This is a genomic window from Pseudocitrobacter sp. CD920760, from assembly GCF_057782505.1.
Genome location: NZ_CM173490.1, coordinates 1,669,906 through 1,727,576 on the forward strand (window position 1 = coordinate 1,669,906; position 57,671 = coordinate 1,727,576).

The 57,671-nt window shown below is 53.0% G+C and carries 47 protein-coding genes (2 of these 47 only partly in view); 25 read left to right on the forward strand and 22 right to left on the reverse strand.

The window, feature by feature from the left end:
- Both dps and rhtA read right to left on the reverse strand, forming a co-directional pair.
- Window positions 1-315, reverse strand: partial view of a DNA starvation/stationary phase protection protein Dps gene (dps, locus tag AC1MKH_RS07620; RefSeq protein WP_015965204.1) — the 5' portion only. 189 nt of this gene lie to the left of the window's left edge; 315 of the gene's 504 nt are visible here — the first part of the coding sequence; it begins with the start codon at window positions 313-315; its stop codon lies off the left edge, out of view.
- Between the two features lie 115 nt (window positions 316-430).
- Window positions 431-1,318 carry a threonine/homoserine exporter RhtA gene (rhtA, locus tag AC1MKH_RS07625; protein ID WP_276218213.1) on the reverse strand — a complete coding sequence of 296 codons (888 nt, stop codon included), beginning with the start codon at window positions 1,316-1,318 and terminating at the stop codon, window positions 431-433.
- 354 nt (window positions 1,319-1,672) lie between these two features.
- Here rhtA and ompX point away from each other — a divergent pair, with 354 nt between their 5' ends.
- Window positions 1,673-2,185: an outer membrane protein OmpX gene (ompX, locus tag AC1MKH_RS07630; RefSeq protein ID WP_015965202.1), complete on the forward strand. Its 513-nt coding sequence runs from the start codon at window positions 1,673-1,675 to the stop codon at window positions 2,183-2,185.
- A gap of 139 nt (window positions 2,186-2,324) precedes the next feature.
- Here the strand turns inward: ompX and AC1MKH_RS07635 are convergent, their stop codons facing one another.
- Window positions 2,325-3,908: a phosphoethanolamine transferase gene (locus AC1MKH_RS07635; protein ID WP_276218610.1), complete on the reverse strand. Its 1,584-nt coding sequence runs from the start codon at window positions 3,906-3,908 to the stop codon at window positions 2,325-2,327.
- Between the two features lie 282 nt (window positions 3,909-4,190).
- A complete protein-coding gene (gene mntS / locus AC1MKH_RS07640) occupies window positions 4,191-4,316 on the reverse strand; it encodes a manganase accumulation protein MntS (protein ID WP_015965200.1) in 126 nt (41 codons plus the stop codon).
- Window positions 4,317-4,497: 181 nt separating this feature from the next.
- Here mntS and mntR point away from each other — a divergent pair, with 181 nt between their 5' ends.
- From mntR to AC1MKH_RS07660, 4 genes are all read left to right on the forward strand, one after another.
- Window positions 4,498-4,971, forward strand: coding sequence for a manganese-binding transcriptional regulator MntR (mntR, locus tag AC1MKH_RS07645; RefSeq protein ID WP_276218209.1), 474 nt, complete (start codon window positions 4,498-4,500; stop codon window positions 4,969-4,971).
- Window positions 4,968-6,086, forward strand: coding sequence for an anion transporter (locus tag AC1MKH_RS07650; protein ID WP_276218207.1), 1,119 nt, complete (start codon window positions 4,968-4,970; stop codon window positions 6,084-6,086). The genes mntR and AC1MKH_RS07650 overlap by 4 nt, the downstream gene beginning before the upstream one ends.
- A gap of 107 nt (window positions 6,087-6,193) precedes the next feature.
- The gene (locus tag AC1MKH_RS07655; protein WP_276218205.1) at window positions 6,194-7,570 is read left to right on the forward strand and encodes a glycoside hydrolase family 1 protein; all 1,377 of its coding nucleotides are present in this window, start codon (window positions 6,194-6,196) and stop codon (window positions 7,568-7,570) included.
- Between the two features lie 20 nt (window positions 7,571-7,590).
- Complete coding sequence (locus AC1MKH_RS07660; protein WP_276218203.1) at window positions 7,591-8,307, forward strand: GntR family transcriptional regulator; 717 nt, start codon at window positions 7,591-7,593, stop codon at window positions 8,305-8,307.
- A gap of 61 nt (window positions 8,308-8,368) precedes the next feature.
- Here AC1MKH_RS07660 and ldtB read toward each other — a convergent pair whose 3' ends face one another.
- The gene (ldtB, locus tag AC1MKH_RS07665; protein ID WP_276218201.1) at window positions 8,369-9,289 is read right to left on the reverse strand and encodes a L,D-transpeptidase; all 921 of its coding nucleotides are present in this window, start codon (window positions 9,287-9,289) and stop codon (window positions 8,369-8,371) included.
- Window positions 9,290-9,506: 217 nt separating this feature from the next.
- On the opposite strand from ldtB, the gene AC1MKH_RS07670 reads away from it, so the two are divergent.
- The 4 genes from AC1MKH_RS07670 (at window position 9,507) to AC1MKH_RS07685 (ending at window position 18,338) form a co-directional block, all read left to right on the forward strand.
- Window positions 9,507-11,099 carry an ABC-F family ATPase gene (locus AC1MKH_RS07670; protein WP_276218199.1) on the forward strand — a complete coding sequence of 531 codons (1,593 nt, stop codon included), beginning with the start codon at window positions 9,507-9,509 and terminating at the stop codon, window positions 11,097-11,099.
- Window positions 11,100-12,405: 1,306 nt separating this feature from the next.
- Window positions 12,406-14,346 (forward strand): M48 family metallopeptidase, encoded by a 1,941-nt coding sequence (locus AC1MKH_RS07675; RefSeq protein ID WP_276218198.1) that lies wholly within the window; start codon window positions 12,406-12,408, stop codon window positions 14,344-14,346.
- 309 nt (window positions 14,347-14,655) lie between these two features.
- Window positions 14,656-16,299: a M48 family metalloprotease gene (locus tag AC1MKH_RS07680; protein ID WP_488451916.1), complete on the forward strand. Its 1,644-nt coding sequence runs from the start codon at window positions 14,656-14,658 to the stop codon at window positions 16,297-16,299.
- 104 nt (window positions 16,300-16,403) lie between these two features.
- The gene (locus AC1MKH_RS07685) at window positions 16,404-18,338 is read left to right on the forward strand and encodes a M48 family metallopeptidase (protein ID WP_488451918.1); all 1,935 of its coding nucleotides are present in this window, start codon (window positions 16,404-16,406) and stop codon (window positions 18,336-18,338) included.
- Between the two features lie 99 nt (window positions 18,339-18,437).
- Here the strand turns inward: AC1MKH_RS07685 and AC1MKH_RS07690 are convergent, their stop codons facing one another.
- Both AC1MKH_RS07690 and AC1MKH_RS07695 read right to left on the reverse strand, forming a co-directional pair.
- Window positions 18,438-20,807: a glycoside hydrolase family 31 protein gene (locus AC1MKH_RS07690; RefSeq protein WP_276218192.1), complete on the reverse strand. Its 2,370-nt coding sequence runs from the start codon at window positions 20,805-20,807 to the stop codon at window positions 18,438-18,440.
- Window positions 20,808-20,821: 14 nt separating this feature from the next.
- Window positions 20,822-22,123, reverse strand: coding sequence for an MFS transporter (locus tag AC1MKH_RS07695; protein ID WP_276218190.1), 1,302 nt, complete (start codon window positions 22,121-22,123; stop codon window positions 20,822-20,824).
- A gap of 299 nt (window positions 22,124-22,422) precedes the next feature.
- Here AC1MKH_RS07695 and AC1MKH_RS07700 point away from each other — a divergent pair, with 299 nt between their 5' ends.
- The gene (locus AC1MKH_RS07700; protein ID WP_276218188.1) at window positions 22,423-23,526 is read left to right on the forward strand and encodes a LacI family DNA-binding transcriptional regulator; all 1,104 of its coding nucleotides are present in this window, start codon (window positions 22,423-22,425) and stop codon (window positions 23,524-23,526) included.
- Here AC1MKH_RS07700 and AC1MKH_RS07705 read toward each other — a convergent pair.
- The 5 genes from AC1MKH_RS07705 to AC1MKH_RS07725 form a co-directional block, all read right to left on the reverse strand.
- Window positions 23,493-24,758: a DUF1479 domain-containing protein gene (locus tag AC1MKH_RS07705; RefSeq protein ID WP_276218187.1), complete on the reverse strand. Its 1,266-nt coding sequence runs from the start codon at window positions 24,756-24,758 to the stop codon at window positions 23,493-23,495. The two genes, AC1MKH_RS07700 and AC1MKH_RS07705, sit on opposite strands and share 34 nt — an antisense overlap.
- Window positions 24,759-24,919: 161 nt before the next feature.
- Window positions 24,920-25,735 carry a Cof-type HAD-IIB family hydrolase gene (locus AC1MKH_RS07710; protein WP_276218184.1) on the reverse strand — a complete coding sequence of 272 codons (816 nt, stop codon included), beginning with the start codon at window positions 25,733-25,735 and terminating at the stop codon, window positions 24,920-24,922.
- 96 nt (window positions 25,736-25,831) lie between these two features.
- Entirely contained in the window at window positions 25,832-26,722 is an 891-nt protein-coding gene (locus AC1MKH_RS07715; protein WP_276218183.1) for an Rpn family recombination-promoting nuclease/putative transposase, read from the reverse strand.
- A gap of 248 nt (window positions 26,723-26,970) precedes the next feature.
- A complete protein-coding gene (locus tag AC1MKH_RS07720; protein ID WP_276218181.1) occupies window positions 26,971-29,403 on the reverse strand; it encodes a formate C-acetyltransferase/glycerol dehydratase family glycyl radical enzyme in 2,433 nt (810 codons plus the stop codon).
- Window positions 29,404-29,407: 4 nt separating this feature from the next.
- Window positions 29,408-30,307, reverse strand: a complete 900-nt coding sequence (locus tag AC1MKH_RS07725) for a glycyl-radical enzyme activating protein (protein ID WP_276218179.1) — start codon at window positions 30,305-30,307, stop codon at window positions 29,408-29,410.
- A gap of 133 nt (window positions 30,308-30,440) precedes the next feature.
- Between AC1MKH_RS07725 and fsa the strand changes: the two genes are divergently transcribed.
- Together fsa and AC1MKH_RS07735 are read left to right on the forward strand one after the other, a co-directional pair.
- The gene (fsa, locus tag AC1MKH_RS07730) at window positions 30,441-31,103 is read left to right on the forward strand and encodes a fructose-6-phosphate aldolase (protein ID WP_276218177.1); all 663 of its coding nucleotides are present in this window, start codon (window positions 30,441-30,443) and stop codon (window positions 31,101-31,103) included.
- 165 nt (window positions 31,104-31,268) lie between these two features.
- Window positions 31,269-31,754, forward strand: coding sequence for a hypothetical protein (locus tag AC1MKH_RS07735; protein ID WP_276218176.1), 486 nt, complete (start codon window positions 31,269-31,271; stop codon window positions 31,752-31,754).
- A 55-nt stretch (window positions 31,755-31,809) separates the two neighbouring features.
- Here AC1MKH_RS07735 and AC1MKH_RS07740 read toward each other — a convergent pair whose 3' ends face one another.
- On the reverse strand, window positions 31,810-33,801 hold the full coding sequence (locus AC1MKH_RS07740) for a heparinase II/III domain-containing protein (RefSeq protein ID WP_276218174.1): 1,992 nt from the start codon (window positions 33,799-33,801) through the stop codon (window positions 31,810-31,812).
- A gap of 19 nt (window positions 33,802-33,820) precedes the next feature.
- On the reverse strand, window positions 33,821-35,050 hold the full coding sequence (locus AC1MKH_RS07745; protein ID WP_442961861.1) for an alginate lyase family protein: 1,230 nt from the start codon (window positions 35,048-35,050) through the stop codon (window positions 33,821-33,823).
- A 502-nt stretch (window positions 35,051-35,552) separates the two neighbouring features.
- On the opposite strand from AC1MKH_RS07745, the gene AC1MKH_RS07750 reads away from it, so the two are divergent.
- The 6 genes from AC1MKH_RS07750 (at window position 35,553) to AC1MKH_RS07775 (ending at window position 41,962) form a co-directional block, all read left to right on the forward strand.
- A complete protein-coding gene (locus AC1MKH_RS07750) occupies window positions 35,553-36,842 on the forward strand; it encodes an ABC transporter substrate-binding protein (protein WP_276218172.1) in 1,290 nt (429 codons plus the stop codon).
- An 11-nt stretch (window positions 36,843-36,853) separates the two neighbouring features.
- Window positions 36,854-37,792, forward strand: a complete 939-nt coding sequence (locus tag AC1MKH_RS07755) for a carbohydrate ABC transporter permease (RefSeq protein ID WP_276218170.1) — start codon at window positions 36,854-36,856, stop codon at window positions 37,790-37,792.
- 9 nt (window positions 37,793-37,801) lie between these two features.
- Entirely contained in the window at window positions 37,802-38,641 is an 840-nt protein-coding gene (locus AC1MKH_RS07760; RefSeq protein WP_189623464.1) for a carbohydrate ABC transporter permease, read from the forward strand.
- Between the two features lie 10 nt (window positions 38,642-38,651).
- Window positions 38,652-39,743 carry an ABC transporter ATP-binding protein gene (locus AC1MKH_RS07765; protein ID WP_276218167.1) on the forward strand — a complete coding sequence of 364 codons (1,092 nt, stop codon included), beginning with the start codon at window positions 38,652-38,654 and terminating at the stop codon, window positions 39,741-39,743.
- Between the two features lie 10 nt (window positions 39,744-39,753).
- Entirely contained in the window at window positions 39,754-40,905 is a 1,152-nt protein-coding gene (locus AC1MKH_RS07770; RefSeq protein WP_276218606.1) for an alginate lyase family protein, read from the forward strand.
- Window positions 40,906-41,191: 286 nt separating this feature from the next.
- Complete coding sequence (locus tag AC1MKH_RS07775) at window positions 41,192-41,962, forward strand: oligogalacturonate-specific porin KdgM family protein (RefSeq protein WP_276218165.1); 771 nt, start codon at window positions 41,192-41,194, stop codon at window positions 41,960-41,962.
- Window positions 41,963-42,073: 111 nt separating this feature from the next.
- On the opposite strand, the gene moeB is transcribed toward AC1MKH_RS07775, so the two are convergent.
- Entirely contained in the window at window positions 42,074-42,823 is a 750-nt protein-coding gene (gene moeB, locus AC1MKH_RS07780; RefSeq protein ID WP_276218164.1) for a molybdopterin-synthase adenylyltransferase MoeB, read from the reverse strand.
- A complete protein-coding gene (gene moeA / locus AC1MKH_RS07785; protein WP_276218161.1) occupies window positions 42,823-44,058 on the reverse strand; it encodes a molybdopterin molybdotransferase MoeA in 1,236 nt (411 codons plus the stop codon). Before moeA ends, moeB begins: the two co-directional genes overlap by 1 nt.
- Before the next feature lie 163 nt (window positions 44,059-44,221).
- On the opposite strand from moeA, the gene iaaA reads away from it, so the two are divergent.
- The 6 genes from iaaA to AC1MKH_RS07815 all read left to right on the forward strand — a co-directional run bounded on the left by iaaA (window position 44,222) and on the right by AC1MKH_RS07815 (window position 52,116).
- A complete protein-coding gene (gene iaaA / locus AC1MKH_RS07790; RefSeq protein ID WP_276218159.1) occupies window positions 44,222-45,160 on the forward strand; it encodes a beta-aspartyl-peptidase in 939 nt (312 codons plus the stop codon).
- Window positions 45,161-45,171: 11 nt separating this feature from the next.
- A complete protein-coding gene (gene gsiA, locus AC1MKH_RS07795; RefSeq protein ID WP_276218157.1) occupies window positions 45,172-47,019 on the forward strand; it encodes a glutathione ABC transporter ATP-binding protein GsiA in 1,848 nt (615 codons plus the stop codon).
- Between the two features lie 32 nt (window positions 47,020-47,051).
- Window positions 47,052-48,590, forward strand: a complete 1,539-nt coding sequence (gsiB, locus tag AC1MKH_RS07800; protein ID WP_276218155.1) for a glutathione ABC transporter substrate-binding protein GsiB — start codon at window positions 47,052-47,054, stop codon at window positions 48,588-48,590.
- Window positions 48,591-48,630: 40 nt separating this feature from the next.
- On the forward strand, window positions 48,631-49,551 hold the full coding sequence (gsiC, locus tag AC1MKH_RS07805) for a glutathione ABC transporter permease GsiC (RefSeq protein WP_276218153.1): 921 nt from the start codon (window positions 48,631-48,633) through the stop codon (window positions 49,549-49,551).
- Window positions 49,552-50,463 (forward strand): glutathione ABC transporter permease GsiD, encoded by a 912-nt coding sequence (gsiD, locus tag AC1MKH_RS07810; RefSeq protein WP_276218151.1) that lies wholly within the window; start codon window positions 49,552-49,554, stop codon window positions 50,461-50,463.
- A 417-nt stretch (window positions 50,464-50,880) separates the two neighbouring features.
- On the forward strand, window positions 50,881-52,116 hold the full coding sequence (locus AC1MKH_RS07815; RefSeq protein WP_276218150.1) for a hypothetical protein: 1,236 nt from the start codon (window positions 50,881-50,883) through the stop codon (window positions 52,114-52,116).
- 131 nt (window positions 52,117-52,247) lie between these two features.
- On the opposite strand, the gene AC1MKH_RS07820 is transcribed toward AC1MKH_RS07815, so the two are convergent.
- The 3 genes from AC1MKH_RS07820 to AC1MKH_RS07830 all read right to left on the reverse strand — a co-directional run bounded on the left by AC1MKH_RS07820 (window position 52,248) and on the right by AC1MKH_RS07830 (window position 54,458).
- Window positions 52,248-52,787, reverse strand: coding sequence for a DUF2058 domain-containing protein (locus AC1MKH_RS07820; RefSeq protein ID WP_276218147.1), 540 nt, complete (start codon window positions 52,785-52,787; stop codon window positions 52,248-52,250).
- A 45-nt stretch (window positions 52,788-52,832) separates the two neighbouring features.
- Window positions 52,833-53,315 carry a cold-shock protein gene (locus AC1MKH_RS07825; RefSeq protein WP_276218146.1) on the reverse strand — a complete coding sequence of 161 codons (483 nt, stop codon included), beginning with the start codon at window positions 53,313-53,315 and terminating at the stop codon, window positions 52,833-52,835.
- 159 nt (window positions 53,316-53,474) lie between these two features.
- Window positions 53,475-54,458 (reverse strand): GlxA family transcriptional regulator, encoded by a 984-nt coding sequence (locus tag AC1MKH_RS07830; RefSeq protein WP_276218144.1) that lies wholly within the window; start codon window positions 54,456-54,458, stop codon window positions 53,475-53,477.
- 111 nt (window positions 54,459-54,569) lie between these two features.
- On the opposite strand from AC1MKH_RS07830, the gene AC1MKH_RS07835 reads away from it, so the two are divergent.
- Complete coding sequence (locus tag AC1MKH_RS07835) at window positions 54,570-55,211, forward strand: HD domain-containing protein (RefSeq protein ID WP_149461444.1); 642 nt, start codon at window positions 54,570-54,572, stop codon at window positions 55,209-55,211.
- A 93-nt stretch (window positions 55,212-55,304) separates the two neighbouring features.
- On the opposite strand, the gene AC1MKH_RS07840 is transcribed toward AC1MKH_RS07835, so the two are convergent.
- The 3 genes in view from AC1MKH_RS07840 to rimO are tightly spaced (at most 46 nt apart) and all read right to left on the reverse strand, a layout consistent with a single transcriptional unit that may run on beyond the window.
- Window positions 55,305-56,237 carry a zeta toxin family protein gene (locus AC1MKH_RS07840; RefSeq protein WP_276218140.1) on the reverse strand — a complete coding sequence of 311 codons (933 nt, stop codon included), beginning with the start codon at window positions 56,235-56,237 and terminating at the stop codon, window positions 55,305-55,307.
- Window positions 56,238-56,275: 38 nt separating this feature from the next.
- Entirely contained in the window at window positions 56,276-56,950 is a 675-nt protein-coding gene (locus AC1MKH_RS07845) for a HEAT repeat domain-containing protein (RefSeq protein ID WP_276218137.1), read from the reverse strand.
- A 46-nt stretch (window positions 56,951-56,996) separates the two neighbouring features.
- Window positions 56,997-57,671 carry the 3' portion of a 30S ribosomal protein S12 methylthiotransferase RimO gene (gene rimO / locus AC1MKH_RS07850; protein ID WP_276218136.1) on the reverse strand. The gene runs 660 nt beyond the window's last position, so 675 of the gene's 1,335 nt are visible here — the last part of the coding sequence; its start codon lies beyond the right edge, outside the window; its stop codon occupies window positions 56,997-56,999.

The following is a 57,671-nucleotide window of genomic DNA, read 5'->3' on the forward strand; positions in this document are numbered from 1 at the left end:
TTTCAGCGGGGTTTTGCTGTTGATGACCTGGGTTGTGCCCAGCGCCACGCCGCCCAGCTGTACGGCACGTTCAGCCATGGTATCCAGATGATCGGTAAGCGCAGTCCTGAAGCCATCCAACATTTCATGAACGGCAATAAAGTTAGCTCCGCGCATATTCCAGTGGGCCTGTTTGGTAATCAGAGACAGGTCAATGAACTGGATCACCTGGCGATTCAGCAACTCGACAGTGGCTTTTTTCTCGCTGTCAGCGACATCGTTGCGGGTATAAAGCAGATTGGATGCTTTTGATTTGACCAGTTTAGCGGTACTCATAATCTCATATCCTCTTGATGTTGTGCGTTCCAGTATTAACTGGCAATAAGTATAGCACCGAGTTCCGGATAGAAAATTCTGACTCTGCCTATCGGTCTAATAGCGACATTAAGCTTTAACTTATATCTACTTTCTGGATTTTTGTTTCGCGACGCATGGTGAGCGTTGACCCCATCGATGCGGCAATAATGGCCGCCAGCGCCAGAGTTTGCGTGCCCGTCAACGTTTCGCCGAGGAAGATCATCCCTGAAATGGCAGCCAGGCCAGGTTCGAGACTCATCAGTGTGCCGAAGGTGCGTGTCGGTAAGCGGGTCAGGGCCAGCATTTCGAGTGAATAGGGCAGGGCTGTTGATAGCACGGCAATGGCCAGGCCGACCGGCAGAATAGACCAGTGCCAGCTCACATCAACAGACTGTAATACGCCAAGCGGCACAAAAATGACGGCTGCAATTAAAGAACCCATCGCCACCGTCGCCGGGCCATGTTCCGCGCCGGCGCGTTGGCCGCTTAATATATAGATGGCCCAGCCTGCGCCCGCGCCAAGCGCCAGCAGCGCACCGGTGAGATCGACGTGCGCCACGTCCTGACCCAACGGCAGCAAGAACCAGAGGCCAAGCACGGCGAGGATAACCCAGATAAAGTCCACCGCGCGGCGAGAGGCAAACAGCGCGACGGCCAACGGCCCGGTGAACTCCAGGGCAACGGCAATCCCCAGCGGAATGCGCTGAATAGAGAGATAGAACATATAGTTCATCGCGCCCAGCGACAGCCCGTAGAAAAGCAGCGGCAGACGCTGCTCTTTTGCAAAACGCAGTCGCCACGGCTTAAAGACGATAACCAGAATCAGCGTGCCAAGCGCCAGACGCAGGGCGGTGACACCCGGTGCGCCAATTAACGGAAACAGCGACTTAGCGAGTGATGCGCCGCTCTGGATAGAGAGCATCGACACGATGAGAACAAACACGGGCATCCATGCGGGAGATTTACGGAGCAAGCCAGACATCTTTTTCCTGTCAATTTGTGTCAAACGGAGTAAAAAAAGCAGTGTAAATGAAATACCAGGCTACGGTTGAGGAATTGTTGAAAAAAATCCGCCCGTGAACCGTTAGAATGTCCTTAGTCGATGGATTATTAATCTGTCAAACTAGGAATTATCTGGAATAATGTGATGAAATCACTGTGTGATACTAGTCTGGTATTCCGGGAAAACCTGTGATGTTTGAAAGAGATAACCGTGCCCGGAAATTTTTGGTTACATCAAAGGCAGGTTTAGACATCACAAGTTCGAAAGAGTTTCCTAACAATTTTTGATATATTTAAAACTTACGGATTTACTTGAAGCACATTTGAGGTGGTTATGAAAAAAATTGCATGTCTTTCAGCACTGGCCGCTGTTCTGGCTGTATCCGCAGGTACCGCAGTAGCTGCAACTTCTACCGTTACTGGCGGTTACGCTCAGAGCGATATGCAGGGCGTTGCTAACAAAGCTAACGGTTTCAACCTGAAATACCGCTATGAAATGGACGACCAACCGCTGGGCGTTATCGGTTCCTTTACTTACACCGAAAAAGACCGTAGCTCCAGCGACAACAACTACCATAAATCACAGTACTACGGCATCACCGCAGGTCCTGCTTACCGTCTGAACGACTGGGCAAGCATCTACGGCGTAGTAGGTGTTGGTTACGGTAAATTCCAGACCGCTGATCTGCCGAACAAACACGACACCAGCGATTACGGTTTCTCTTACGGTGCGGGCCTGCAGTTCAACCCGATCGAAAACGTTGCTCTGGACTTCTCTTACGAGCAGTCTCGCATTCGTAGCGTTGACGTCGGCACCTGGATTGCCGGTGTTGGTTACCGCTTCTAATCACTTCGGTGATATGAAAAATCCGCCCTTGTGGCGGATTTTTTTTGCCTGTGAAATGCCTGATGGCGCTTCGCTTATCAGGCCTACAACTGTGTTTATTCGTAGGCCGGATAAGGCGTTAGCCGCCATCCGGCATGTGTTAACGGCTCTTTGTCGTAAACAGGTCCGTCCCCAGATGGTTGTAATCCACCTTCTGTAACTGGAAGTTGGTGATGTACACCGGCCCGGCCTTCTGTTCTGAGATAAAACGATAGCGCTGGCTAATTTCTTTCGCTTTGATGCCCGTCCACTGAGCGAAGAACCCAAGAAAATCATTCGCTGAACGGCGCGCCTTAATGACCTTATGCGCCTTGTCGTCACTCGACAGCACCATAAATGGCACCTGAAAATTCTGCTGGAATTTATCGTCGTGCGCCAGGTACTGCACCTCTTTTCCGCGCTCTTTAAATGCCAGCCCGTGATCGGAGAAGTACACCAGCGAGAAGCTGTCACCGCTGTTGCGTAGCTGATCGTACAGCTGGCGCAGCAAATCGTCGGTTTGCGTCATGGTGTAAAGATAGCAGGACGTCTCTTTCGATTGTACAAACACATCATACTTGCCGTGCGTGCGGTCGCAGGCCTGCGGGTGAGAACCCATCAAATGCAGCACGATAAGCTGCGGTTGAGTACGCTGAGACGCGAAGACCTGTGCGGTCATCTTCAACAGCGCCGTGTCCTGGGTGTTTTTATCCGCTTCAAAATCGCCGCTTTTGAGGAACTGCACTTCATCAGCGCGTTTCGCGATGCTGGCGATGGCGGTGTCATATTCGCCGATTTGCCCCTGGTTGGAGAACCACCAGGTCTGGAAACCTGCGCGGTTAGCCAGGGTAACAAAGTTATCCTGATACTGCGGTTTGCCATCGACGACGCGGTTAAGGGTTAGCCCCAGCGATTTCTGCGTTGAACCGCTGGCGGCAATATAATCGTTAAACAGATAGCCATTCACCGAACTGGCAAACGGTGTGTTGTCCCAGTGGCCGCCAAACGCGCCCAGCGCATCACGACGCGCGCTTTCGCCAATCACCACCACATAGGTGTGATATTTCGGCTTCACGGCGGTGACCGTCCAGGTATCCTTCATTTGCGCGAACTGCGCCATGCGCTGCTGTTCGTCAATCACTTCGTTATTGTTAACGATGACGTCCTTCACGAAGCGAAATGCCGGGTAACCGGTATCTTTGAATTTAAAAACGCCGCCCCACGCCAGGTTTTGAATCGGCTGCACGAAGAAGGTGCCGACGCTGAATATCAGACACAGGGTTTCCATTTTACCCCAGCGTTTTACCGGGCTGGCCTTGCGGCGCACGGCAATTACGCCAAGGGCAAAAATAAACAGCGCCACCAGATAGCTGTACCACGGGAAGATGGTAAACATCTCGGTGGATTCTTCGACGTTTGTCGAATGCAGCGCCAGCAGGGTATTAAAGTTCGGCGCACCGTAGGCCTGGCTGAACGGGAAATAGAGCGCCGCCACCAGTGAATAAAGACCCAGCACCACTTTCTGGACTTTTGGCGCGGCTCGCCACACTAAATGGAGCACGCAGGTAAATGCCACCGCATACAACAGGCTGAAGGGGTAACCCAGCGCCAGGTTGATCAGCAGTGATTGCAGGAAATAGAGGCCCGTCCACGGACTCAGGGTAATTCCACGGGCGGCGAGAGTTTCTTTCAGCGTGACATTCATAAATCGCAACTATAAAAACGCCATGTGCGTCCCCTGGCGTCAAGGGGCTTTTTTGCCGGACATTATTGCGTAAAGAGAAGGGGGAAGCTCCGCATCTGCGAGCCGCAAAAGTGCAGGGCCGCACGAAGATAAAGCGCGCGCTGTTTTTGGTCAACTACCCATAACAAAATGTTTTGCGAAGGCGATTACAAAAGCGGAAGAAATGTGGGGTTTTTGAGCATGACAGGAAAGTCTGCCAGAGAAAAATGACAGAAAAATGAAGCGGCGTACCGCGACGCCGCGTTAGTTAGGTTTGTTGTCCTGCTGGGGTTTGCTGTTGATCATGTCGCACAGCATGTTAACCAGCATTAAGCGGACTTTGAAAGGAGAGTGACTAAACACGCGTAAACACCTCTTGAATTCGTTCATGGTAACCTCCTGCTTTTGCGCTCGTCGTTCCGTGATGAGTGATTGCATTACATACAGATATAGCACAGGCTATATTTTATAGCTATGGCTAAACGTTAAATTTTTGTACTCAGAGCACGATCCATTACAATGGGGGCAATTTATAAGATGCTTTGACGCGTCACACCGATGAGGAAGTGCTATGAACCGCCGCGCAGGTAAGCCAACAACAAAAAAAGTGACGCAGCTGGTGAATGTGGAAGAACACGTTGAAGGGTTCCGTCAGGTGCGGGAAGCGCATCGCCGCGAGCTGATTGATGACTATGTTGAGCTGATTTCCGATTTGATCCGCGAAGTGGGCGAGGCGCGTCAGGTGGATATGGCCGCGCGGCTCGGCGTGTCGCAGCCAACTGTGGCGAAAATGTTAAAACGTCTGGCGGGCGTGGGGCTGATCGAGCAGATCCCATGGCGCGGCGTTTTCTTAACGCCTGAAGGCGAGAAGCTGGCTCAGGAGAGCCGCGAGCGTCACCAGGTCGTCGAGAGCTTTTTACTGGCGCTGGGCGTCAGCCAGGACACCGCCCGTCGTGATGCCGAAGGCATTGAACATCATGTCAGCGAAGAGACGCTGGACATGTTCCGGCAGTTTACCCAAAAACATGGGCAGCACATTGAATGACACCTCCTTTTATTCGGTCGCTGACGCGCGATCGTTTTCTGCATCTGTTGCTGCTCATCGGCGTCATCCTCACGTTTCTGGTTCCGTTTGCCCCGGCGCGTTGGCCCGCAGCGATTGACTGGCACACCATCATCACCCTGAGCGGTTTAATGCTGCTCACCAAAGGCGTTGAGCAGAGCGGTTATTTTGATGTGCTCGGGCGTAAGATGGCGCGACGTTTCGTTACCGAGCGACAGCTGGCTATCTTTATGGTGCTGGCGGCGGCGCTGCTGTCGACCTTTCTGACCAACGATGTGGCGCTGTTTATCATTGTGCCGCTCACCCTGACGCTAAAAAAATGGTGCGCCATTCCGGTTAACCGGTTGATTATTTTCGAGGCGCTGGCAGTGAACGCCGGTTCACTGCTGACGCCCATCGGCAACCCGCAGAATATTTTGCTGTGGGGCCGATCCGGCCTGAGCTTCCCGGTCTTTACGTTGCAAATGTTGCCGCTGGCGCTGGCGATGATGGCGACACTGCTCGTTCTCTGCTGGTGTTGTTTCCCGGCGAAAAAACTGCAATTTCAAAGCAGCGATGCCACACCGTCATGGCGGCCAAAGCTGGTGTGGTGCTGCCTGGCCTTCTATCTGGTTTTCCTCGCCGCACTGGAGATAAAGCTCGAACTGTGGGGGCTGGTGTGCGTGGCCGTGGGCTTCCTGCTGCTGGATCGGCGCGTGGTTTACAGCGTCGACTGGACCCTGCTGCTGGTCTTTATGGCGATGTTTATTGATGTGCATCTCCTGACGCAACTGCCTGCATTGCAGCATTCACTGCATGGTGTCGGGCAATTGTCGGAGGGTTCTTTATGGCTCACGGCGATCGGTCTTTCGCAGGTGATCAGCAACGTGCCGTCAACGATTTTGCTGCTTAATTATGTGCCCCCCTCCATTCTGCTTGCCTGGGCGGTGAACGTCGGCGGTTTTGGCCTGTTGCCCGGATCGCTTGCCAACCTGATTGCGCTACGCATGGCCAACGATCGCCGTATCTGGTGGCGCTTCCATCTCTATTCTCTGCCCATGCTGCTGTGGGCGGCGTTGACAGGTTACGGCCTGCTGCATCTCCTCGGTCACCTTTAATCTTTCGGACAGGCTCACAAAACGTGAGCCTTTTCGTTGCGCCGTACGCTGCTTTCTAATATGACTAGTCATATATGTTATTTGACTAGTCATATCTTGAGGGCGTCATGATGAACACACTGCCAGCTGATTTTCTTTGGGGAAACTCTGTTTCCAGCATGCAAACCGAAGGCGCATGGAACGAGGGCGGGAAGGGGATGTCGGTGTATGACATTCGCGAGCCGAAAGAGAACGCCTCTGACTGGAAGGTTGCCACCGATAGCTATCATCGCTTCGAAGAAGATTTTGATTTAATGCAGGATCTGGGCATGAACTGCTACCGTTTCCAGATTGCCTGGAGCCGCGTTTGCCCGGACGGCGACGGTGAGTTTAATGAAGAAGGTATCGCTTTTTATCAACGCTTTATCGATGGGCTTGTTGCGCGCGGCATCGCGCCGATGATTTGCCTCTATCATTTCGACATGCCGCTGGCGCTGGCGGAAAAATACAACGGTTTCACCGATCGTCGGGTGATGGACGCGTTCATCCGTTATGGCAAAAAAATGATTGATTGCTTTGGCGACCAGGTAACCTGGTGGCTCACCTTCAATGAACAGAACCTTTACCATATGCCGGAAGCATTTTTGATTTCCGGTTATATGCAGGGTGAGAAAACGTTACGCGAGCTTTATCAGATTCAGCACCACGTGATGATGGCGCACGCGCATCTCACACACTATCTGCACGAAACCAAACCCGGCAAGCTAATGGGTGGCATGCTGGCGCACGCCCAGGTGTACCCGGCAACCTGTAAACCGCGCGATGTGTTCTGCGCCCGTCAACTCGACGAATTCTTCAATCAGAATCTGTTACGCGCGTTTGCGGGGCAGGGCTACAGCCCGGAAGTGATGGCGTTTGTCGAGAGAGAAGGTCTGCGTGATATTTATCGCGATGAAGACCTCGCCGTACTGGCGACGCTAAAAAATGATTATATGGCCTTCAGCTACTATGCCAGCCGCACGTTGAGCAGCGATCCCATTCCGGAAGGCACTGCCGTCAATAACTATATGCTCTTTGGCGATACGCCCAACCCGCATCTGAAAGCCACCGAATGGAACTGGCAAATCGATCCGCTTGGGTTCCGCAGCATCATTACGCGATACTATAACGACTGGCGTCTGCCGGTCTTCCCGATAGAGAACGGCATCGGGGTGATTGAATCCTGGGACGGCGAAACGCCCGTCGCCGATGATTACCGCATCGCCTATCATCGCGACCACATCAATGCCATGAAAGAGGCCATTTTTGAGGATGGCGCACAGGTGATAGGCTATCTGGGCTGGGGGTTAATTGATATTCTCAGCTCCCAGGGCGACATGCGTAAGCGTTATGGCGTGGTGTATGTGAACCGGGAAAACCATGATTTGAAAGATTTGCGCCGCGTGCCGAAGAAAAGCTACGCATGGTTGAAGCGGGCGATTCACAGCAACGGCGAAGAGATGTAACACCCATTAAGGAGCGGAAGATGGCGGCGAAGTACCTCTCCATCGCACAGGAAATTAAGCAGCGTATTCTGAGCCAGCGTTATCCGGCGACGGAGCCGCTGCCCGATCAGCTGGCGCTGGCGGCTGAATTCAACACCAGCCGCATGACCATTCAGCAGGCGATGCGCCAGCTGATTGTTGAAGGCATTATCTATGCGCGTCAGGGGCAGGGGACGTTTGTGCGAAAAAACTTCCGCCAGCTTTCGCAGTGGGATGTCGCGGGCAGCGACTATTTCGGCGCAACGGAAACCTGGCGGCACCTCGGCGAGGTGACAAGCCAGGTGATTGCCTTTGAGGTGCGCTTCCCGAATGAAAAAGAGCAAGCCTCGCTGCTGATGAGTGCCGATGCGCCAGTCTATGATTTTATTCGCTTGCGTTTAGTGAACGGTGAACCGATTTCGCTGGATATGACGGTAATGCCGGTCGCGCTGGTGCCTGGGCTCAATAAATCACATCTGGAAAGTTCGGTTTTCCGCTACGTGCGCGAAACGCTGGGCTTAAAGATGATGGGCTCTTATCGCGTGGTGCGCGCCTGTAAGCCGGATGCTCGCGACAAAGAGTATCTCAACTGCGACGAGACCGATCCGGTGCTGGAGCTGGAGCAAGTTATTTATCTGGAAGACGGTACGCCGCTGGAGTATGCGCACTGCCATTATCGCTATGATCATGGCGGGTTTGTGATGGTGAATAATGGGTGAGGGGATTACCCCAAAAAAAATGGCGAAGCATCAGCTTCGCCATTTTTGTATCTGAACCGAATCAGTTCAGACGAATCGGTACACCGGCGCGGTTCTGAATCGCCTGATTCAGCACGTCCTGGTCTACATCAGACTGGGAAGTCACTTTCTGCACCGTAGAGTTCAGCGTAACCGGAACGGTTTCACCGCCTTCAAACTGCGCTTCGGTCACTGACAGCGGGTTGTGAACTTCGATGAAGCGGCTGCCATCCGGTTCTGTGGTTGCTTTCACGGGTTCATCAATAAACTGTACGCGGGTACCGACCGGCACGCTTTCGAACAGGAACTTGATGTCTTCGTTACGCAGACGCACACAACCGTGGCTCACGCGCAGGCCGATACCAAAGTTGGCGTTAGTGCCGTGAATCGCATACAGGCGACCGATGTACAGCGCGTACAGACCCATCGGGTTATCCGGGCCAGCCGGAACCACTGCTGGCAGTGGGTTACCCGCCGCGCGATATTCCGCGTGCATTTTCGCCGTTGGGGTCCATGTCGGGCCCGCTTTCTTGCGTTCTACTTTGGTGGTCCAGTTAATCGGAGTGTCTTTACCCAACTGGCCGATACCGATTGGCAGCACGATGACCGTGTTAGTGCCTTTCGGGTAGTAGTACAGACGCATTTCCGCGCTGTTGATGACGATACCTTCATGCACGGTATCCGGCAGAATCAGCTGCTGCGGAATGGTCAGCACGGTGCCGCCTTTCGGCAGATACGTATCCACGCCCGGGTTAGCTTCCAGCATGTTGGAAAGACCCATCTGATACTGCGCCGCAAAGTATTCCAGCGGCTGCTTGTTGTTTTCAGGGATGGTGATCACCTGATTCTGACCAATGACACGACTACCATCCGTCGGTAACGGATATGTCACTGCGGATGCGGTTTTACAGAAGCCAACGACTGCAAGCGCCGCAGCGAAAAGTGTTGTTAATTTCATGTTCATGTTGTTCGAGATATCAGTGCCACTCAGGCTGTGGTTGGAAAATCGGATGTATGATGGAAGCGCATTATATGTGCATTCCCGGCAACAGGGAATTCAGATGTGTACGAAATCACATTTTTTTCACTTAGGTGACAGTTTAGCGCGTTACGAAGGCGGGCGATTTTAATTCGGAATTGTGGCATAATAGGCGGTTTGTCACATTCCTCAGGATACTTCCGTGTTAGTTACCAGCAACGTTACCATGCAGTTTGGCAGTAAGCCGCTGTTCGAAAACATCTCCGTCAAATTTGGCGGCGGCAACCGTTACGGCCTGATTGGCGCTAACGGGAGCGGCAAATCCACCTTTATGAAAATCCTCGGCGGCGACCTTGAGCCGACGCTGGGCAACGTCTCTCTCGACCCGAATGAGCGCATCGGTAAGCTGCGTCAGGATCAGTTCGCCTTCGAAGAGTTCAGCGTTCTGGATACGGTCATCATGGGACACGGTGAGCTGTGGGAAGTTAAACAAGAGCGCGACCGCATCTATGCGCTGCCGGAAATGAGCGAAGAAGATGGCTATAAAGTGGCCGACCTCGAAGTGCTCTACGGTGAAATGGACGGTTATTCCGCCGAAGCGCGCGCCGGTGAATTGCTGCTGGGCGTGGGGATTCCGCTGGAACAGCATTACGGCCCAATGAGCGAGGTCGCACCTGGCTGGAAACTGCGTGTGCTTCTGGCGCAGGCGCTGTTCTCTAACCCGGACATCCTGCTGCTCGATGAACCGACCAACAACCTGGACATCGACACCATTCGCTGGCTGGAGCAGGTGCTGAACGAACGCGACAGCACCATGATCATCATTTCGCACGACCGTCACTTCCTGAACATGGTCTGCACCCACATGGCAGATCTCGACTACGGTGAGCTGCGCGTCTACGCCGGTAACTACGACGAATACATGACCGCTGCCACCCAGGCACGTGAACGTCTGCTGGCCGATAACGCCAAGAAAAAAGCGCAGATTGCTGACCTGCAATCCTTCGTTAGCCGCTTTAGCGCCAACGCCTCTAAATCTCGCCAGGCAACGTCCCGCGCGCGTCAGATTGATAAAATCAAACTCGACGAAGTCAAAGCGTCGAGCCGTCAGAACCCGTTCATTCGTTTTGAGCAGGACAAGAAGTTGTTCCGTAACGCGCTGGAAGTGGAAGCCCTCAGCAAAGGCTTTGATAACGGCCCGCTGTTTAAAGGCGTTAACCTGCTGCTGGAAGTGGGCGAGAAACTCGCGATCCTGGGGACCAACGGCGTCGGTAAATCCACGCTGATGAAAACCCTGGTCGGTGATTTAACGCCGGATCACGGTACGGTGAAATGGTCCGAAAACGCGCAAATCGGCTACTACGCGCAGGATCATGAATTCGAATTTGAAAATGACCTGACCGTCTTCGAATGGATGAGCCAGTGGAAACAGGAAGGCGACGACGAACAAGCGGTGCGCAGCATCCTCGGTCGCCTGCTGTTCAGCCAGGACGATATCAAGAAACCGGCAAAAGTACTTTCCGGTGGTGAGAAAGGTCGCATGCTGTTCGGTAAACTGATGATGGAAAAACCGAACGTGCTGGTCATGGATGAACCGACCAACCACCTGGATATGGAATCCATTGAATCGTTGAACATGGCGCTGGAAATGTATCCGGGCACGCTGATCTTTGTTTCTCACGACCGTGAATTTGTGAGCTCGCTGGCGACGCGTGTGATTGAAATTACGCCGGAGCGCGTGATTGACTTCACCGGTAATTACGAAGATTACCTGCGTAGTAAGGGTATCGAGTAAGGTTTTCTGACCATTTGAGAAGCTGGCTGGGAAAATTTTCCTGCCAGCTTTTTTTATCATTTTCCAGGCGTTTGATTGTTTACAGTATCTCAATCCGATATGGCTTACGGTGTGAATCTATTTTTTAATTCGGTTTTTATATATTGCAAATGCGTAATATAACAATAAAGAAAATAAAGGCAGAAATACTGCCCAGATGATAATAATATCGCCCAGTGCAGGATTGAAATCATAAATTTTATTATACAGGTTGTAATGAATATGTAGATGGTCGTATATTACCAATGCCATCTTTTCTATATCCAAAAACGTGCTGGCAATAAATAAAGTAAGGCAGGCTATGCAAAAAAAGACTAAATAAAGCCCTATCGACTTTAAAATGAAATTTAACATGGTTACCTCATTTGCAGATATTGAGATTAGGTTTGTCGCTGAGGCGCTCACGGCTGAGCATATCACCATAATTTTAACGTGGCAAAAGCGGTCGTTAGTAGTCCTGACAAAAATCAATAGACTCAGTTTATGTTGGTTCCCTGGGAAATAAATATAATTACTATATGTTGTTGTATTCAGCTTGATATCAAGAAATCGGTGAGGGTACTTTTTCGGTTGTTGGGAATACCGCACGTTGTTTGATAGACGGATGACGGAAAAACCGGACGTGTTGTTGGTAGATGAATCGACCAACCACCTGGATATGGAATCGATGGCATCTCTGAAAGTGGCGCTAGAAACGTATCCTGCCACATAGATTTTGTTTCGTACGACCATAGGATGTCTACCCACTGGAGACGCGTATGACGGATTTCACCGGCAACAATGACGATTTCCTACGTAGTCAGGGCACCTGGTAATTGATGCCCTGACTACGTGGAGAGCGTTCTGCGTAATCGGCATGGTCACAAGAAAACTTGTCTGGTCATGTCATGAATGCCAGGTGATATTAACATAGATAGAACATATATAACTGGCTTCTCATATCCCTTATCTGTGTTTAGTACACACCTGATCTCCTGGCGATGATTTTGATAACAACAGAACAAATCACCGCATAAACGACGAGACATAAAATTACCGATATTTTGTCGCAGTTGAAAAGTTTTGACAAACTTTCGCAGAAGAAAAATGGTGGTATGGCAATTATCAAAAAAAGTAAGTTGGCTGTTAAAGTTGTTAATTTCATATTGTATCCAATAAAATTATGATCTGTTGATGATGAGATTGAAGAAATAGAGCGCTTTTCCATTGACGATGCGATCTACCATAAAGTAATATTTATTCAATATCATCGCAGAGATAAAGGGAAATGAAAAGTCTTTTACGGATATTTGGGTTTTCATTGCTGATGGGAATATATTGTTTTTTTCAATGTGTTCGCGCGATCAATTCACAAGATTTATATTCCATCTCGGGTGAGAATTTTGTCAGGCTTTTACTTTCTGAATTCGGTGTATTTCTTGCACTGCTGTCTATTGTCAGTGGTGCGGTTGCCCTCTTGTTATGTTCCGTATGTGCGCGTTTGTCGCATCGCTCGCAAAATACCTTAATTCGCCTGTTCTCCTTCTGCCGTCACATTTTACCCTTTATGATGGTGGGGCTGATATTATTTTGCGGGCTGGCTTTTGTTTTTCTGATTTTGTCCGAATTGGTTTGGCTGGTAACAAACGTAAAAATGTATGGCGAAAGTGGTAAAGTGGTTATTTTTGCACTGGCTACAATAGGCGGAACGCTTTGGATGCTATTAAAAAGCATGGTGTCATTGAGAAAGTGTTTTGCATTATTTAGTGCCGAAGCATCTGAAATCGAAGGGCGCAGCGTATCGAAATACCAGGCACCTAAACTATGGCGATGGATATCGAATCTTGCCACCCACGGAAATGTGGTAATGCCTGATAATATTGTCGTTGGATTCTTTGATTGCTTTTATGTCACCGCAAATAAAATTCATCTGAGTAATGGCGAAAAGTTAGTCGGTAATACGCTCTACTTACCGCTGACTTACGCATCAATGATGAGTCAGATTGAAATTGCCGCCGTAATTGGCCACGAATTGGGCCACTTCAGCGGCCAGGATACACAGTATAGCCTGCGATTTTTACCGCTTTATGCCGGGCTAGAGAACAGTTTGGATGCCATCGCCAATAATGCGCAAGGCGTTTCGTATATTGATAGAGTGGTGCTTTACCCCGCGCTGGAAATAGGTCTATGGTTTCTTCGCGTTTTTCATGAAACAGTGCGCTACTGGAGTCGACTGCGCGAGTTGGCAGCGGATAAAGCGGGTGCGACGGTGGCGTCGCCGCAGTCGTTGGCGTCCGCGCTATTGCGTATTTCCGCGCTCGATTCCGTGATCCAACCACATCTGAATAAGCTTATTACAGGTAAGTTTATTGATAAAGATTTCCTCATCACCTTGCTGGAAAACGCTAAGAAACAGCCAGCATTGGATGTTTGTTCTTTTCTGGAACAGGAAATTCAGCACCCAACCGATAGCCATCCCACTACGCGTGTGCGCATTGATGCACTTGGCGTGGCGTTGGATGAAAATTTGTTGAATCGGGCTGCAAGGCCTGCAAGCGAACACGATTATCAGGAGATGATGTCTATGCTAGACAAAGAGGATGTCCAGACAATACCACAAATGCTTACCGAGAGCATCGTTGCTGGACGAGAAGAAATGCGGGCGCAGTGGGAAGAACAGGCTGCACGGGTGCATGGGACCGTCGCGTTATGTGCCCGGACCATTGATACGTGGTTGCTTGTCACGCTGGCAATTGTTCTGTGGGTTGTAGGCCTAATTGTGGCGATAACGAATGCCGGGACATCAGCAATCCAGTATGTTGGCTGGTTTCTGTGTGCATTGGGGGTCATGTTTGCGCTGTTGGCCAGAAAACATTATCAGGATACGAAACAACCCTTTTATCGCTTTACCCCAGAAGGGATCATCTGTCCGAGCGTTGAGGGCGTATTTCAATGGGAATGGATAGAGGCGTCTTTTACGGTAGGGGAAAAATTAGGGTCAACCTGTATTATCATTCACTGTCATCCGAAACTCACCCTACCTGTATTTAAACGGCGAATGGCGGGTTTAGTGCCTGAAAGAAATGGTACGTTCACAATGATTATTCCTGAGCCGCTTTTTATTGATAGGGGTAATAGTAAAGAGAAAATTACGGTTGATGCCGCTATTGATCTCTTTCAACAGTATTGGTTGTCAGCGGATGCCAGACGGAAATTAAAGGCTCTATGAACGTTATCCTGCCAAAATAATTCATATGAAAAATAGAAAATTTTTTCAGTTGTTATATGCACCAGGGTTTATTCTGCTGTATGGCATATGGCATATGGCATATGGCAATGCATACGTGCTGCCGATATGAACACAGAGGCCGAAACGCTACAGATGGGCTTTGCTATTTTGGCCCTGTTTTTTGCCGTCATTGCTTTTGGGAGCGTCGTGAGTGCAGTAACGGTGTGTAGGGCCTGTGCACGCACTTCGCGACGTTCCCAGGATGTGCTCATCCAAAAGTTTACTCTCTGCCGACGACTACTGCCCTTCATGATGGTTGGCGAAATCCTTTTTTGTGGCCTTGCGACCGTCGCTTTAGTGCTCTCCGAAATTATCTGGGCCATGGGGCACGTAGAGATGAATGGTGGCGGTATGAAATTGCTGTTCGCCATGGTGATAGCGGTATTTGCCATACTCTGGATGATCATTAAAAGTTTCTTTTCTGTTCGGAAATGCTTTGCCCTGTTTAAGCCTGAAGATTCGCGGGTGATTGGCGTCAATTTGCCGGAAGTACAGGCACCCGAACTCTGGCAGTGGGTCCGGAGCCTCACCTCTCAGGCGCAGCTCACGCCACCTGATAATATTGTCGTCGGGTTTTTTGACTGCTTTTATGTGACGGCCAATCCCGTACAAATTGAAAAGGGCGAGCGGTTAACGGGGAATACGCTCTATTTACCGCTGACGTATCTGTCGCTCCTTAATGAAGCGGAGATTGCCGCCGTGGTGGGGCATGAGTTAGGTCACTTTACCGGCGAGGATACGCAGTACAGCCTGCGCTTCGCGCCCCTCTATGCGGGCATGCAAAATAGCCTGCAACAGATGGCGAAAAACATGCAGGATGCCTGGATAGACCGCCTGGTATTGTCTCCTGCGCTGAATATGGCGATGTGGTTTTTACAGACATTCCACGAGACGGTGAACCACTGGAGTCGCATCCGGGAACTTGCCGCAGATAAAACCGGGGCTAGCGTATCGTCCTCTGCGGCCTTCGCCTGCGCATTGCTGAGAATATCGGCGCTGAGTGAACCGGTTGAGCGCTACCTGGAAGACGTTCTTCGCGGGCGGAAGAACAGTGACAATTGGACTGACGGACTTGTGCTGGCGTTGCAAAAGCAGGGGCCGCTTGATGTCCTCGCCAGCATCGACAGTGAAATTGCGCATCCCATGGATAGTCATCCCACGACCCGCGCGCGTATCACCGCCCTGAATCTTTCACTCGATGAAGAGTTGCTGTCACGCGCCTCTCGTGCCGTCGCGCCAGAAGAGAACCTCTTCTTCCCTGCGTTATTCGGGCCTGTTGCCAGCGCATTATCTTGCGAGATATCTCAGGAGATTGAACCACTGCGCGCCGAGATACGTGAGGAAATCGAGGCTGAAGCGACACTGGCGACAGAGGCGAAGGCTATATGGTCTTCCTCATCGATGGCATGGATCATGATGATCGTGGGTATTGTACTGATATTTGGCGGGGGCTATCTGGTGCTCTTTCAACACTTTAGCGCAATATGCTGGCTGTTTACGCTGGTGGGCCTCCCGCTGGGTATGATGGGGAATGTGGCATTACAGCGGTCGCGTCAGCCATTGTTCACATTGACGCCGCAAAGCATTACCAGCCTCTATCTTCCACAGCCGCTACCGCTGGAATACATTGAACGTTATGAGGTTGTTGTCATCTCCGGCGCCGCGATGCTCCATCTGTATGTGCGTAATGGCGATAGGCTGAATATCACCACCAAACGCTGTATGCAGGTATTCCGTTATGAACCCCAGGAAAGCCGGGTCGTCGCAGTTGTAAGCAACCCCTGGTGCGAAGAAGAGGGGCAAAAAGTTAAGCTCGATGCTGTAACGATGTCGCAGATCGTGGGGCAATATATTTCATCTGCGCATGCGCGCGCGGAATTGAGTAAGTTTTAAATCTTTATGCTGGATGCCGTCATAATTTGACGTCTCTTTGTTATGTATTTAATGGGTGAATAAATAATTCTATGGCTCGCACACGGATGTTACATATATTTATTATGCCACTGCTTATTCTCTTCTATGCAGTCTGGCAATACTGGCGGATAAGCGACACGATACATACAGCAAACTTATATGGCTTTGCGACTGACGGGATATTGCATGTACGCCAGGTACTGGCGATATCAGGTTTATTGTTATCTTCTGGGGCGTTGAGTATTGTAATCTATGCTGTACTGCTATGCGCTCTGTCGGCACGGTGTAGTCGGGCATCCGTGGATCAATTAATTACCCACTTTACGCTTTGTAAGCGTCGTCTGCCCTATCTGATGGTGGGCGAGATGATGCTGTGTGGTTTAGCGGTAGTGAGTCTCCTTGCTTCTGAAATCCTGTGGGTGATGGCCCGGCATCAGATTCATGCTGTGGAAATCAAAGCGCTTGCCGGCAGTGTAATCATGATTGTGATGATTATTGCTCTTCTGGGAAATAGCATTTCTACTCTCAAAAAATCACTGCAAATTTTTAAGCCTGCCGATTCTGTTCTCCGGGGGGAAAACATCTCGGAACAGCAAGCGCCCGCGTTCTGGCAATGGATACGACAGATAGCGCACAACGCGCAATTAACCGTTCCCGATAATATTGTTGTCGGCCTGTGTGACAGCTTTTTCGTAATAGCCAATACCGTGCAACTCAAAGGTGGTGAACGATTAACGGGTAACACGTTACACTTCCCGCTAACCTACGCTTCCTTGATGTCAAAGGCGGAAATTGCGGCGATAATCGGCCATGAACTGGGGCATTTTACCGGAGAAGATACGCAGTACAGCCTCCGTTTTGTTCCGATTTACGACAGCATGCAGCGTAGTCTGGCGGCACTTGCAGACAATTCAATGGCTGGCTCATTTCTGGATAACCTTGTTTTGAACCCTGCGTTGGATATGGGACGATGGTTTCTGGAATGTTTTCACGAGTCGGTCAACTACTGGAATCGTCTGCGCGAACTGGCCGCCGATCGGGCTGGAGCTAACAGTGCGTCCGCTCAGGATTTTTCTTCAGCGCTGCTGCGTATTATTGCGTTAACCGAACCGGTTAACGAACATCTTGACGCGTTGGTTAATCGACGTGTATTGGCGGAGAACTGGGTTGCCAGCCTGCATGATTTTATTGCGCCGACGGGGTCTTTGGATGTGCGGTCGGCAATCGACCGCGAGATAGCGCATCCGATGGATAGCCATCCAATCACGCGCGAGCGAATCGCGGCCCTCGGCGTAGCCTTTGATGAATCGCTTATCGCACGGGCTTCTCGTCCGGTAAGCGAGGAGGATTATGGGGCCGTTGCGCAGTTGTTTGATGCGAGCGAACCGGCGCTGTATCGCACTCTTTCCGGGGCTATCGTTGAGAGTCAGCGCCAGGCACTTCAGACTGATGCCGGGCGGGGGCTGGAACGTCTTGACTTGTGGATGATACAGAAATCTTCGCCCATTCTTTATTGGGGGGGCTGGCTGCTGATTGCGATGTCTCTGCTTTTGTGGGTGCCCGCCGTGGTGTTGCGGCTCTGGAGCTGGCTACCTTATGGTCTCGCCATGCTATTTCTCGGCGTTGTCTTTATCTGGCAGGCAAAACGGCAGAAACGCCGTGTCCGTCAGCCCATTTTTTCTCTCACTGCGGAGAGTATTGAAAGTACTTATCTCCCCCAGCCTCTTATGTTGCGCGATATCACCGCCTTTGATTTACAGGCGGATTCCAGTTCGATGACTCTGGTGTTGTATGTCCGTGAGGGGTATCACCCCGACATTTCGCTGACAAAGAAACAATCGATGCCGGCTATTCGTTTTAACGACGCAATACGCGCAATGCAGATTTATGATGTCGGCGATCTGTGGCTTAAAAGCGGTCGTGAGAGCGTGAAGGTGACGCCTGAGAAGCTGACTGAGTGGGTAGGGCAATACCTGACTTCTGACCGAGCGCGCCAGCATTTACAGGATTATTCATGATTAACCATCGGTGATGGCTATAGCCGGGGTTAATGGATGGGAAAGATGAAGGGTAATGAAAACAGAACGGCCCCCTCGGGCCGCTCTCTTTTTACAGCGTTATTCCGCGAGTTTCCACGCGTCAATTAACTGACCGTTGACGCGTAGCTGGCGTTTCTCATCCTTCGGCAGAGAAATCGTTAACGTTTTCCACGCCGGGCGATAATCCCCTCGGGCGGTGATGTTCAGATTAATAGTTGTGCCATCGCAAACCATTTCCCATTCTACCCACAGCGCATTCCCGTTCTGATAACCCCACGATTCACCGTCATCTTCAAACAGCAGGCCGGATGTGGTGCCGACGCCTTTTACCGGGAAGAGTTTCAGCTCACGCGTATCATCGTCTTTAGCGCTGACAAAGCTAATGCGCTCGCTCACCGGCAGGGCGGCCCCGGCGCGAACCAGCAGCGGCAGTTTTTCCAGCGGGGCATCACGCGTAATCCACTGACCGCCACTAAACCATTCGCTGGTGTAAAAATCGTACCAGCCGGTTTCGTTGTCAGGCAGCCAGACGCGGCGCTCGCGCTGGCCAGGTTCAACCACGCTTGCGACCAGTAAATCACGCCCAAGCAGGAAGTCATCGCACTCCTCAAAAGTTTGCGCGTCGTGCTCGTGGTCGAGGAAGGTAGGGCGCAACATCGGTTCGTCGTCTGCGTGAGACTGCCACAGCAGGGTGTAGAAGTACGGCAGCAGGCGATAGCGCAGTTCAATGGCGCTGCGGATTGCCGGGGTAATCGCCGGGTACATCCACGGCTCGTTGACCGTGTGATCGTCATTCCATGAGTGAATGGTAAAGCGCGGATGCATCACACCGTTCTGTACCCAGCGGACAAACAGTTCCGGGTCCGGTTTATCGCCGGAGAAGCCGCCGACGTCATGGCCCAGGTTATAGAGGCCAGAGAGGCTCATCCCCAGGCCCATCCGCGTGTTATAGCGTAAGGTGTCCCAGTTGGTGCGGTTATCGCCGCTCCAGGTTTGCACGTAACGCTGCATACCCGCGCAGCCGGAGCGAGAGATAAGGTAAGGGCGCTTGTTCGGCGCAAACTGCTGCTGCGCTTCCAGCGAGGCGCGTATCATCAGCAGCGGCATCACCGGGCGGATGTGCTTGATGGCGATTTCCTGACCAAAACCGTGACAGCGTGCTTCGCCGTCCCACACTTCAAATTCGTTGTTGTCATTCCAGGTGGAGTCTATGCCCATCTCCAGCAACTGCGTGGTAACGCCGTCTTTCCACCAGTTAACGGTTTGCGGGTTGGTGAAATCGAGGTGGGAACCTTCGTCATCCCAGAAACTGGAGCGCTCCGGCGCATCGCTTTCTGAATCACCAATAAACAACCCTTTTGCGGCCACCTCTTCATAACGCGGATGATCCTGCAACAGACACGGTTTGATGTTGGCCGCCAGATGCAGCCCGGCATCGTGAAACGCCTGGCTCATCACTTTCGGCTGCGGCACCTTGTCATAGTTCCAGTTGAAGACGTAGCGCTTACCGTTGATCGAGGTATAGCCGGATGAAAGCTGGAACGAGTCGCACGGAATAGCGTGCTCGTCGCACAGGCGGATAAATTTCATCAGCTGATTTTGCGCATCCGGCGCATCGGTGTAGTGCATGGTGGAACCGCTGTAACCCAGGCTCCATTTCGGCCCGAACAGCGTTTTCCCGGTCAGGCGCACAAACGCTTTGGTGACGTCGAGCACGCGCTCGCCGGTAAAGATGTAGTAATCGATATCGCCCGCTTCCGCCTGCCAGCGACGGTACGCGGTGTGGTAGTTGTCGATCTCATTGCCGAGGTCCAGCCAGCAGCTGCTCAGATTGTCGTAAAACAGGCCGAAACTGATATCGTCGCGGCGCGTGATGGTGAACGGAATGTGCTTATAGAGCGGGTCGGTACTGACAGCGTTGTAGCCCATCGCATCGAGGTTACGCATCTCATAGCGTTTACCGTTGCGTTGCAGGTCGCCCGCTTTATCGCCGAGCCCATAAAAACGCTCATCTTTGCGACGGCTTTGATAGTGCGCCACGCCGTCGCCGTGGGCGTTCAGCAGATAGGCGCTGGTGGGGCGATCGTTGACTAACGGCTGCCATTCGCCTTCGGCATTGCGATAGTGCCACTCCAGCCACAGCGGCTGGTGGATGGTCGCGCGCAGGGAGTCGGTGGCGACGATGACGGTGCCATCCTGCTCGGTCAGCGTCCAGCCGGGCAGGGTAAAGCCGCTGAGGTCTTCGCGTTGTCGGCCTTCCCATGGCACGTCCTGCTGCGGAGCGATGCTCCAGGTTCTGTCCAGCGCCAGCTCGCCTTTGCGTTTAATCAGCACGCGGAACAGCGTGTCTTCCAGCACGTACAAACACAGGGTGTGCTGGCCATCGACCAGCAGTTCAATGTGGTGGTCAGATTGCTTTTGCAGGGTCCAGTTTTTCAACGTTTTCATTTTTACATCCACTCTCAGGCGCGTTTAGCGCGACGTTCAGCAATAAATGCCACCAGGAAACAGGCGCCGATCAGGTCGAAGAAACCCATGGCGATAAACAGTGGGTTGAAGCCGATTTTGTCGGCGGTCACCCCGATAATCAGGGAAAAGAGGAAGCTGGCGATCCAGGCCGCCGAGCCGCGCATACCGTTAACGGTTGCCATCTGGCCTTTATCGAAAGACTCCACCACCAGCGCGCTGAGCATGCAGGAGATGATCTGGTGGCCGAAGCCGCCGATGGACATCAGCACCACGGCAATAATCGGATCTTTAGTGATGGCGACTACCGCCAGCGAAATCATCATAAAAGCGCCGGTAACGGAGCTGGCGACGGTCGAGTTGACGCGGGAGCAGCCAAACAGACGCGTATAAAGCCGGGTCAAATAGCCGCTCGCCACGCTGCCGAGGTCTGCCGCCAGGAACGGCAGCCAGGCGAACAGGGCGATCTGCTTGAGATCCATGTTGTACTGTTTTGCGAAGTAGAGCGGCATCCAGAAGCTGAACACGGCCCAGGCCGGTTCGGCCATAAACGCCGGGATGGCGATACCGTAAAAGCGTTTGTTTTTACCGACGGTTTTCAGCGCGGTTAAGAAGGGAAGCTTCACCGGCGGCGCTTCGTTATCCTGGCGGATGTATTCCAGCTCGCTCTTGCTCAGATTCGGGTGCTTGTCAGGGTTGTGGTAGAACGCCCACCACAGCACAACCCACAGCATCGCCAGTACGCCGGTAAACATAAACGCGCCCTGCCAGCCAAACGAAGCGTGCGCAAAATAGATAATCGGTGGCGCCAGCATCGCGCCAATAGAGAACCCCACGCCCGCCCAGCCAGAGGCAATCGGGCGCTCGGTTTTCGGGAACCATTCGCCGATCGTTTTGGCGTTGGCGGGTGTGGCTGCGGCTTCCGCGCCCCCCATGAAAAAGCGCAGAATCGCCAGATGCAACCAGCTCCCGGCCCCGGCGTGCAGCAGACAGGCCAGCGCCCACAGCGAGGCGCAAATCATAAAGCCGAGCTTCAGGCCGATAACGTCGATCAACCATCCGCACAGCGGCTGGAAGAGGGTATAGGCAATCTGGAACGCGCCGACGATCCAGGAGTATTGCTCGGTGGTGATGCCGAGGCTGGTTTTCAGCTCGGGAGCCAGAATACCCAGCGAGTTACGGGTGATGTAATTGACGGTTACGCCAAGCAAAAACAGGATTAGCATCCACCAGCGCAGGTTTTTCACCACCCGACGGGTTTTGCTGATGGTCATATCGTTATTGATGCCCTGACTCATAGGGATCTCCACAGAATTTTGTAGGGTAAGGTGGGGCAACTCCGTGGAGAGTTATCACACCAATCTAATTAACCTTTTGATATCTTTATTATTTAGTTTTAGACACTTCCGCTATGCTTGTATGGAAGTTGTTCTACCAATTCAGACTAAGAGACAAAAAAAGCCAGGGAAAGCGGGTTTTGTGCACGTTTTTTCATGAGTGGCTGAGATACATTATGAATGTCTTTCTCAGGCCTTATTACATAGGGTTTCTGCCCTATGAAAATTCTTTCATTCGCGAATTTGAATCGGATCACAAAATGGAAAAGAAGCTGAAAATCGCCGAAATTGCCCGGCGCACCGGGCTTTCCGCCAGCACCGTTTCGCGTGTGCTGGCGGGAAAAGCCAACACCAGCCCACGCGCGCGTGAACAGGTACTGAACGCGGCGCGCGAACTGGGGGTGATGGACGGAATGGCGGCAGGACGTTTGTTGCTCAACAGCCTGATGGTTTTCGCGCCCCCGCGTGCCTTCGACGAACGTTCGGATATCTTTTACTACCGCGTGATCCAGAGCATCAGCAAAGCGCTTGCCCCGCACGAAGTCCGCCTGCGCTATTGTCCGCTGGAAGAAAATGACAGCGACCCGACGCTGTTTCTCTCAAGGATGAATGAAGCGGAAACGCAGGCGGCGATCCTGCTCGGTATTGACGATCCGCATATCCACGATCTGGCCGCCGATCTTGGCAAACCTTGCGTGTTGATCAACTGTCGCGATGAGCGCATGCGTTTGCCGGCGATCGCCCCGGATCACCGCATGATTGGTGCATTTGCTGCACGCTATTTGTTTGAAATGGGTCATCGGGAAGTGCTGAATGTGATGTGCCTGCGGCGTTACACCATGGAACAGCGGCTGGCTGGCATTCGTGAGTCCTGGGCGCAGCATAATCTGCATTTTCAGCACCACAGAGACCTGCTTAATATCAACAGTTTCAGTGCCAAAGCCACGGAAGAGCGGGTGGGTGAGTGGCTGGATGCGCATAAAGGGCAAAACCTGCCGACGGCGTTTCTGGTGGGAAGTGATTTTATGGCTGCGGGGACCATTAATGCGCTGCGTCTGCGCGGCCTGCGCGTGCCGCAGGACATCTCGGTGATGAGTATTGATGGCTTTAATCTGGCGGCCATCGAAGATGTTCCGCTGACCGCAGTACACGTCCCCCGTGATGAGCTGGGCAGTGAAGCGGTGCAGATGCTGCAACAACGGTTGATTCGCCCGGATGCGCCGGTCGGTTCGCTGCTGCTACATGGACGCTTAGCTGTGCGGGAATCGGTGCGGCGAGTGCGCCCCGGAAAAGGGCACACCGCCGTCGATCGTGAAGGGCTCTACGATAATCAGGCTTCCATGCCCAGCGCCCGTCTGCCGTGAATATTCAGGTCGTTAAGGGTAAAGCGACCTTCCCAGTTAACCTCGTAGTCTTCGCGCGGGAAGTCACCCGGCGAAGCGCCTTTCTCCAGCGCTGCCCGCACTTTATGGGCGTAGGCGAGGTTTTTCTCACACATTGGCGCGGCGGGAATGTACATCACGTTGCCCCAGCCTTGCTGATTTTCCACCGGCGCGACGGCGTGAATAACGTCGCAGTGCCACCATACCGAATCACCGGCTTCCACCGCCGGAATTGAAGTCAGCGCCTTGATAAGCAAGGGATGCCACTTTTCGGAAATTGGCAATACTCTGCCTGGCGCAACGCCGCACAGCTCATCTTCCGGCACATCATCAAGCAGCGGACGCAGCAGCACGTAAGCCATCGCTTCCGGGATTGGCACCACATGGAGCAGGCCTTGATTGGCAATCATATCCGAGAGCGCGGTCCAGCCCTGGAAGGTGCGGAAGACGGAGCATTTGGTGGTGTTATCGACGGTGTACTCTTCCACATCAGTACGGTGCGCCGCATTCCAGGGATCGTATTCGTCAATCCTGCCGTTAAACACATTGGCAAAAACCTGTTGATAGGCGGGCAGCAGCCAGCGCTCCAGCGCGCCGGAATCTGTATGTGCGCCCAGACCTTTCGAGGTGGTGCCCGGCGGGCGGCGGCGAATACGATCCGGATAAATAACGCTGACGTCCGGGTTAAACCACTGTTTTCCATCACTCTCGACCTGCCACAGGCGGTTCAGGAACGACTGCACGGCGGCTATATTGTCGCTCTGTCGGGCCTGCATTTGCGCCTGTGACCAGTAGATCGGGTAGATTTCCGGGCGCGACGCTTCCAGCGAGCCAAAGAAGCTGTCGCCAGGGCCTTTGTAGACATCATCAAAGTGGTTGGCATCCAGGTAATCCAGCATGGCGCGATCCCACGCCAGCGCCTGCTCGCGCGGGAAGTGACCTCTGATCACCGCACAACCGCGTCGCTTGATCTCTTCGCGGGTGGCGTCGCTGATGCTGCCCGATGCAATTTCAGAAAAAGGGATCTCCGGCCATATCGGCAGACCCTGCGCTTTTAGTGCCTCAATGTCCGCAACACGGGCATCAATTTTTGCGGTCAGCTTATCGAAAACCTGCTGCACATCACCAAGTTGCGCGCGCAGTGTCGCCTTCATCTGGCGAATCGCTAATTGTGGATCGGCAGGCAGCGTGTCGTGGGTAAAGGTAAGAGCCATATCAACCTCGCAATCTTTCATTCGAAAGTAAAAATGATTACAAGTGATACTTTAAGTTAAAAATAAGTTAATGCACGTTTAAAATCTTGCTGGCTGGTACGGAAAGGATTAGTAGGCCGGATAAGGCAAAGCCGCCATCCGGCAATACACTGGGCGCAGGCTTACGCCTGGAAGGGGCCGGTTTTGTCCAGCACGGCCTGAATAACATTTAACGCGCCGTGATGGTTGTTATCATCCGTTTGATAACCGGCAATCGATTTAATGCTCTCGGCAGCATTTTCCATCGCAAACGCGTATTTCACCAGCTTCAGCATCTCGGCATCGTTGCCGCTGTCGCCAATGGCCACGCACGCCTGCGGTGAGACATCCCAGCGCTTGAGCAGACGGCTGATGCCGTTGGCTTTATGCAGGCCAGGAATAATCAGATCGATAAAACCAAAGCCGCTGGTGACCGGCTTCATCACGCCGTCGAGGGAGACACGCAGTTTATCAATCAACAGAGGAATCTGTTCATCGGGCAAGTTGAGCGAGAATTTAAACAGCTTATCGTCGATATCCGTATAACGGGCGACGCGCTTGAGGCGGTAGTAGTGCTTTGACATCAGCGCCACAAAGTCATCGGGCGCGTTTACGCTGACATACGCGCTTTCCAGACCGCAGGCCACAAAGTTGAGCGTTTTATCCTTCAGCAGCTCGCCAATCACTATTTGCGATTCGTGATGGGTCAGTTCACCGTGGAAAAGCTGTTGCCCGTGCTCATACACCAGCGCGCCGTTTTCAGCGACGAAGGAGATGCGGTTCTGGATTTCCGGGAAGAAGGTGATGAGCTGGTAATACTGATTCCCGCTGGCAACGACGAACTCAATGCCACGCTGTTGAAGCTGTTCAAACTGCGCCAGAAAACGGTCACGATCGTACTTTTTGGCGTCATTAAGAAAAGTTCCGTCCATATCGGTGACGATAACTTTAACGGTCATACTCAGTGCTCCTGATGTAACTGCGACCAGAAACATTCTAATTACAATGTGACCGAAACCACAAATTTATTTCATATGAAAGTATGAGGGCGTGGGTTAATGTGCTTGCTGTTGCAATTCCTCCACCGCCACGCCGGTTATCGCGCTGACTTTTTCACGATCGAGGCCTTCTTTGAGCAACGTTTGTGCAATGCGTTGCGCGGCGATTCGCTGGCCTTCTTCACGACCTTTTTGCTCTAGCTGTTCCGCAATTGTCATCAGAGTCTCCCTGTGCTTTGGCGCTCGTAGCGCCAGTTTCTCCAGCAATGCGCTACAGTTCTCGGTATTGCCTTCCACGAACATATAGCTCACCAACGCTTTTAACTGCGTTTCCGTAGTGTATCCCAACAGCAAAAGGGTCACCAGTTGCTCAAGCAAACCTGAGAGGTCGCGCTGGCGAATATGCTTTTGTAGCAACTCGAGCAGCGCCATTCTGCGGTGTTGCATGATGTCGTCATCCGGTGTGACGGTGATATCCACCAGCGGGAAGGCATTGTAGAAAACCTGGCGTGCCAGGTCGGGATCGTCAAACTCGTCAATCCAGTCCATTGAATGGGGATAGGGGCTTTCCTCGCCGTGATAAAACAGAATCGGAATGACCAGTGGAATGGTTTTATGGCCGATATCCAGATGGCGCTGCATCGCCGCGATGGCGTAGCGCATCAGGCGAAAAGCCATATGATCGTCCGGCGAGCTTTGGTGTTCGATGATGACGTAAATATAGCCTGCACCGTTACTGGTTTGCACAGAGTAGAGCACATCGGAATAACGTGAGCGCAGTTTTTCATCGAGAAAACTTTCGGGCTCGAGCTTCAGCGTATCGAGGTTGCAGTGGGGGCGTAAAAAGGGTGGCAGATGTGCTTCAAGAAAGTCGCGCGCGGTTTCACCGTGGCGCAAAAACGTTTTGAAAATCGCATCATGGGGCGTGGCGGGAAATTTGGTTTTCATGGCTGTCCGTGCCGGTTGTTGAAGATGGGCGGACTGTAGCACTCGTAAAATGGTATGTATTTTTGGTGTGATTATCCTGCGAGGCGACTCGGAAAACGGCCCGGTGAGACGTCAAAAAGCCGGGTTTCCCCGGCTTGAAACATTGCCTGATGCGCTGCGCTTATCAGGCCTACAAAGATTCTGCAATGTATTGAATTGGCAGTATTTTGTAGGCCGGATAAGGCGTTTACGCCGCATCCGGCAAGGGCTTACAGCGTATGCTCCGTACGTGCGATGATATCGTCCTGCGCATCCGGCGACAGGGCAGTGAAGAACGCCGAGTAACCTGCCACGCGCACCACCAGGTCACGATACTGATCCGGGTGTTTTTTCGCTTCCAGCAGCGTTTCGCGGGAGACGATATTGTACTGAATATGCCAGCCTTTATGCACTTCGAAGAAGGTCCGCAGCAGCATCATCAACTTCTGCTTATCGCTCTCGTTATCCAGCGTCGCCGGGTTCAGCTTCTGGTTCAGCAGCACACCGCCAAGAATTGCCGAGGTCGGCAGCTTGCCGACGGAGCTAATAACAGCGGTCGGCCCCAGATGGTCAGTACCCGAAGCCGGGCTTGCGCCTTCCGCCAGCGGGGTTTTGGCTTTACGGCCATCCGGCGTTGCCATGGTTTGTGCGCCAAACGGTACGTTTGCCGAGATGGACGAGGTGCCTGCGTAATAGTTGCCGCCAATCGGGCCACGACCGTAGCGCGGGTTGTGATACTGCTTCAGTTCGTCGATATAGGTCTGGTAAGCGCGCGCCAGCAGGGTATCAACGCTATCGTCGTCGTTGCCGTACTTCGGTGCGCCGTTGATCAGGCGTTGACGAAGCTGTTCATGCGTCAGCCCTTCGTAATCTTCCGCCAGCGCTTTCGCCAGTTCCTGCTGGCCAATCAGCCCCTGCTCGAAGACCAGTTTTTTCACCGCCGCCAGGCTGTTGCCGAGGTTGGCGATACCGACCTGTAAGCCGGAAACCCAGTCATACTTCGCGCCGCCTTGCTTGATGCTTTTCGCCCGCTCGATGCAGTCATCAACCAGCGCCGAGCAGAGAATATCGTGCACGTTCTCTTCCAGCATAGTGTCAACCACATACTCAATCTCAATCGATTTACGGGTGTAGTAACGAATCTGCGTATCCCATGCCTCCAGCACTTCATCGAAGTGACTGAAGTTACCGGCAGAAAGCGCTTTCTGCTGACCGAGGAACACCTGCTGGCTGGTGGCGTCGCGGCCGCCTTCCATTGCCGCCAGCATCACGCGAGCGAAGTTGATAAAGCTCATACCGGTGCAGCGATAGCCCCATTTGCCGCCGACGGCGGTCTCGATGCAGCCGATGGCGGCATAGTCATACGCGTCCTGCTTTTCAACGCCCAGCTTGATAAATTCCGGAATAACGATCTCATCGTTGTTAAACGCCGGCATGCCGAAGCCGCAGCGAATCACCTGCACGCAGGCGTCGAGGAAGTCGTTGCTCATGCCTGCGTGGTAGCGCACGCTCAGGTTCGGCTGGGTGGAGCGCAGGCGACCGCAGGATTCGAGAATAGCGTAAGAGAGCGGGTTGACCGCATCCTGCGCCTGGCCGTTGACCAGCTTCTGGCCGCCGATGGTGACGTTCTGATACAGCGGGCTACCGGCAGAAGCTTTGGAGTGCGAACCGGAGCGGATTTTGTTCACTTCCAGCAGTTTCAGCCAGCAGCAATGTAACAGCTCAATGGCGTGCTCGCGGTCCAGCGTCTGTTCCAGCTCGACGTCGCGGCGATAGTACGGATAGAGATACTGGTCCATACGGGCGAAGGAAACCGAGTGGCCGTTGGACTCAATTTGCAGAATCAACTGAATGAAGTAGCACAGTTGCAGCGCCTGCCAGAAGGTTTTCGGTGGTTCATGCGCAATGACATCGCAGTTTTCCGCCATCGCCAGCAGTTCATCGCGGCGGCTTTCGCGGGTCTCTTCGGCGGCCATCTTACGCGCCAGCTCGGCAAAGCGCGCAATGTGCAGGCTTACCGCGTCGAGGACGATATCAATCGCTTTCAGGAACTGCTCACCGTGCAGATCGTCCAGCACGGTCAGGTTAATGCGCGTGCGGCGTTCGGCCACTTTGGCGCGCATACCGTCGAGGCCTTTTTCCAGCAGCAGCGGGAAGTTCACCGCCAGGTGCGCGTCGCCGGAGGTCATATTGCCTTCGGCTTTGATAATTCCGGTGGCCAGCAGCGCTTTTTGTTCATCGGTAAACATACCGTAGCAGCGATCCTGCACGGTCTGGCCGCGCCACCACGGGCACACTTCGTGCAGCACGCGTTTGTTTTCTTCGCTCACTGCGAAACCGGCCCCCGGGCGATCCGCCAGGTCGTCAATCTCTTTCTCAATCCAGCTCACGGTATATTCCGGGAAGATTGGGGCGGCGCGGACTTCGCTTGCCTGGTTGCCGATGATCAGCTCGTCGTGCTTGATCCAGATAGTGCGTTCCGCCAGGTGATGCGCCAGCGCCAGCGCGCGGCGAACCGGAATCGGTTTATCCAGATGTTGCTGATAGGCTTCGGTATAGTGGCGTGCGCGTTCAGTACAGACCGGCGGCTTGACGATATTTACCAGCGCCAGTTTATGCGCTTTGATACGGTCGGTCAGTTTGTCGAGCGTCAGAGTGGTCATCAGATTATCCTCGTAGGGTCGCCGTTAAGCCTTTTTCGCGCGCATACTGCTGGGCAAAATCCAGCAATTCCGGGTCGTCGAGCGGCTTGTCGGGGGCATTGTAGGGTTGGCCAAGCAGCGAATATTTATTGATGCCCAGCGTGTGATACGGCAAAAAGTGAATCTCCTGCGCGCCCAGTTTGTCGGCAGCAAATTCGGTAATGGCTTTGATGGAATCAACATCCGCGTTAAAGCCCTGAATCAGCGGCACGCGAATGATCATTTTTTTCCCTGCCGCCGCAATACGTTGCAGGTTATCGAGGACGCGTTTGGCGGAGCCATCGGTCCAGGTTTTGAAGCGCGCGTCGTCAACGTGTTTCAGGTCGGCGAGAAAGAGATCGATATAGGGCAGCGCAGGTTCCAGATAGCGCCACGGTACGTGCAGACAGGTTTCCACCGCCGTGTGAATACCTTGCTCGTGGGCGTTTTTCAGCAACGCCAGCGCCAGATCCGGGTTCATAAACGGTTCGCCGCCAGAGAGCGTCAGCCCGCCGCCGCTGCGATCGTAAAAGGGTTTATCGCGCAGGACGGTTGCCATAATCTCATCGACGTTTTTCTCTTCGCCACATACGGTAAGCGCCAGGGTGGGGCAACAATCGCTAAGCACGGCGAGATGTGTTTGGTTAAGCTTCTCGCGGTGGATAAGCAGACCATTCAGCGCGCGTTCAATCACCTCAGGCGCCGCCTGATGGCAAAGGTCGCATCCTTCAAGGCACAGACGCGGATCGAACAAGAGATCCTGCTCGCGGGAGCGACTTTCCGGGTTCTGACACCAGCGACAGCCGAGCGAGCATCCCTTAAGAAACACCACGGTGCGGATGCCTGGGCCGTCATGGGTGGAATAGCGCTGAATATTGAAAATCATAGGTTGCCCTCATCTTTCGTATAAAGATTTAAATACTTTCGAATGAAAGTTATTTTGACGCAAATCAACCAAACGCGAGGTTTGTCCGTGGTAGTGTTAAAGCATGCTCAATCTCACGGTTTAAGGAACGGCGATGGAACTCTATCTCGACACTTCTGATGTAGCGGCAGTTAAAAAGCTGGCGCGGATTTTCCCTCTGGCGGGCGTGACCACCAACCCGAGTATCGTTGCCGCAGGAAAGAAACGTCTCGACGTTTTACTGCCTGAGCTGTACGAGGCGATGGGGGGGAAAGGCCGTCTGTTTGCGCAGGTGATGGCCACCACAGCCGACGGCATGGTGAACGATGCGCACACGCTGCGGGCGATTATTCCCGATCTGGTGGTGAAAATTCCGGTCACAGCGGAAGGGCTTGCGGCAATTAAGCTGCTGAAAGAGGAAGGTATTCCCACGCTGGGTACCGCAGTTTACGGTGCCGCGCAAGGTTTGCTGTCTGCATTGGCCGGGGCAGAGTATGTTGCGCCTTACGTCAACCGTGTAGATGCTCAGGGCGGAAACGGTATTCAGACCGTCTGTGAATTGCAGGAACTGCTGACGCTGCACGCGCCGCGCGCCAAAGTGTTGGCCGCAAGCTTTAAAACGCCGCGTCAGTCGCTGGACTGCCTGCTGGCGGGCTGTAAATCGATTACGTTGCCGCTGGATGTTGCGCAGCAGCTGATTAGCTATCCGGCGGTGGACGCCGCGGTGGCGAAATTCGAGCAGGACTGGCAATCGGCGTTTGGCCGTACTTCGCTGTAATATTATTCTTCCCGACAGCGTCCGCTGTCGGGACTCCCTGAGCACTATTCCTGGTTTTCTTCGCTTCCCTATCAAACACTAGCCGCTGCATTCCTATTCGTTATCTAATGGATCTGTTCTGCTTTTAGTATTCACGAAAGGCGTTTAAAGATAAGGAATATCTATATGGAGAAGGCGTACGCGTTTGTAGAGACTTTTATGCAGCAAAGAGACATTGAACTGATACACGCAAAAGATTGCCCAGCGTTTTGGGTCGACTGGCGAGAGTTTGATGAAGATATTGCTGACTACTGTCACATCGACGGCCTGACCGCTGAGACTTGTGATGCGGACAACGATCTGGGCTATGACCTGTTTTTTAGCTACAAAGGTAGAAAAACCCAGGTGCTCTTCGAGGAAGAAGAAATTACCCGAGATCCGGCATTGCAGGCGATCAACCGGGTCATTATGCCTGAGTATGAACTCCGTTTTATGACGGATACGTTGGGTGGCGATGTTCTGGCGTTTATTGTCCTGGAGGGACAAGGGTGGCAGACATTAGCGGCTAAGTACGGTAAAGATGCGCTGGACTCACACTTTTTGCCTATTACCGATGATACAGCAATGTTTGGGCTGTCGTTTGGTGAAGTGATCCAGTCAATTAACGCGTGAATGTGTCAGGCAGAACAGAATGCCACCTCTTTTCAGAGAGGTGGCATTAAGAAAATCATGTCCGAATCGGTAACACGCCCGTTGACGCTGGCAGGGTAATTCGGCTGACCGCCTCACCTCGCCAGCAGCTAAAATAGCTACCTTCTGCGTCATGCGTGAGCTGGATATCGGTAATCGGGCTGACTGCGTCAAAATCCCACACACAAACAAACTGTGCGGTTTTTTGCAGGCTTCGTAAAATCACGTAGCTCAGATCGCTAATTGCCGGATTGCCTGGCGCGTTACCCTGCCACAACTCTCCATCGCCCGCGAACCATAGCGTGATTTCCCCCCGAGGATGGCGGAACTGACGGCGCTGAAAATCATTCAGCGGCGAAACCACGCTATTACGCAGGATGCTAAGCGGGCCGGTGGTCGAGAAGATGGCTGGCTGCCCTTGCATATCCACGGCCTGCGCATCCAGATGCAGCGTCCAGTCAAGCTGTTGCCCATGCGGATTCGCGACATCCGAAACGTCGATCAGCATATCATCCACCCACAGCACTCTGCGGCGAAACTGAATGTCTTTCCAGGCATCGACATCCCACTCCACGCGCGTGTGGCTGTTCAGCTGCGGCGCGGGCTTTCGCCAGTCAACGTGGCTGTCGAGCCAGAAATAATCTGCGCCCTGATGCCAACCGGAAACCTGCGGCGTGGCGGGCGGTTGATTGGTCTGGTTGACGCTAAGCGTGTTATGCGTCGCGCTGTTTTTGTAATAAGCGTAATGCATCGCCGCCCCGTAGCCGGTAGTACCGAGATCCGGCAGAATGGGGAAGTGCTTATCCCAGATCAACACGCTCAGGCGATCGTAGTGATCGTGCTCGCCACCGTAGGGAGAGTGCTTGATCAGCACCGCCTGGCCGTTTTGCGGCTTGCGCCACAGGCTTAAGCCCGCGCCCAGCGCGTACAGAGAGGTTTCTGGAATAAGGGATGCCTGGGTTTCCGGCAGGGCATTATCACGCCAGAGCACGGTTTCCATGTCCTGAGTCTCTTCGCCGAGGAAATGCAGCACCTGGGCGTAGCGCGGTTCGTGATACAAAAACCACGCGAATTCATAGACATCGCGATGGTGTAGCGTCTCCTGTCCGGCGATGCAATCATTCAGGCGCGGGAAGGTGCCGTCGGGCATCAGCAGGGAAAGCGGAAAATCGAGCATGTGCCGATAGTAAGGAAGATGCCGCAGGCTCCAGTATGTGCCGTACGCCAGTTTTTCAAAGGCCATAAAGCCCTGTAGCGCATAGTAGTGATAATGCACCGATCCTTCGAACCACAAGCCTTCCTCCAGCAGGCCATGCTCCAGTTGCCAGCGAAGCCCATAGGGCTGATTGACGGCAAAATCAAGTAGCGAATCGTCTGCAAGAATAAAGCCGATCACCGCAATTGCCGCGCTAATCTTGACCTCATGGTTATGAATTTGCGGGCTGCGGTGAGCCATCAAAAACGTGGCGGCCTCGCGCAGCAGGCGCTGGCAAATTGCGTGCTGCTCAGACAGTGATAACGCATCGGCGATAAAATCGTAGCCCAGCGCCATGTCCAGCACACAGTTGGCTTCGCACAGGGTTTGCGCGTTCATCTTACCAGGCCCGTTGTGCGGAATATTGCCGTGCTCCTGATAGCCGGGATAGTACTCGGCGTAGCGGGTTAATATTTCCGCCGCTTTATCGGCATAACGTCTTTCTCCGGTGAGTTGCCACAGCAGGCCCAGCTGGTAGCAGGCCTGCGCATTACGCCCATTCATTTCGCGCCACCACGCGCTGTCATAGGGTTCGCCGCTGAATATCTGGTTATCAATCGGGCAGCGATGCTGCGTCGGGGAGTGGCGATCCCACATCAGCCTCACGCCGTGTTCGGGGCAAAAGTAGTAGAGATTCCAGCTGGCAATTCCCGTCTCTGGCACCTGCGGAGGGGCGCTGAGAACGGGTTCAAGCCCACGGATTAACGCTTCAACCTGGGAACCGCGTAAGGCTCGTTCGCGAATCGCATCCCAGCGATGAATAAATTGCTTCATGGTTTGCTTATCCTTTGCATCAATGCGCGAGCGGCAGCGGGCTGATGAGCGTGGTGATGTCGTCCGGGTATTTCGCCTGCAACCAGCGTGCTTTTTGCGTGAAGGCCGCATCGTTAGGCCACGCATGAGCAGCAGAAGAGACATTAAACAGCGCCTTTTTGTCATCCCATTTGTCGATGTCTTTCCATGGCCAGGCGGTTTTGCCCTCCACAAATTGGGTGATGTAAGCGTAGCCGTTGCGCAGGCTGTGATCGTCGAGGGTGAAATTCCAGATATCAACGCCCACTTTCTCGCCCAGACGTCCCAAACGGCTATAAGCTTCAAGGTTAAAGTTGCTGTAGTGCCATGGGCGAGTGCGTTCAAGTTCGGCAGTCTGGCGGCCCTGAATATCAAAATGCCCGGCGATGCGGCGAAGTTGGGTTATTTGTAGCTGTTTTTTCGCTTCTTCCGGTTTTCCGCTAAACCAGGCAAATGTCGCTGCCTGTAGATCAAACCAGGAACCGTGGTTGTTATGCCAGTTCTGTTCTTCAAAACCGTTCTGGCTGGTCATCATCCAGTGCCAGAAATCGCCATACCACGCCTGAAGTTTCTGATAATCGCTATCGGAAAGTTGTTGCGTGCCGTGCAGCAGTTCAATGGCATCCACGACGTCAACCAGCGCGCGGCTGTCAATGATGCCGATACCGCGGCCATCGTTGATGCCTGGAATTGCCTGCGCATATTGCAGGTTGGCGTTCATTTTGGTCTGTGGATTGAGGAACCAACTGTTGATTTGCGCTACGGCCTTTTCAGCGTAACGTTTGTCCTGCGTGAAATACCAGGCCAGCGACAGGGTGTACACATCGTTGCTCATTTTTACCAGCCGATTTTTATCCGTAGCATCGCTGTTGGCGGCTGGATTGGTTTCACCATCTTTGCGGATGTAGGGCAGGCCGTCTTTTTTGTCCGGATCGGGCCACCAGTAGGGCGGGAAGCTGTAGTAGCCATGTTTATCGCCGCTCACCGCGACCAGCGTTTTATCCATCACCGAAAACAGCGGATGCTTAAGCGCGGCGTCAGCGCGTTTCACCAGCGCGTCACGAGCCTGAAGGAACGCGGGCGCTTTCGCCGTAATTTGCTGTTGGCTGAACGCCAGATCGTCTGGCGAGAGAATGGCGGGTTTCAGCGGTGTTGCTGCGTACAGCGATGCGCTGATGCCGAGTGACAGTACCGTCAAACATAGAGCTCCACTATATTTCGCGATATTCATTCTTTTATACCCTTAGTTAATGTCAGGATGTCTGCTGAAAATATGTTTTCAGCGCCACTGAGGTGGATGTATGAAAAATGAAAATAAACGTCTTGCAGTATTTTAATACCGCATAAAACAACGTTTCCGATTTAATTTGTCGCAGTGTAAAAGAGCTTGCAGGAAAAAATGTGATGTAGATCCTTCCTGACATCAACATGGAAAATTAGCCCGAAAAGTGTGTGCGTGGTCACGGAATATCGCATAATTCAAAAAAAGTAAAAAAGATAAATAAAAACCATAAAATAATAACTTATTGATTCAATGATGAATTTTTCTTTTGTATAAATTTTAGACAAAAAATAGTGTGACCCATGACATGTTTTTCAATTTCGAAACGCTATTTCTATTTTGCCCCGTTGTATTTGAAAAAAGCATTCTATTAAATGAAGGTTAATATTGGTTTGGTCTGTTTTAAGAGAACCGGTAATACCTCGTTGCCCTACAATAAAAGGATATGAAAATGTCTGGATATAAATTTCGCTCGTTACTTCTGTTAACAGCATTGGGACTGGGATGCGGGCAAACCTTTGCCAGCACAACGCTGAATGTCTGGATTCGTGCGAGCAATGACTCAAAGAATATCTATAAAAATGAAGCTGAAGCCTTCGAGAAGAAAACGGGGATCAAGATTGAGTACTTCAATGCGACGACCGATTTCGAACAGCGTCTGGCGCGTGCTGCGGCGGGTAATGCGCTGCCCGACCTGATCTTCAACGACGCTACGGCGCTGGGGCAGTTCATCCAGCTCGGCATTGTCGATGAAATTAAACCCGAGTCAATTTCCGGCAGTCAGGACATCTACCCAACGGCCTGGGAGAGTACCCGCTACGCCGATGGTAAATACTACGGCGTGCCAACTTCCGCGCAAACTTTTGCCCTGTTCGTGCGTAAAGACTGGCGCGAAAAACTGGGCCTGCCGCAGCCGAAAACCTGGGACGATATTCTGGCGATGGCGAAAGCGTTCACCACGCAGGACCCGGACGGCAACGGTAAGCAGGATACCTACGGGTTTATCGTTCCGGGCTCAACCACGCGCGGTTACGCCAGCTGGTTTATGAGCAGCTTTATCTGGCAGGCAGGTGGCGACTATGTCGAGAAGAAAGGCGATAAATTTACCGCCACGCTGAATACGCCGGAAGTTGCGCAGGCAACGCAGTTTGTACGCTCGCTGCTGTGTGAAAAATTGGCCCAGCCGGGGGCGATCAACGCCACCACCGCCGATGTTATTCCCTCTTTCCGTTCCGGTCAGTCCGGGATGTTCTTCACCGGGCCGTATCACATCGCGCTGATGGATAAAGATCCCGGCAAAGATAAGTACGAAATCGTCAATATTCAGGGGCCGAAAAGCGAGGCCACGCTGGCGGAAGGCACCACGGTCTTCCTGATGAAGGGCAGCAAGCAGAAAGAAGACGCGCGTAAATTTATCGAATTCATGATCTCCAAAGAAGGGCAGGAGATCGGCATGGGGAAAGGCAGCAAAAACATTCCGGTCGTTCGCCTGCCGGTGAACAAAAACGTCAACGTTGAGCAGGTGTATCAGGACCCGCGCTGGAATACCTTTGCCGCCCTTTATAACAGCCACGGCCGCTACGTGCCGCAGATCCCGAACTGGACGCCAGCGCGCCAGGTCACGGCAGATGGCTTTAACCGTATTTTTGCCGATTGTTCCAGCGACATTCCAAAAGAACTGAACGCCATGAACGAGAAGCTTAATCAGGAACTGGCAAAGCAAAACGTGCTGGCTAATTGAGGTCCCGGTTAATGACACTACACGAAAGTAAAATTGCTACACCGCAACGCAAAGAGGCCGATGGTGTTCGCTGGTTGACGCCTGCCCGCAAGCGCGCGCTAATCCCGTGGATTTTCCTCGCCCCGGCGCTGATCATTTTTACCTGGTTCAAGTTCATCCCCATGATTCAGGGGCTGGTGATGAGTTTCTACAAGGTGAACTTTAACCAGCCCAATGAGTGGGTTGGCGGCGCAAACTTTGCGCGCGCGTTTGCCGATACGGAATTACATTCGGCGGTGGCGAATACCTTCCTGTACGTACTGGTCACCATGGTGGTTGCTGCCGTACTGGCTTTTTTCCTTGCGATGCTGCTCGAAGGCCCTGCGCGCCATTTGCGGTTCATTCGAACCGCTATCTTTTTGCCTGCGGTCACCAGTGCGGCGATCGTGGCAGAAATGTGGCGCATTCTGTTTAACCCCACGCCAAATGGGGTGGTGAACCACATCCTGAGCTGGTTTGGGGGGGCGGATCAGGGCTTCCTTGCCAGCAGCGACCAGGCGCTGTGGGTCATTATGCTGCTGCATATCTGGAAAGCGGTGCCGTACAACATGGTGATATTTATTGCAGGCCTCGCCGGGATCAGCCGCGACCTGTATGACGCGGCGAACGTGGATGGCGCGAACTGGTGGAATCGCCTGCGCTATGTCACGTTACCGGGGATGATTCCGGCGCTGTCCGTGGTGTTGATGCTGTCATTTATCCGTGGTTTTCGCGTGTTTGCCGAAGTCTACGCCACGACCGGCGGCGGGCCGTCTAACGCCACCGAGATGATCATGACGCATATCTACAAACTGGGCTTTGAGCAGTTCGATTATGGCTATGCTTCTGCCGTGTCGTTCCTGCTGTTCGCCTTCACCGTGGTGCTGACCATTTGCCACCTGACGTTGAAAAAACGCATTGCGCGTTACTAAGGAGACAACATGTTGAGTAAACGTTGGGACACGGCAGGGCGCTGGTGTATCTATCTGTTGTTATTAATTGTATTTGTGGGGCCATTTTGGGGCATTGTCGCCACAGCATTCAGCGGTGCGCCGGTTAAACCCGGTGAACTGCTGGCCTGGCCGAAATCCTTCTCGCTGGATAACTTTATCTTCGCCTGGCAGGATATCGGCGTCTGGCAGTACCTGCTGAACTCCATTCTGGTGGTCTTTTTCGGCACCATTTTGCAGGTATCGGTCAGCGCGCTGGCTGCCTATGCGCTGGCGCGGAAGAAGTTTCGCGGCGTCGCGCTGGTGAGCCTGGTTATTCTTTCAACCATGATGTTACCGGAAGAGGTGATCGCCATTCCGTTGTACATGATCATCAACTGGCGCTTACCGTTGATCGATGCCTCGCTGTACAACAGTTATCTCGGCATGATCCTGCCCGTCGTGGGCTGGGCGTTCTCCATCTTTGTGCTGACCGAGTTTATGTCTGCTATCCCGAAAGAGCTGGAAGAAGCTGCGCGTATTGATGGTGCAAACGAATGGCAAATCTTCTTCCACGTCATTCTCCCGTTGGTGAAACCGGCGCTGGGAACGGTGGTGACCTTCGGTTTCATCATGATTTGGGACCAGTATCTGCTGCCGCTGATCGTCATTAACCAGGACAGCCTGAACACTATTCCGGTGATTCTGGGGACGCTGCGTACCGATGAAAGTATCACGCCGAATATTTTCATCGCCATTACGCTGCTGGCCATGCTGCCGAGCATCATTGTTTACCTGGGTCTGCAAAAACATTTCAATCGCGGGATTATGTCCGGCGCGGTTAAAGGATAAGGAGTCTGCTATGGGATCTGTTGTACTGAACAATGTCCGTAAATCATACGGCGACGCGCACGTGATTAAAAATGTCTCATTGACGATTCCGGATGGCGAGTTCTGCGTGCTGGTGGGGCCAAGCGGCTGCGGGAAATCGACGCTGCTGCGCATGATTGCCGGGCTGGAGGAGATCTCCGAAGGTGATATCCATATTAATGAACGCGTGGTGACTGACGTCGAACCGAAGCTGCGTGATATCGCGATGGTGTTCCAGAGCTACGCGCTGTATCCGCAAATGACAGTACGCGAAAACATGGGCTTCGCGCTGAAGATGGCGAAGCTGCCGAAAACAGAAATCAGTCAAAAGGTGGAAGAGGCGGCGGAATTATTAAACCTGACGCCACTGCTGGAGCGTCTGCCGAAAGATCTCTCCGGCGGCCAGCGCCAACGCGTGGCGATGGGGCGCGCCATTGTGCGCAAGCCGCAGGTTTTCCTGTTCGATGAGCCGCTCTCCAACCTCGATGCCAAGCTGCGTACTCAGGTGCGCGGCGAAATTCGTGAGCTGCACCGCCGCCTGAAAACCACCTCGGTTTACGTCACCCACGATCAAATCGAAGCGATGACCATGGGGCAGATGATTGTCGTGCTGCGCGATGGTCGCATCGAGCAGGCCGGGACACCGCTGGAGCTTTACGACCGTCCGGCAAATCTGTTTGTCGCCGGGTTTATTGGTTCGCCGGAAATCAACCAGCTTAAAGGCGAAATTGTGCTGGATGGCGACATTGCTCAACTACGGCTGCGCGACGGCTCGTTGCTGCGTTTGCCGGGCGACATTAATGTCACTCAGGGGCAGCAGGTGGTTTACGCCATTCGCCCGGAGCAGGTCAATGTCGTGGGCCAGGCCCAGGAAGATGCGCTGGGCGCGGTGATCACCGCGATTGAAAATACCGGTTCAGACATGCAGTTATTTTGTGATACAGGCGGCGGGGCCTTTACCTCAGTGTTTAAGCAGCGCCTGGCGGTGAAGGAGGGCGAGAAAGTGTGGCTGCAACCGAAGCTTTCCGGCGTGCATTTGTTTGATGCCGCATCGGGTGAGCGTATTGCCAGCAAGGGGGAGTAGCGCCGTGGCGATGAAACTCTACACCCTCGATGAAATCTGTCTGGAAAATGCCCGGCTGGGGCTGAAGCAGCCGTTTTCGCCGCTTCAACTGGCGCTGAGTCGCCTGGTGAACGATGCCGACGCATTAAAACGGACGCCGCCGGAAAGCGTGGTGCATAAAAAACTGCGCCCGGCGAGCGGCGATGCGCACGATTACTACAGCCTGGGCACCTACTGGTGGCCGAATCCGCGCAGGCCCAACGGCCTGCCCTATATCCGTCGAGATGGGCATACCAATCCGCAATGCGAAAATAATGACACTGACACCACGCGTATTATCCGCATGTGCGAACGCTGCCTGACGCTGGGGTTGGCGTGGTATTTCACCGGACATAAACAGTACGCCCAGGCGGCAGCGGTGCAAATTCGCTGTTGGTTCCTTGATGGCGATACGCGGATGAACCCGCATCTGAACTACGGCCAGGCAATTCCTGGCGTAGTGTCTGGCAGAGGCACCGGGCTTATCGACACGCGTTTGCTATGGATGGTTATAGATACTATCGGCCTGATTTCACCCGCTGGTGTGCTGGATACCGACGATATCATTGGCCTGCACCAGTGGTTCCGCGATTTTAACCACTGGATGTACTACAGCGATATCGGCCATTCGGAATATGTCTGGCACAACAACCACGGAACCTGGTATGACGTGCAGCGGACGGTGAACGCGCTGTTTTACGGTGATAAAGGGCTGGCGGCGCGGATTATCGAGCAAGGATTCACCCAGCGAATGGCGGCGCAGATTGACCAGGACGGTAAACAGACCATGGAGCTGGAGCGTACGATTCCTTTCCACTATTCGTTGTTCAATCTGGAAGCGCATTTATTATTAAATCGCTACGCCGAACATGTTGAAATCGATCGCTGGAATCATATTCGTGATGGGCGGGGAGTAAAAAAAGGTATCGATTATTTGGTGCCCTTTATCCGCGAACCTGATTTATGGCCATACAGTGATTTGCAGGGTATTGTCTGGGATAGCGCAACGCGCGTTCTGCTCCAAACTCTGCGCGGATATCATAAATATGCCGAGCAATACCGTGATTTATTAACGACCTTCCCACAGGAAACGATGAGTCTGAAAGAGCAACTTATGTGGTGCCCTCCGGTACGCAGAGTCTGACAGACCTTTTTACAGGCAGGGTGCGGCGTTAACGCCGCGTCCGGCCTGCTGCTGTACGCCACTTAGTGATAATGTAAGGCCCGGTTATTCCGGGCTTTTTTGTATTTGTTATTCTTGGTGCTAATAATTATAAATAACTGCAAATTATATATTTTTTAATAAAAATAAAATCAAAACAATATTTCAATTTAACTTGATAATGATCTCATTTTTATTTTCAAATGAATGACAGAGCTATTTTTTATATTTACTATTTCTCCTGAAGTACAGGATGAATGTCTGCGGCATGTTTAATGATCTTCTCATTAAGCAACAGGGAGCTATTACTTCTAAAAAATACTTCTGCCGCCTTTTTGTAATATCAGAGGAAAATAGCGTGAAAAAAATAGCTACCTTTATTGCACTTGCCCTGGTCAGTGCATCGGCAAGTGCTGTCACTATCGATCTGCGTCATGAATATACCGATGATAGTCAGGTTCAGAAAGATCGTTTATTGATTTCTCACCGCTTTGCCAATGGCTTCGGTATTTCGATTGAGGGCAAGGTAAAGTCTGGAGGGGATGATCAGGACAAGGCGTTTCATGATGTTGTAGATAACGGCGATGAATATGTTGTGAGCTACCAGTTCACCGCCGCGCCTGGTTTCTCGGTGCAACCCGGCTTTGCGCTGGAAACATCATCTTCAAAAGCAATTTATAAACCTTATATTCGTGGCCAATATACATTTGATAACGGCATTTATATCGCTGGGCGTTATCGCTATGAATATACCCGCGATACGTCAGCCGGTAAGGACGATGAACATATCAACCGTGGCGACCTGTGGCTGGGTTATAAAATTAAAGCGTGGGCTTTTGAAGGCAACTATTTGTATAAGAAGAGCGAAGACTACGATCGCTTTAATAACGGCAAAGACGATTACGAGTTGAACTTAAAAGTTGCCTACAGCATTGATAAAAACTGGAAGCCGTATGTGGAGCTGGGGAACGTTTCCGTGCGTTCGACAACGGATGAACGCCAGACGCGTTACCGTGTTGGCTTGCAGTACACATTCTAAAGCTGAATAGGTTGCCTGATGGCGCTGCGCTTATCCGGCCTACCCACACCTAACCCGTAACCCGTAGGCCGGGTAAGCGTAAGCGCCACCCGGCAAACAGGCCGCGCCGTGTTACCCACACACCTCACACCCAGGATTGCGCATCAGCTTCATTTCGCGGAACTGGCAGGTCATTGCGTCGTACATCACGATTTTTCCGGCGGCAGGCGTGCCGTAGTGGGCGAGCACCTTGATTGCCTCCATCGCCTGTAATGAGCCAATCACGCCAATCAGCGGCGACATCACGCCCGCTTCTACGCAGGTTAGTGCATTTTCGCCAAACAGGCGGCTCAGGCAGCGGTAGCACGGTTCGCCGTCCTGCCAGGTGAAGACGCTGATTTGCCCCTCCATACGAATGGCGGCGCCGGAAACCAGCGGCGTTTTATGGCGGAAGCAGCCTGCATTCAACTGATTGCGCACCGCGACGTTATCGGTGCAATCGAGCACCAGATCGTGCTGTGCGATCAGCGCCCACAGCGCGTCGTCGTCAAGCATCGCGTTATGCGTCACCAGATGCGTATGCGGGTTAATCCGCGCCAGCGCATCACGCGCAGAATCCACCTTCGGTAGACCGATAGTGGCGTCGCTGTGCAGCGTCTGGCGCTGAAGGTTAGAGAGCGCCACGGTGTCGAAATCGACCAGCGACAGTTGCCCGATACCGGCGGCGGCCAGATACTGCGTCGCCGCGCAACCCAGCCCACCGAGGCCGACGACCAGCACTTTCGCTTCTTTCAGCCGCTCCTGCCCGTCGAAATCGAAGCCGCGCAGAATGATTTGCCGGTTATAGCGCATCATCTCCGCATCGCTGAGTTCCGCTGCCATTACAGGCCTCCCAGCAGATGATTAAACGGTTCCACTTCGACCCATTCGCCTGCTTCCACATGACCGCGTTCGCGTTCCAGTACGATAAAGCAGTTACCCTGGCTGAAGGAGCTGAAAATATGCGAGCCCTGATGGCCGGTGGTGCTGACGGTCAGTTCACCGTTAGCGTCGCGCTGCAAAATGCCGCGCTGGAAATCGAGGCGGCCCGGCGATTTTTTCAGGCGCGAGGCGGCACGCACGCGCAGGCGTGGCGCTTGTGTAGAGCCGGTGAAACCGCTCAGTTTCGCCAGTAGCGGCTGTACCAGTTGGTAGAAGGTGAGCGCCGCAGACACCGGGTTGCCCGGCAGGCCGCAGAACCAGCTGTGGCTCAGTTTGCCAAACGCGAACGGTTTGCCCGGTTTAATCGCCAGCTTCCAGAAGCCGATTTCGCCCAGTTCATCGAGAATGGTTTTGGTGTAGTCCGCTTCGCCGACGGAGACGCCGCCGGAGCTGATGACCACGTCAGCTTCGCTATCCGCTTTGATAAACGTCTGACGCAGCTGTTCCGGGTCATCGCGAATAATGCCAAGGTTAATCACCTCGCAGCCCAGCTGTTCCAGCATCAGATGCACCGCTAGGCGGTTGGTGTCATAGATCTGACCGTCGCCCAGCGGCTGGCCAGGCAGTTGCAGCTCGTCACCCGTGGAGAACAGCGCCACGCGGATTTTGCGAACCACCTCAACTTCAGGGATACCCAGCGAAGCCAGCACCGGCAGTTCAGCCACCGTCAGGCGCGTACCGGCCGGGAAAACCACCGCGCCGCTGGCGATATCTTCCCCGCGACGGCGGATGTTCTGGCCCACTTTCACCGGGGCAATAAAGCGCACGCCTGCGTCAGTTTGTTCGGTTTGTTCCTGCATAACAACCGCGTCGCAGCCCGCAGGAACCGGCGCACCGGTCATAATGCGGATGCAGCTTCCGACAGGCCATTCACCGTGATACGGCTGACCGGCAAAGGCTTTCCCCGCGACCATCAGCGGTGCGTCGGTGGCGATATCGCTCAGGCGCACGGCGTAACCGTCCATCGCTGAGTTATCAAAACCGGGTACGTCCAGCGGCGAAACGACATCGCGCGCCGTGATACGGCCAAACGCCTGCACAAGCGGAAGCGATTCTGAAGTGTTGAGCGGGGTGATTCTTCCGAGCATCTGGCTCAGCGCATCATCAAGCGGGATCAGGCCGGCGGTAAAATCCATGGGTAAACTCCTGGGAAAACATCGAATCCGCCCATTATGGCAGAAAAGCGCCGCCCGCTGTATTCCACCAGAGGCGTATCTTTATTCAAAAATCGAATAGGTTTGACGCCACGATAATGATATTTATAGATAAAGTTATTTAATGACAGGCAATGAAGAATCCATGGGAAAAGCAGTGATTGCGATTCATGGCGGTGCGGGGGCAATTTCCCGCACGCAGCTCTCGGCGCAGAAGGAACTGGAGTACGTTGAGGCGCTTTCCGTGATTGTGGAACAGGCGCAGCACATGCTGGAGGAGGGCGCGAGCGCACTCGACGTTGTTACCGAAGCGGTGCGCCAGCTGGAAGAGTGTCCGCTGTTTAACGCCGGGATGGGTTCGGTTTTTACCGCCGATGAAACGCATGAACTGGACGCCTGCGTGATGGACGGTTATTCGCTTAACGCGGGGGCGGTAGCTGGGGTAAAACATCTGCGTAACCCGGTGCTGGCGGCGCGGCAGGTGCTGGAAAACAGCCCGCACGTGCTGTTGATTGGCGAAGGCGCAGAAGCATTCGCGCAGCAGCAGGGGATGGAGCTTGTGAATAACGCGTTCTTCTCCACGCCTGCGCGTTTGCAGCAGTTACAGGAAGCCAAAGCTCAGGGCGCGGTTAGCCTCGATCATGACGCCCCGCTCGATGAACGCACCAAAATGGGCACCGTGGGCGCGGTGGCGCTGGACAAACACGGTAATCTGGCGGCGGCGACTTCCACGGGCGGCATGACCAACAAACTGCCCGGCCGCGTTGGCGATAGCCCGCTGGTTGGCGCAGGATGCTACGCCAATAACGCCAACGTGGCGGTCTCCTGCACCGGCACAGGGGAAGTCTTTATCCGCGCGTTGGCGGCTTACGACATCGCGGCGCTGATGGAATATGGTCACCTGAGCCTGCACGATGCCTGCGAACGCGTGGTGATGGAAAAACTGCCCGCTCTGGGCGGCAGCGGCGGCCTGATTGCTATCGACAGCGAAGGCAACGTGGCGTTGCCGTTTAACAGCGAAGGGATGTATCGCGCCTGGGCCTATGCAGGCGACACGCCAACCATCGGCATTTATCGGGAATAAGGAGACGTTGCTTGCCGCACTCTGAACACCTCGATGCACAGAATGTCCTGAGCGTTCAGGATCTCTGTGTGACCTTCGGCCAACAGCAGGCCGTTCGCCAGCTTAGTTTTAGCCTTAAGCGGGGTGAAACGCTGGCTATTGTCGGCGAATCGGGATCCGGGAAATCCGTGACCGCGCTGGCCTTGATGCGTCTGCTGGAGAGTGAAAACGCTCACGTGCGCAGCCAACAGATGCTGTTGCGCCGCCGCAGCCGCGACGTTATCGAGATAACAGAGCAGTCGTCTGCGCAGATGCGCAATGTGCGCGGTGCGGATATCGCGATGATTTTTCAGGAGCCGATGACCTCGCTGAACCCGGTGTTTACCATCGGTGAGCAAATTGCGGAGTCTATTCGCCTGCATCAGGGAATGGGCCGCGAAGAGGCGCTGGCGGAAGCGAAGAAAATGCTGGAACGCGTGCGCATTCCTGAAGCGCAGGCGATGCTGGCGCGTTATCCGCACCAGCTTTCCGGCGGCATGCGTCAGCGGGTGATGATTGCGATGGCGCTCTCCTGTCGCCCGGCGGTGCTGATTGCCGATGAACCCACGACGGCGCTGGATGTCACCATTCAGGCGCAAATTTTACAGCTTATCGACGTGCTGCAAAAAGAGATGTCGATGGGCGTGATTTTCATTACCCACGATATGGGCGTGGTGGCGGAAATTGCCGACCGCGTGCTGGTGATGTATCAGGGTGAAGCGGTCGAGACGGGCAGCGTCGAGGCGATTTTCAGCGATCCTCAACATCCTTATACCCGCAAACTGCTGGCGGCTGTGCCGACGCTTGGCGAAATGCGCGGCAGCGATTTGCCGCGCCACTTTCCGGAATTGGATTCGCCCGCGTCTGACATTGAAGAACAAAATACCGTGGTTGCCGGCGAGCCAGTGCTTCAGGTGCGTAATCTGGTTGCGCGCTTCGATATACGCAGCGGCTGGCTGAATCGCGTGACCCGCGAAGTGCACGCGGTCGAAGACGTCAGCTTTGATCTCTGGCCCGGCGAAACGCTGGCGCTGGTGGGGGAATCGGGCTGCGGAAAATCGACGACCGGGCGCGCGCTGCTGCGACTGGTCGAGGCGCAGAGCGGCACCATCACCTTTAACGGCGCGCGGATCGACACGCTCTCCGCGCATCAGCTTCAACCCCTGCGCCGCGATATTCAGTTTATCTTTCAGGACCCTTATGCGTCGCTCGACCCGCGTCATACGGTGGGTTACTCGATTATGGAGCCGCTGCGCATTCACAAGAAGCTGGAAGGCGAGGCCGCGCAGCAACGCGTGGCCTGGCTGCTGGAACGTGTGGGCTTGCAGCCGGAGCACGCCTGGCGTTATCCGCATGAGTTTTCCGGTGGCCAGCGTCAGCGCATCTGCATTGCCCGCGCGCTGGCGCTGGAGCCGAAAGTGGTGATTGCCGATGAATCGGTTTCGGCGCTGGATGTGTCGATCCGCGCGCAAATTATTAATCTTCTGCTTTCCTTACAGCGGGAGATGGGCATTGCGTTTCTGTTTATTTCACACGATATGGCGGTGGTGGAGCGCATCAGCCACCGCGTGGCGGTGATGTACCGTGGGCGAATTGTTGAAATTGGCCCCCGGCGCGCCGTTTTTGAAAACCCGCAGCACCCTTACACCCGCAAATTACTGGATGCCGTACCGGTAGCCGATCCCATGCATCGTCGGCCGCAGCGCGTGCTGCTCTCTGACGAACTGCCGGGCAATATTTATAAGCGGGGAGAAGCGGTGGTGAGCGTCCCGTTGCAGCAGGTTTCGCCGGGGCATTACGTGGCCCGCGAACCGATGGCAAACGCGCTCTTGCGAGAATAATAATGACAGGCAGGGTACTTCAGGAGAACAACATGACACAACGCGTATCAGGTAAATGGCTTCTGGCGCTGGGCGTGGCTTCCGCGCTGGCGGCATCCCCGGCGTTTGCCGCCAAAGATGTGGTGGTGGCGGTCGGCTCGAACTTCACCACGCTCGACCCGTATGACGCCAACGACACCCTGTCACAGGCGGTGGCGAAGTCGTTCTATCAGGGGCTATTTGGCCTTGATAAAGAGATGAAATTGCAGAACGTGCTGGCGGAAAGCTACACGGTTTCTGACGATGGGCTGAACTATACGCTCAAGCTACGTGAAGGCGTGAAGTTCCAGGATGGCACCGATTTCAACGCCGAAGCGGTGAAGGCTAACCTGGACCGCGCCAGCAATCCGGAAAATCATCTCAAGCGTTATAACCTGTATAAAAATATCGCCAAAACCGAGGCGGTGGATGCCAGTACCGTCAAAATCACCCTGAAACAACCGTTCTCGGCGTTTATCAATATTCTTGCTCACCCGGCGACGGCGATGATCTCTCCGGCGGCGCTGAAAAAATATGGTAATGAAATCGGCTTCCATCCGGTGGGCACCGGGCCGTATACGCTTGATACCTGGAATCAGACCGATTTTGTGAAGGTGAAGAAGTTTGACGGTTACTGGCAAAAAGGTCTGCCGAAGCTGGATACCATCACCTGGCGCCCGGTTGTCGATAACAATACCCGCGCGGCGATGCTGCAAACGGGGGAAGCGCAATTTGCCTTCCCGATCCCTTACGAGCAAGCACCGTTGCTGGAGAAGAATGCCAACCTGGAGCTGGTTGCCAGCCCGTCAATCATGCAGCGTTACATCAGCATGAACGTGACGCAAAAGCCGTTTGATAACCCGAAAGTACGCGAAGCCGTTAACTATGCGATCAATCGCCAGGCGCTGGTGAAGGTGGCATTCGCTGGTTATGCCACGCCGGCGACGGGTATCGTTCCGCCGTCGATTGCCTGGGCGCAAAGTTACCCTGCGTGGAAGTACGATCCGGCGAAAGCGCGTGAACTGCTGAAAGAGGCGGGCTACCCGAACGGCTTCAGCACCACGCTGTGGTCATCGCATAATCACAGCACCGCGCAGAAAGTGTTGCAGTTTACTCAGCAGCAACTGGCGCAGGTCGGTATTAAAGCGCAGGTGACGGCGATGGATGCCGGGCAGCGTGCGGCGGAAGTTGAGGGCAAAGGGCAGAAAGAGAGCGGCGTGCGCATGTTCTATACCGGCTGGTCCGCCTCAACGGGCGAAGCGGACTGGGCGCTGTCGCCGCTGTTTGCCTCGCAGAACTGGCCGCCAACCCTGTTTAACACCGCGTTTTACAGCAACCCGCAGGTGGATAAAGACCTGACCGAGGCGCTGAAAACCACCGACACGAAACAGAAAGCCAGCCTCTATAAAGCGGCGCAGGATACGCTCTGGAAAGAGTCGCCGTGGGTGCCGCTGGTGGTTGAGAAACTGGTTTCCGCACACAGCAAAAAACTGACTGGCTTCTATATCATGCCGGATACCGGTTTTAGCTTCGACGAGGCGGATCTGAAGTAAGGTTCTGCCCCCTGCGCGGGGGCTGAACACAAGGAGAGTCATGCTCAACTATGTCATTAAACGCCTGCTGGGGCTTATCCCGACGCTACTGATTGTGGCGGTGCTGGTGTTTCTGTTTGTTCATATGCTGCCGGGCGACCCGGCGCGCCTGATTGCCGGGCCGGAAGCTGATGCCGACGTTATCGCGCTGGTGCGTCAGCAACTGGGGCTGGATCAGCCGCTATACGTGCAGTTCTGGCACTATATTACCAACGCGATTCAGGGGGATTTCGGCCTGTCGATGGTTTCGCGTCGCCCGGTTTCGGAAGAGATTGCCAGCCGTTTTATGCCCACGCTGTGGCTGACGCTTGCCAGCATGGTCTGGGCGGTGATTTTCGGTATGGCGATGGGGATTGTCGCCGCCGTCTGGCGTAACCGCTGGCCGGACCGTCTCGGCATGGCGATTGCCGTTACCGGGATTTCCTTCCCGGCCTTTGCGCTGGGCATGCTGCTGATGCAGGTTTTTTCCGTCGAACTCGGCTGGCTGCCGACGGTGGGCGCGGATAGCTGGAAGCACTATATTTTGCCGTCGCTGACGCTGGGTGCGGCGGTGGCCGCCGTCATGGCGCGCTTCACCCGCGCGTCGTTTGTTGATGTGCTCAACGAAGACTATATGCGCACCGCACGGGCGAAAGGCGTCAGCGAGCGGCTGGTTGTGCTCAAGCACGGCCTGCGCAACGCGATGATCCCGGTCGTCACCATGATGGGCTTACAGTTTGGCTTCCTGCTGGGCGGCTCGATTGTGGTGGAGAAAGTGTTCAACTGGCCGGGGCTGGGCCGGTTACTGGTCGATTCGGTCGAGATGCGCGACTATCCGGTGATTCAGGCGGAAGTGCTGCTCTTTTCGCTGGAGTTTATTCTTATCAACTTAGTGGTGGATGTGCTCTACGCCGCCATTAACCCGGCTATCAGGTATAAATAAGTGCGACTACTTAACTGGCGACGCCAGGCCGCTCTCGATGCGCTGCCGACGATTCACAGTACGCAACCGCGCACGCCGTGGCGTGAGTTCTGGCGTCGATTCCGTCATCAGCCGGTGGCGATGGCGGCGGGGATATTCATTCTGCTGCTGATTGCGGTGGCGCTGGTCGCGCCGTGGATTGCGCCTTTCGATGCGGAAAACTATTTCGACTATGACCGGCTTAATGAGGGGCCGTCATTAATACATTGGTTTGGCGTCGATTCGCTGGGCCGCGACATTTTTAGCCGTGTGCTGGTGGGGGCGCAAATCTCGCTGGCGGCGGGGGTCTTTGCCGTGCTGATCGGGGCGGCTATCGGCACGGTGCTTGGGCTGCTGGCGGGGTATTACGAAGGCTGGTGGGATCGCATCATCATGCGCATTTGCGATGTGCTGTTCGCTTTTCCGGGGATCCTGCTGGCGATTGCCGTGGTGGCGGTGATGGGGAGCGGCATGACCAACGTGATTATCGCGGTGGCGATTTTCTCTGTGCCCGCCTTCGCGCGCCTGGTGCGCGGTAATACGCTGGTGCTTAAGCAGCAAACCTTTATTGAATCGGCGCGTAGCATTGGCGCGAACGATCTCACGATTATTTTCCATCATATTTTGCCGGGTACGGTGTCGTCGATTGTGGTCTATTTCACCATGCGAATCGGGGTGTCGATTATCTCGGCGGCGAGCCTCTCTTTCCTCGGCCTGGGCGCACAACCTCCGACGCCGGAGTGGGGCGCTATGCTCAACGAAGCGCGCGCGGATATGGTGATGTCGCCGCATGTCGCGCTCTTTCCGGCGATTGCGATATTCCTGACGGTGCTGGCGTTTAACCTGCTGGGTGACGGGCTGCGCGATGCGCTTGATCCGAAAATTAAAGGCTAGATATCTGTTTGCGTGTTTTAGCGTTAAATAAAACATGCAAACAGAACGGAACTCTTTTTTAGAGGGATAGTTTCAGGGTGGGATAAAGCTTATATGGTTATTATTTGAGTGCGTATATTTACGCGTAGTGAGTTATTTATATGCATATTTCAGATTTGATTTAAACTAATGTTTTTGATGATAGTTTTATAAGTCGCATCTTTTGCGAAGATAAGTTGAATAAATAAGCGTTTACAGATCCGTAGTTGTATATTTTAATATTATATTGTTACAAGATATAGAGCATTATTTGTCTATTTTTAAGCACGTTTCGCAAATATTTCCTCGTCTCGCTAAGCCACCATTATATCAAGACTAAGTATTATCTGAATTATGATGTCGCTAAGCGGCTTTTACGTTGAAAAAAGGAAGTACAAAATGAAACGTTCAACACTCGCTCTATTCATTTCATGCGCAATGTTTTCTACGGCGAGCTTTGCCACGCCGGTACAATTAGCTTCGGTAAAAAACCTCTCTACCGACACTGAAGTCAATGGTTTCCAGAGCTCTTTGTTTTATAGCGATACTGGCACGGTAAACGGTTTTGATCTGCCGATTCTCGGCTATACGGAAATGGACCAGGTTAATGGTTTCCAGCTTGGTGCGGCAGCCGGTTCCCACGTGCGTAACGGTGTCAACGGGGCGGCGATTGGCTTATTCAACTGGCACGGTGGTGAAGACAACGGTCTGAACATCAGCCTGGCAAACCAGGTTGGCGTAATGAACGGTGCCAGCGTCGGTATCTACAGTGCCGCTGACGAACTTAACGGCCTGAATATCGGTGCGGCGAACGCCGTCGGTAACCTGAACGGTAGCGGTGATATTAACGGTATGAACGTGGCCGCATTGGGCAACTATAATAAAGGCCGGATGTACGGTTTGAATGTTGCGGGCCTGGGTAACTATACCGAAGGCACTATGCGCGGCATGAACGTGGCGGGCATTGGCAACTATATTGGCGGCGATATGAAAGGCTTCAACGTCAGCCCGTTCAGCTGGGTTGAGAAAGATATTACCGGCGCCAACGTTACTCTTGCTAACCATAGCCGGAACGTTGAGGGTCTGAACGTTGGTGGTATTGCGAACTGGAGTGAAGGCGATATTAAAGGCATGAACGTGGCTGTCGTTAACGTCTCTGAAAATATGACTGGCCTGAACGTCGCGCCATTTAACAAATCAAAAGAGATGGTCGGTGCGAATATTTCCGCCTTCAACTGGTCTGAAAACACCACCGGTTTTAATATGGCGGCGTTTAACCGCACTAACGATATGACCGGTTTCAACCTGGGCGCTTTCAACGTGGCGAATAATGTCACCGGTATGAACCTGGGCGCGGTGAACTTCAACGGCGGGAATGTTGACGGTCTGAACATGGGGGCGGTGAACGTAACGTCTGAAAATGTTACCGGTTCAAACATCGGGGCGATCAACGTGACGTCTGGCAGCAGCTCCAGCGACTTTGGTGCCTTTAACTATGCCGATACCACCAACTTCCAGTTTGGCCTGATTAACGCCACTAAACACCTGGAAGGCTTGCAGATTGGTGTGATCAACGTTGCGATGAACGCTACGGTGCCGGTGTTACCGCTGGTTAACTTCCACCGTTCCTTCTGATTCGGTGCCAGAGTGCCTGATGGCGCTTCGCTTATCAGGCCTACAAGGTTTAGCAAAATTTTGTAGGCCGGATAAGGCGTTTACGCCGCATCCGGCAGGAAAGCCCGAAAGGGCTTTCTTTCACTGCACCATCACCACATCAAATCATCCGGCACTTTAAAATCAGCGTACGGATCGTCTTCATCCTGCTCTTCCTGACTCAACGCGCTGTTTAATACAATGCTGTCGGCATCACGCTGGGCAATTTTATCCGCGACAACGGCTGGAATAATGGCATATTGCGGCTCGCCATTTGCGTCGACCAGTAAACGGGCGATAGCGAGACGGCCATTAATCAGCTGGGTCTGCGTCACTTTATCGACCACTACTTTCTTGATGAGGTTATTGTCGGTAAAGTTAAAATCGATATTGCCTTTGCTGATGGTGATGCGGTTCATCTCAATCAGCTGTTTAACCTGCGCCTTCAGCTCTTTTGATAAAACGGCCTGTTTTTGCTGCTCGCTCAGTTGCTTATCGCGCTCAAGCTGCGCTTTTTTATTTTCTTCGACCGCTTCGCGCGCCTCACGTGCCTGCACGCGTGATTTCTTTGCCGTTCTCTGGACTTTGGCCACTTTTTTGCTGGTCACTAAGCCCGCTTTGAGCATTTGCTCTTGTAAGGTAAGTTTTGTCATCTTGCTTGTCAGTCCGTTAAGAGTGTCAGGGGGAAAATGTCAGGCTTAAACCTTAAGCATTTTCACCGTGGCATCGATATCAATTTCGTCTTCCGAGAAGATATGCGTCGTCCCCTGGAAGGTGGTGATAGCCAGTTTTTTCAGCGTGCGTGTTTCGCCCGGTTTAGGTTCATTTTTGGGCCGAATACTGTTCATTAGCACGCCTACAGAAAGCACCGCGTTCTCTTTGTCGATACGCGTATCGGCAGGCACATCTTCGCTGAACACCACGTAAGACTTAATCGAGGTAAGCTTCAGGCGCTCGCCCGCAATGTAGATATATTTGCTTTCCGGCAGCACTTTTACCGCATACGCCGAGAGCCCTTTGTTGTTGGTGGTGGGCTCAAAGGTTACGGCTGCATCTTTCTTGATAAGATCAGGATTGGCGACCTTAATCACATGAAAATAGCGATTGTCGCCGTTCTCGTCTTTGATAAATCCAAAACCTTTATCTTTAAACCACGTTGTGATTGTTCCGTTCATCGCCATTACCGCCTGATTGTTTATCTACTCAGTTTTTGCAGCGCGCAGTTTAATGCACAATGCCTGCGCAGACCATGCCTTTGACTTAAGTTTGGGTGAGAAAGTGTGGGTTTGCGAGGGCAGGGGGGCGAAAGCGTAACGTGCGCAATTCCGCCCTGACCAGGGTTATGCGCGTTCTTTCGCCCAGGGCCTGGCTACATTCAGACGACGATAAACGGAAGGGGTGATCCCGACGCGTTTTACGAACGCCCTGCGTAGCACATCACCGCTGGAATAACCGCACTGGCTCGCGATCGCCTTTAGAGGCAACGCATCTTTTTCCAACAGCATTTTTGCTTTATCTATGCGGCAGGCTTCCAACCATTCGCCAGCCGCCATCTGCATTTCCTGCTGAAATAGCCGCCCAAGATGGCGAATGCTTAGGCCAATATGATCAGACATCTCTTTCAGGCTTAATACGGTGTCGAGATTCGCGAGCGTCCAGCGCTGTAAATCCTGAAAGGCGCTCCGGGCTGAAGGTGAAATCTCGCTATGGCGGATAAAATGCCCCTGGTTAACCGGTCGGCGGAAAAACATCACCAGATTGCATGCCACCTCCTGAGCCACCTCGCTTCCCAGATCCTCTTCTATCAGGCGTAACGCTAAATCCATGCCTGATGTGACCCCCGCTGCCGTTCTTACCGGGCCGTCACAGACATACAGTGCATCAATATCCACCTCCGTTTGTGGAAATGCGTTGGCAAAACGGGCGGCAATTGCCCAGTGTGTGGTGACTTTACGTTGGGTCAGTAACCCGGTTTGCGCCAGTAAAAATGCGCCAGTACAGATAGAACCATAGCGATCGCTTTTTTCACAAAGCGCGTGAATATGACTCTTTTGTTGTTCCGTTAACGCCTGCTGCCAGACCTGCGGCGCGCCTGCTATTAAGAAGGTATTCGGGCTGAGCGTTTCGGTTTGTTCAAGAAGAGCGTTTGCCAACAACGTGACACCTGATGAGGCATTGATCGTCAATGTATTAACAGCAACGATGACCGGTTCATAGACCTGCCGATGAAGAAGGCGATTGGCTTCGGCGAAGACATCTAATGGCCCGGAAACGTCCAGAAGTTGCACGCCGGGAACGGCAAGAATGGCGATAATGCGTTTCATGAAAGGTGGGTGTCCTGATTCAGCGTAATGTCTTAAATCGTCGTAACTGGATTATTTGAGACAAACAGAATGCCTTGTAAACTTCCTCACATCAACCCACTGGAGGTAAATATGACTTTTAATGTACAAGGTATTCGAATCCCTGACAGCAAACTGGCTCGCGAAGCGACTGAATTCGTTCGTGATACGGAAAACGACCTGCTGTTTCATCACTCCAGCCGAGTCTATTACTGGGGAGCTCTGGCGGGCCAACGACGTGGGTTAAACGTAGACCCCGAGCTGCTCTATGTTGGTTGCATGTTCCACGACGTTGGCCTGACACACGAACACTGTAGCTGTGATAAACGCTTTGAGGTGGATGGTGCGAATGCCGCGCGCGCTTTCCTTGAAGGTCACGGCGTTGATGCCCATGATGTCGACAAAGTCTGGACGGCAATCGCGCTTCATACCACGCCCGGTATTCCTGAATTTATGGCACCGGAGATCGCATTATTAACGGCTGGCGTTGAAATGGATGTTCTGGGTATTGAGTATGAAAAGGTGAGTGATGAGAGCCGTGAAGCGGTGGTACATCAGCATCCGCGAGTTGGGAATTTTAAAGAAAACATTATTGATGCGTTTTATCAGGGAATTAAAGACAGGCCTCAAACCACCTTTGGTAATGTTAAAGCTGATGTGATTTGCGATAAAGATCCCCAGTTTATTCGTGGGAATTTTTGTAGCGTGATTCGAAACTCGCTCTGGAAGGCGTAATAAGTGAATGAATAATTTTTTATTCTATGTTTGAGATTTATCCTCATTGAGGATATCAGTTAAATTGATCGCTGATATCCTCTACTTTGGAAATTAAGCTGTTACAGTTTTGCAAATTTCATCGCGGATTTTTTCTTCAATATCGGTTGCTGACGCTGCTTGTGAGTCAAAAATATTGCCCTCGCAAGACCAGGCAGTAAACGCATCCGCGAGGCCTGAGTCGAATACTTTCTTCGCATTTTCTGCAAGCACAGCGATGACCAAATCATGGTGGTTTTTATCGACTTTTCGGGCGATGTTACCTGCTAATTTATCGTTATCGTATCTCTCATTGGTTTGGCGCCAGCTTTTGGTGGCTGAGGTAGTTTTTATCATCACCTCTGCCCGGTAGCCCGCCTCTTTCAGGCGTTTTAATGTTTGCATGGGGGTATCGGCATTACGGAAGGTGCCTTCAATGACGATATTATATTTGTTTTCAATGGCTTTTTTGAGCACACGCTCAACCATTTCACCGGAAAACTGCGCCGTGTGGCTGACAAAGTCATCGCCATAGGTAGCATAAATTGCCTGGAAATCAGGATGGTGGAAGCGAAAATCATCACCATTAATAACCAACGCATTAAAGTCAGTCCTCACCAGTGCATGCTTAATGAGTAACGACTTTCCGGCACCTGGTTGCCCACCTAAAACAAAACCGACCGGTTGCGCCTGTGATGTGAGTACTCTCTTCGTCAGGCGACGCCATACCGACTCAAAAGGGTCATCATTTATATCGATATTATGATGAGTTGTGTTTGTACTATAATATTTTTCTCTTAAATATTTAAACCGCACAACCCCTTCGTTAAAATTAACCTCGTCGGCATCAGTTGAATAAAGATAATCCCGATAAGTAATACATTGGTTAATATCCTGACTTAAATTCAATGCTTCAGAATTATCTATGTTTCCACAAGCTTCCGATAAAAATGCAATACACTGACTCGTGCCATTTAAAAGCGCATCTTTTTCCATTAACGTTGCCATTTACGACTCCTGTAAAGAACATCTTTCCTGAAAAAATACTACTTGTTATGCTCCTCAAACCACATCTCAGCCTCATATCTTGCGCCACCGTGCTCGTCTGTGAGCATTTCCCGGAATATTTCATGCAGTTCCGGTAAATCGTAACCGTTGCCATTAATCGCACAGCCCGCCCAGCTGCGGACTTCGCCATGGTTATCACGGAGTAATCTGATAAGAAGGGGTATAATGCTGTCATCAGCATGGTAAATAAGTGCGCACGCGATGGCATGACGAACGGTGACAAAAGGAGAATCGATGGCCTGAGTACAGCGATGCTTAAGCGTCGCCCAAAGCGCTTTATCCGCAGAATGATTTGAAAATAATTGCCCCATTGCAATAATGGCGCTGGCGCGCACGATGGCGGTGATATCATTGACCGCGCAGGAATCAAGGAAGGCCATAATATCGGGGACGTTACTTTTCGCGGTTTTTATTTGCCCAAGAATAAAACAGGCAACTTCGCGAGTACGGTAGTTTTTATCATGGCAGCGCTGTTTCGCCTGGGCCAGAATCGGGTCGGAACCCATGAGTTGTAGACGTCTCGCGGCAGCATAGCGCAGCGAATGGTCTTTATTTTCTAACAGAGGGTAGAGCTCATCTTCACTGAGCTGCTGGCAATAAAGCCAGGTCTTAAGCTCTTTGGCGTCCTGGCGGCGCTGATATTCCGTTCCCATAGTGACTCATCCTGAGTACACGCCGCACAGGGTGCGGTGCGAGGTCTTAAACCCGGCTACCCCACAGGTCATACTCGTCGGCGTTATCCACTTTCACACGGATAATGTCGCCCGGCTTGACGTTGGTTTCGCCATTCAGATACACCGCGCCGTCGATTTCCGGGGCGTCGGCCATGCTGCGGCCAATCGCGCCTTCTTCATCCACTTCGTCGATGATGACCATCACTTCACGGCCCACTTTCTCCTGTAAACGCTCGGCGGAGATCTGCTGTTGCAGCTGCATGAAGCGGTTCCAGCGATCTTTTTTCACGTCGTCCGGTACCTGATCCGGCAGATCGTTGGCGCTGGCGCCCTCAACCGGGCTGTACTGGAAACAACCGACTCGATCGAGACGCGCTTCTTTCAGGAAATCGAGCAGCATCTGGAAGTCTTCTTCCGTTTCGCCCGGGAAGCCGACAATAAAGGTCGAGCGCAGGGTCAGATCCGGGCAGATTTCACGCCACTGTTTGATGCGTGCCAGCTGGCGGTCAACGGAGCCAGGGCGTTTCATCAGTTTCAGAATACGCGGGCTGGCATGCTGCATCGGGATGTCGAGATACGGCAGAATTTTGCCTTCCGCCATCAGCGGAATAACGTCATCGACATGCGGATACGGATAGACGTAGTGCAGACGCACCCAGACACCCAGTTTTGCCAGCTCTTCACACAGGCTGACCATGCT

Bases quoted from the DNA above. Each gene is read 5' to 3' on its own strand.
- AC1MKH_RS07735 (WP_276218176.1), top strand. From the start codon at position 31,269: ATGGAGAAGGCGTACGCGTTTGTAGAGACTTTTATGCAGCAAAGAGAC.
- gsiB (WP_276218155.1), top strand. From the start codon at position 47,052: ATGACACAACGCGTATCAGGTAAATGGCTTCTGGCGCTGGGCGTGGCT.
- ompX (WP_015965202.1), top strand. From the start codon at position 1,673: ATGAAAAAAATTGCATGTCTTTCAGCACTGGCCGCTGTTCTGGCTGTA.
- iaaA (WP_276218159.1), top strand. From the start codon at position 44,222: ATGGGAAAAGCAGTGATTGCGATTCATGGCGGTGCGGGGGCAATTTCC.
- AC1MKH_RS07755 (WP_276218170.1), top strand. From the start codon at position 36,854: ATGACACTACACGAAAGTAAAATTGCTACACCGCAACGCAAAGAGGCC.
- rhtA (WP_276218213.1), bottom strand. From the start codon at position 1,318: ATGTCTGGCTTGCTCCGTAAATCTCCCGCATGGATGCCCGTGTTTGTT.
- fsa (WP_276218177.1), top strand. From the start codon at position 30,441: ATGGAACTCTATCTCGACACTTCTGATGTAGCGGCAGTTAAAAAGCTG.
- AC1MKH_RS07760 (WP_189623464.1), top strand. From the start codon at position 37,802: ATGTTGAGTAAACGTTGGGACACGGCAGGGCGCTGGTGTATCTATCTG.
- ldtB (WP_276218201.1), bottom strand. From the start codon at position 9,289: ATGAACATGAAATTAACAACACTTTTCGCTGCGGCGCTTGCAGTCGTT.
- AC1MKH_RS07720 (WP_276218181.1), bottom strand. From the start codon at position 29,403: ATGACCACTCTGACGCTCGACAAACTGACCGACCGTATCAAAGCGCAT.
- moeB (WP_276218164.1), bottom strand. From the start codon at position 42,823: ATGGCAGCGGAACTCAGCGATGCGGAGATGATGCGCTATAACCGGCAA.
- AC1MKH_RS07725 (WP_276218179.1), bottom strand. From the start codon at position 30,307: ATGATTTTCAATATTCAGCGCTATTCCACCCATGACGGCCCAGGCATC.
- AC1MKH_RS07675 (WP_276218198.1), top strand. From the start codon at position 12,406: ATGAAAAGTCTTTTACGGATATTTGGGTTTTCATTGCTGATGGGAATA.
- AC1MKH_RS07715 (WP_276218183.1), bottom strand. From the start codon at position 26,722: ATGAAAACCAAATTTCCCGCCACGCCCCATGATGCGATTTTCAAAACG.
- AC1MKH_RS07650 (WP_276218207.1), top strand. From the start codon at position 4,968: ATGACACCTCCTTTTATTCGGTCGCTGACGCGCGATCGTTTTCTGCAT.
- AC1MKH_RS07695 (WP_276218190.1), bottom strand. From the start codon at position 22,123: ATGAGTCAGGGCATCAATAACGATATGACCATCAGCAAAACCCGTCGG.
- AC1MKH_RS07655 (WP_276218205.1), top strand. From the start codon at position 6,194: ATGATGAACACACTGCCAGCTGATTTTCTTTGGGGAAACTCTGTTTCC.
- AC1MKH_RS07835 (WP_149461444.1), top strand. From the start codon at position 54,570: ATGACTTTTAATGTACAAGGTATTCGAATCCCTGACAGCAAACTGGCT.
- AC1MKH_RS07765 (WP_276218167.1), top strand. From the start codon at position 38,652: ATGGGATCTGTTGTACTGAACAATGTCCGTAAATCATACGGCGACGCG.
- AC1MKH_RS07635 (WP_276218610.1), bottom strand. From the start codon at position 3,908: ATGAATGTCACGCTGAAAGAAACTCTCGCCGCCCGTGGAATTACCCTG.
- mntR (WP_276218209.1), top strand. From the start codon at position 4,498: ATGAACCGCCGCGCAGGTAAGCCAACAACAAAAAAAGTGACGCAGCTG.
- AC1MKH_RS07750 (WP_276218172.1), top strand. From the start codon at position 35,553: ATGTCTGGATATAAATTTCGCTCGTTACTTCTGTTAACAGCATTGGGA.
- AC1MKH_RS07700 (WP_276218188.1), top strand. From the start codon at position 22,423: ATGGAAAAGAAGCTGAAAATCGCCGAAATTGCCCGGCGCACCGGGCTT.
- AC1MKH_RS07820 (WP_276218147.1), bottom strand. From the start codon at position 52,787: ATGACAAAACTTACCTTACAAGAGCAAATGCTCAAAGCGGGCTTAGTG.
- AC1MKH_RS07690 (WP_276218192.1), bottom strand. From the start codon at position 20,807: ATGAAAACGTTGAAAAACTGGACCCTGCAAAAGCAATCTGACCACCAC.
- gsiC (WP_276218153.1), top strand. From the start codon at position 48,631: ATGCTCAACTATGTCATTAAACGCCTGCTGGGGCTTATCCCGACGCTA.
- AC1MKH_RS07710 (WP_276218184.1), bottom strand. From the start codon at position 25,735: ATGACCGTTAAAGTTATCGTCACCGATATGGACGGAACTTTTCTTAAT.
- AC1MKH_RS07815 (WP_276218150.1), top strand. From the start codon at position 50,881: ATGAAACGTTCAACACTCGCTCTATTCATTTCATGCGCAATGTTTTCT.
- AC1MKH_RS07745 (WP_442961861.1), bottom strand. From the start codon at position 35,050: ATGAATATCGCGAAATATAGTGGAGCTCTATGTTTGACGGTACTGTCA.
- AC1MKH_RS07775 (WP_276218165.1), top strand. From the start codon at position 41,192: ATGTTTAATGATCTTCTCATTAAGCAACAGGGAGCTATTACTTCTAAA.
- AC1MKH_RS07680 (WP_488451916.1), top strand. From the start codon at position 14,656: ATGATGGTTGGCGAAATCCTTTTTTGTGGCCTTGCGACCGTCGCTTTA.
- AC1MKH_RS07685 (WP_488451918.1), top strand. From the start codon at position 16,404: ATGCCACTGCTTATTCTCTTCTATGCAGTCTGGCAATACTGGCGGATA.
- AC1MKH_RS07825 (WP_276218146.1), bottom strand. From the start codon at position 53,315: ATGGCGATGAACGGAACAATCACAACGTGGTTTAAAGATAAAGGTTTT.
- mntS (WP_015965200.1), bottom strand. From the start codon at position 4,316: ATGAACGAATTCAAGAGGTGTTTACGCGTGTTTAGTCACTCTCCTTTC.
- AC1MKH_RS07840 (WP_276218140.1), bottom strand. From the start codon at position 56,237: ATGGCAACGTTAATGGAAAAAGATGCGCTTTTAAATGGCACGAGTCAG.
- AC1MKH_RS07770 (WP_276218606.1), top strand. From the start codon at position 39,754: ATGAAACTCTACACCCTCGATGAAATCTGTCTGGAAAATGCCCGGCTG.
- AC1MKH_RS07830 (WP_276218144.1), bottom strand. From the start codon at position 54,458: ATGAAACGCATTATCGCCATTCTTGCCGTTCCCGGCGTGCAACTTCTG.
- AC1MKH_RS07660 (WP_276218203.1), top strand. From the start codon at position 7,591: ATGGCGGCGAAGTACCTCTCCATCGCACAGGAAATTAAGCAGCGTATT.
- AC1MKH_RS07845 (WP_276218137.1), bottom strand. From the start codon at position 56,950: ATGGGAACGGAATATCAGCGCCGCCAGGACGCCAAAGAGCTTAAGACC.
- AC1MKH_RS07705 (WP_276218187.1), bottom strand. From the start codon at position 24,758: ATGGCTCTTACCTTTACCCACGACACGCTGCCTGCCGATCCACAATTA.
- moeA (WP_276218161.1), bottom strand. From the start codon at position 44,058: ATGGATTTTACCGCCGGCCTGATCCCGCTTGATGATGCGCTGAGCCAG.
- AC1MKH_RS07740 (WP_276218174.1), bottom strand. From the start codon at position 33,801: ATGAAGCAATTTATTCATCGCTGGGATGCGATTCGCGAACGAGCCTTA.